Annotated in this window: 56 protein-coding genes and 1 pseudogene (1 of these 57 running past the window's edge); 27 read left to right on the plus strand and 30 right to left on the minus strand. The window is 66.0% G+C overall.

The genetic code is table 11. The features are described 5' to 3' along the window. Positions 1 to 35: 35 nt before the first annotated feature. Positions 36 to 437, minus strand: coding sequence for a trans-aconitate 2-methyltransferase (locus FPZ61_RS15495; RefSeq protein ID WP_370593345.1), 402 nt, complete (start codon positions 435 to 437; stop codon positions 36 to 38). 9 nt (positions 438 to 446) lie between these two features. After that, on the minus strand, positions 447 to 707 hold the full coding sequence (locus FPZ61_RS06570; protein ID WP_185464849.1) for a hypothetical protein: 261 nt from the start codon (positions 705 to 707) through the stop codon (positions 447 to 449). A gap of 149 nt (positions 708 to 856) precedes the next feature. On the opposite strand from FPZ61_RS06570, the gene FPZ61_RS06575 reads away from it, so the two are divergent. The 3 genes from FPZ61_RS06575 to FPZ61_RS06585 all read left to right on the plus strand — a co-directional run bounded on the left by FPZ61_RS06575 (position 857) and on the right by FPZ61_RS06585 (position 4,908). Next, a complete protein-coding gene (locus FPZ61_RS06575) occupies positions 857 to 1,345 on the plus strand; it encodes a protein phosphatase (RefSeq protein ID WP_185464850.1) in 489 nt (162 codons plus the stop codon). A 65-nt stretch (positions 1,346 to 1,410) separates the two neighbouring features. Next, positions 1,411 to 2,034 (plus strand): 2OG-Fe(II) oxygenase, encoded by a 624-nt coding sequence (locus FPZ61_RS06580; RefSeq protein ID WP_185464851.1) that lies wholly within the window; start codon positions 1,411 to 1,413, stop codon positions 2,032 to 2,034. A gap of 48 nt (positions 2,035 to 2,082) precedes the next feature. Further along, on the plus strand, positions 2,083 to 4,908 hold the full coding sequence (locus FPZ61_RS06585) for a valine--tRNA ligase (RefSeq protein WP_185464852.1): 2,826 nt from the start codon (positions 2,083 to 2,085) through the stop codon (positions 4,906 to 4,908). Positions 4,909 to 5,408: 500 nt separating this feature from the next. Here the strand turns inward: FPZ61_RS06585 and FPZ61_RS06590 are convergent, their stop codons facing one another. From FPZ61_RS06590 to FPZ61_RS06600, 4 genes are all read right to left on the minus strand, one after another. Next, positions 5,409 to 6,191, minus strand: a complete 783-nt coding sequence (locus FPZ61_RS06590) for a class I SAM-dependent methyltransferase (protein ID WP_185464853.1) — start codon at positions 6,189 to 6,191, stop codon at positions 5,409 to 5,411. A gap of 170 nt (positions 6,192 to 6,361) precedes the next feature. Beyond that, a complete protein-coding gene (locus FPZ61_RS15500) occupies positions 6,362 to 6,574 on the minus strand; it encodes a hypothetical protein (protein ID WP_255441428.1) in 213 nt (70 codons plus the stop codon). A 192-nt stretch (positions 6,575 to 6,766) separates the two neighbouring features. Beyond that, a complete protein-coding gene (locus FPZ61_RS15505; protein ID WP_370593349.1) occupies positions 6,767 to 7,483 on the minus strand; it encodes a sulfatase-like hydrolase/transferase in 717 nt (238 codons plus the stop codon). A 54-nt stretch (positions 7,484 to 7,537) separates the two neighbouring features. Beyond that, entirely contained in the window at positions 7,538 to 8,170 is a 633-nt protein-coding gene (locus FPZ61_RS06600) for a hypothetical protein (protein WP_255441429.1), read from the minus strand. 197 nt (positions 8,171 to 8,367) lie between these two features. Between FPZ61_RS06600 and FPZ61_RS06605 the strand changes: the two genes are divergently transcribed. Further along, a complete protein-coding gene (locus tag FPZ61_RS06605; RefSeq protein ID WP_255441430.1) occupies positions 8,368 to 8,886 on the plus strand; it encodes a cytochrome b in 519 nt (172 codons plus the stop codon). A 142-nt stretch (positions 8,887 to 9,028) separates the two neighbouring features. Here FPZ61_RS06605 and FPZ61_RS06610 read toward each other — a convergent pair whose 3' ends face one another. Continuing rightward, the gene (locus tag FPZ61_RS06610; RefSeq protein WP_185464854.1) at positions 9,029 to 9,373 is read right to left on the minus strand and encodes a helix-turn-helix domain-containing protein; all 345 of its coding nucleotides are present in this window, start codon (positions 9,371 to 9,373) and stop codon (positions 9,029 to 9,031) included. On the opposite strand from FPZ61_RS06610, the gene FPZ61_RS06615 reads away from it, so the two are divergent. After that, complete coding sequence (locus tag FPZ61_RS06615; RefSeq protein ID WP_185464855.1) at positions 9,341 to 9,721, plus strand: CDGSH iron-sulfur domain-containing protein; 381 nt, start codon at positions 9,341 to 9,343, stop codon at positions 9,719 to 9,721. The genes FPZ61_RS06610 and FPZ61_RS06615 overlap by 33 nt on opposite strands. A gap of 39 nt (positions 9,722 to 9,760) precedes the next feature. Here the strand turns inward: FPZ61_RS06615 and FPZ61_RS06620 are convergent. Beyond that, positions 9,761 to 10,593, minus strand: a pseudogene (locus FPZ61_RS06620) (DUF5996 family protein). A 462-nt stretch (positions 10,594 to 11,055) separates the two neighbouring features. Here FPZ61_RS06620 and FPZ61_RS06625 point away from each other — a divergent pair. The 5 genes from FPZ61_RS06625 to FPZ61_RS06645 all read left to right on the plus strand — a co-directional run bounded on the left by FPZ61_RS06625 (position 11,056) and on the right by FPZ61_RS06645 (position 14,251). After that, positions 11,056 to 11,427 (plus strand): VOC family protein, encoded by a 372-nt coding sequence (locus FPZ61_RS06625; RefSeq protein ID WP_185464857.1) that lies wholly within the window; start codon positions 11,056 to 11,058, stop codon positions 11,425 to 11,427. Continuing rightward, on the plus strand, positions 11,424 to 12,023 hold the full coding sequence (locus FPZ61_RS06630; RefSeq protein WP_185464858.1) for a cytochrome b/b6 domain-containing protein: 600 nt from the start codon (positions 11,424 to 11,426) through the stop codon (positions 12,021 to 12,023). The genes FPZ61_RS06625 and FPZ61_RS06630 overlap by 4 nt, the downstream gene beginning before the upstream one ends. An 8-nt stretch (positions 12,024 to 12,031) precedes the next feature. After that, positions 12,032 to 12,751 carry a molybdopterin-dependent oxidoreductase gene (locus tag FPZ61_RS06635; RefSeq protein ID WP_185464859.1) on the plus strand — a complete coding sequence of 240 codons (720 nt, stop codon included), beginning with the start codon at positions 12,032 to 12,034 and terminating at the stop codon, positions 12,749 to 12,751. A gap of 52 nt (positions 12,752 to 12,803) precedes the next feature. Next, the gene (locus FPZ61_RS06640; protein ID WP_255441431.1) at positions 12,804 to 13,418 is read left to right on the plus strand and encodes a TVP38/TMEM64 family protein; all 615 of its coding nucleotides are present in this window, start codon (positions 12,804 to 12,806) and stop codon (positions 13,416 to 13,418) included. 116 nt (positions 13,419 to 13,534) lie between these two features. Continuing rightward, a complete protein-coding gene (locus FPZ61_RS06645) occupies positions 13,535 to 14,251 on the plus strand; it encodes a hypothetical protein (protein WP_185474783.1) in 717 nt (238 codons plus the stop codon). A gap of 65 nt (positions 14,252 to 14,316) precedes the next feature. Here FPZ61_RS06645 and FPZ61_RS06650 read toward each other — a convergent pair whose 3' ends face one another. From FPZ61_RS06650 to FPZ61_RS06660, 3 genes are all read right to left on the minus strand, one after another. Next, positions 14,317 to 16,695, minus strand: a complete 2,379-nt coding sequence (locus tag FPZ61_RS06650; protein ID WP_185464862.1) for a bifunctional metallophosphatase/5'-nucleotidase — start codon at positions 16,693 to 16,695, stop codon at positions 14,317 to 14,319. Positions 16,696 to 16,892: 197 nt separating this feature from the next. Continuing rightward, positions 16,893 to 18,653, minus strand: coding sequence for a hypothetical protein (locus FPZ61_RS06655; protein WP_185464863.1), 1,761 nt, complete (start codon positions 18,651 to 18,653; stop codon positions 16,893 to 16,895). Positions 18,654 to 18,931: 278 nt separating this feature from the next. Continuing rightward, positions 18,932 to 19,093, minus strand: coding sequence for a hypothetical protein (locus FPZ61_RS06660; RefSeq protein ID WP_185464864.1), 162 nt, complete (start codon positions 19,091 to 19,093; stop codon positions 18,932 to 18,934). A gap of 110 nt (positions 19,094 to 19,203) precedes the next feature. On the opposite strand from FPZ61_RS06660, the gene FPZ61_RS06665 reads away from it, so the two are divergent. Further along, positions 19,204 to 19,848, plus strand: coding sequence for a hypothetical protein (locus tag FPZ61_RS06665; RefSeq protein WP_185464865.1), 645 nt, complete (start codon positions 19,204 to 19,206; stop codon positions 19,846 to 19,848). Here FPZ61_RS06665 and ligA read toward each other — a convergent pair. Together ligA and FPZ61_RS06675 are read right to left on the minus strand one after the other, a co-directional pair. Next, positions 19,819 to 21,912 (minus strand): NAD-dependent DNA ligase LigA, encoded by a 2,094-nt coding sequence (gene ligA / locus FPZ61_RS06670; RefSeq protein WP_185464866.1) that lies wholly within the window; start codon positions 21,910 to 21,912, stop codon positions 19,819 to 19,821. The two genes, FPZ61_RS06665 and ligA, sit on opposite strands and share 30 nt — an antisense overlap. A gap of 6 nt (positions 21,913 to 21,918) precedes the next feature. Next, positions 21,919 to 22,341, minus strand: coding sequence for a hypothetical protein (locus tag FPZ61_RS06675; protein ID WP_185464925.1), 423 nt, complete (start codon positions 22,339 to 22,341; stop codon positions 21,919 to 21,921). A 105-nt stretch (positions 22,342 to 22,446) separates the two neighbouring features. Between FPZ61_RS06675 and FPZ61_RS06680 the strand changes: the two genes are divergently transcribed. Genes FPZ61_RS06680 through FPZ61_RS06690 form a run of 4 tightly spaced genes read left to right on the plus strand, consistent with a single transcriptional unit; the run spans position 22,447 to position 24,307 of the window. Beyond that, on the plus strand, positions 22,447 to 22,989 hold the full coding sequence (locus FPZ61_RS06680; RefSeq protein WP_185464867.1) for a SprT family zinc-dependent metalloprotease: 543 nt from the start codon (positions 22,447 to 22,449) through the stop codon (positions 22,987 to 22,989). Positions 22,990 to 23,013: 24 nt separating this feature from the next. Continuing rightward, a complete protein-coding gene (locus FPZ61_RS15510; RefSeq protein WP_255441432.1) occupies positions 23,014 to 23,148 on the plus strand; it encodes a hypothetical protein in 135 nt (44 codons plus the stop codon). Between the two features lie 50 nt (positions 23,149 to 23,198). Continuing rightward, entirely contained in the window at positions 23,199 to 23,744 is a 546-nt protein-coding gene (locus FPZ61_RS06685) for a hypothetical protein (protein ID WP_185464868.1), read from the plus strand. A gap of 41 nt (positions 23,745 to 23,785) precedes the next feature. After that, positions 23,786 to 24,307, plus strand: a complete 522-nt coding sequence (locus FPZ61_RS06690; protein ID WP_185464869.1) for a DUF1269 domain-containing protein — start codon at positions 23,786 to 23,788, stop codon at positions 24,305 to 24,307. A gap of 21 nt (positions 24,308 to 24,328) precedes the next feature. Here the strand turns inward: FPZ61_RS06690 and FPZ61_RS06695 are convergent, their stop codons facing one another. The 5 genes from FPZ61_RS06695 to FPZ61_RS06715 all read right to left on the minus strand — a co-directional run bounded on the left by FPZ61_RS06695 (position 24,329) and on the right by FPZ61_RS06715 (position 29,486). Further along, positions 24,329 to 24,898, minus strand: coding sequence for a hypothetical protein (locus FPZ61_RS06695; RefSeq protein WP_185464870.1), 570 nt, complete (start codon positions 24,896 to 24,898; stop codon positions 24,329 to 24,331). Positions 24,899 to 24,989: 91 nt separating this feature from the next. Beyond that, entirely contained in the window at positions 24,990 to 25,625 is a 636-nt protein-coding gene (locus tag FPZ61_RS06700; protein WP_185474784.1) for a chorismate lyase, read from the minus strand. Positions 25,626 to 25,706: 81 nt separating this feature from the next. Beyond that, positions 25,707 to 26,666, minus strand: a complete 960-nt coding sequence (locus FPZ61_RS06705; RefSeq protein ID WP_185464872.1) for a hypothetical protein — start codon at positions 26,664 to 26,666, stop codon at positions 25,707 to 25,709. An 11-nt stretch (positions 26,667 to 26,677) separates the two neighbouring features. After that, positions 26,678 to 28,666 carry a tRNA uridine-5-carboxymethylaminomethyl(34) synthesis enzyme MnmG gene (mnmG, locus tag FPZ61_RS06710; RefSeq protein WP_185464873.1) on the minus strand — a complete coding sequence of 663 codons (1,989 nt, stop codon included), beginning with the start codon at positions 28,664 to 28,666 and terminating at the stop codon, positions 26,678 to 26,680. A 4-nt stretch (positions 28,667 to 28,670) separates the two neighbouring features. Then, complete coding sequence (locus tag FPZ61_RS06715; protein ID WP_185474785.1) at positions 28,671 to 29,486, minus strand: sterol desaturase family protein; 816 nt, start codon at positions 29,484 to 29,486, stop codon at positions 28,671 to 28,673. A 70-nt stretch (positions 29,487 to 29,556) separates the two neighbouring features. Between FPZ61_RS06715 and FPZ61_RS06720 the strand changes: the two genes are divergently transcribed. Both FPZ61_RS06720 and FPZ61_RS06725 read left to right on the plus strand, forming a co-directional pair. Then, positions 29,557 to 30,420, plus strand: a complete 864-nt coding sequence (locus FPZ61_RS06720; protein ID WP_185464875.1) for a transglutaminase family protein — start codon at positions 29,557 to 29,559, stop codon at positions 30,418 to 30,420. A gap of 132 nt (positions 30,421 to 30,552) precedes the next feature. After that, positions 30,553 to 30,726 carry a hypothetical protein gene (locus tag FPZ61_RS06725; RefSeq protein ID WP_185474786.1) on the plus strand — a complete coding sequence of 58 codons (174 nt, stop codon included), beginning with the start codon at positions 30,553 to 30,555 and terminating at the stop codon, positions 30,724 to 30,726. Positions 30,727 to 30,826: 100 nt separating this feature from the next. Here the strand turns inward: FPZ61_RS06725 and FPZ61_RS06730 are convergent, their stop codons facing one another. From FPZ61_RS06730 to FPZ61_RS06745, 4 genes are all read right to left on the minus strand, one after another. Beyond that, positions 30,827 to 31,387, minus strand: a complete 561-nt coding sequence (locus tag FPZ61_RS06730; RefSeq protein WP_185464876.1) for a hypothetical protein — start codon at positions 31,385 to 31,387, stop codon at positions 30,827 to 30,829. Between the two features lie 55 nt (positions 31,388 to 31,442). Beyond that, entirely contained in the window at positions 31,443 to 32,909 is a 1,467-nt protein-coding gene (gene dnaB, locus FPZ61_RS06735) for a replicative DNA helicase (RefSeq protein ID WP_185464877.1), read from the minus strand. A gap of 112 nt (positions 32,910 to 33,021) precedes the next feature. Next, complete coding sequence (rplI, locus tag FPZ61_RS06740; RefSeq protein WP_185464878.1) at positions 33,022 to 33,480, minus strand: 50S ribosomal protein L9; 459 nt, start codon at positions 33,478 to 33,480, stop codon at positions 33,022 to 33,024. Positions 33,481 to 33,558: 78 nt separating this feature from the next. Then, positions 33,559 to 34,497: a fatty acid desaturase gene (locus FPZ61_RS06745; protein ID WP_185464879.1), complete on the minus strand. Its 939-nt coding sequence runs from the start codon at positions 34,495 to 34,497 to the stop codon at positions 33,559 to 33,561. A gap of 55 nt (positions 34,498 to 34,552) precedes the next feature. On the opposite strand from FPZ61_RS06745, the gene FPZ61_RS06750 reads away from it, so the two are divergent. After that, positions 34,553 to 35,314: a hypothetical protein gene (locus FPZ61_RS06750; protein WP_185464880.1), complete on the plus strand. Its 762-nt coding sequence runs from the start codon at positions 34,553 to 34,555 to the stop codon at positions 35,312 to 35,314. Here the strand turns inward: FPZ61_RS06750 and FPZ61_RS06755 are convergent. Continuing rightward, positions 35,284 to 36,237, minus strand: a complete 954-nt coding sequence (locus FPZ61_RS06755) for a fatty acid desaturase (protein WP_185464881.1) — start codon at positions 36,235 to 36,237, stop codon at positions 35,284 to 35,286. The two genes, FPZ61_RS06750 and FPZ61_RS06755, sit on opposite strands and share 31 nt — an antisense overlap. A 229-nt stretch (positions 36,238 to 36,466) precedes the next feature. On the opposite strand from FPZ61_RS06755, the gene FPZ61_RS06760 reads away from it, so the two are divergent. The 4 genes from FPZ61_RS06760 to FPZ61_RS06775 all read left to right on the plus strand — a co-directional run bounded on the left by FPZ61_RS06760 (position 36,467) and on the right by FPZ61_RS06775 (position 41,739). Continuing rightward, positions 36,467 to 37,753: a methionine gamma-lyase family protein gene (locus FPZ61_RS06760; protein ID WP_185464882.1), complete on the plus strand. Its 1,287-nt coding sequence runs from the start codon at positions 36,467 to 36,469 to the stop codon at positions 37,751 to 37,753. A gap of 53 nt (positions 37,754 to 37,806) precedes the next feature. Next, positions 37,807 to 38,196, plus strand: coding sequence for a glycine cleavage system protein GcvH (gene gcvH / locus FPZ61_RS06765; protein ID WP_185464883.1), 390 nt, complete (start codon positions 37,807 to 37,809; stop codon positions 38,194 to 38,196). A 57-nt stretch (positions 38,197 to 38,253) separates the two neighbouring features. Further along, a complete protein-coding gene (gene gcvP / locus FPZ61_RS06770; protein ID WP_185464884.1) occupies positions 38,254 to 41,283 on the plus strand; it encodes an aminomethyl-transferring glycine dehydrogenase in 3,030 nt (1,009 codons plus the stop codon). 141 nt (positions 41,284 to 41,424) lie between these two features. Further along, entirely contained in the window at positions 41,425 to 41,739 is a 315-nt protein-coding gene (locus FPZ61_RS06775) for a hypothetical protein (protein WP_255441433.1), read from the plus strand. A 60-nt stretch (positions 41,740 to 41,799) separates the two neighbouring features. Here FPZ61_RS06775 and FPZ61_RS06780 read toward each other — a convergent pair whose 3' ends face one another. The 3 genes from FPZ61_RS06780 to FPZ61_RS06790 all read right to left on the minus strand — a co-directional run bounded on the left by FPZ61_RS06780 (position 41,800) and on the right by FPZ61_RS06790 (position 43,405). Then, positions 41,800 to 42,027: a hypothetical protein gene (locus tag FPZ61_RS06780; protein WP_185464932.1), complete on the minus strand. Its 228-nt coding sequence runs from the start codon at positions 42,025 to 42,027 to the stop codon at positions 41,800 to 41,802. Positions 42,028 to 42,146: 119 nt separating this feature from the next. Beyond that, a complete protein-coding gene (locus FPZ61_RS06785) occupies positions 42,147 to 42,689 on the minus strand; it encodes a DUF924 family protein (RefSeq protein ID WP_370593346.1) in 543 nt (180 codons plus the stop codon). Positions 42,690 to 42,694: 5 nt separating this feature from the next. Then, on the minus strand, positions 42,695 to 43,405 hold the full coding sequence (locus FPZ61_RS06790) for a pirin family protein (protein WP_185464886.1): 711 nt from the start codon (positions 43,403 to 43,405) through the stop codon (positions 42,695 to 42,697). Between the two features lie 473 nt (positions 43,406 to 43,878). Here FPZ61_RS06790 and FPZ61_RS06795 point away from each other — a divergent pair, with 473 nt between their 5' ends. Then, complete coding sequence (locus FPZ61_RS06795; protein WP_185464927.1) at positions 43,879 to 44,760, plus strand: formate/nitrite transporter family protein; 882 nt, start codon at positions 43,879 to 43,881, stop codon at positions 44,758 to 44,760. 107 nt (positions 44,761 to 44,867) lie between these two features. Here FPZ61_RS06795 and cynS read toward each other — a convergent pair whose 3' ends face one another. The 3 genes from cynS to FPZ61_RS06810 form a co-directional block, all read right to left on the minus strand. Continuing rightward, positions 44,868 to 45,308, minus strand: coding sequence for a cyanase (gene cynS / locus FPZ61_RS06800; RefSeq protein WP_185464887.1), 441 nt, complete (start codon positions 45,306 to 45,308; stop codon positions 44,868 to 44,870). A 181-nt stretch (positions 45,309 to 45,489) separates the two neighbouring features. After that, positions 45,490 to 47,337, minus strand: a complete 1,848-nt coding sequence (locus FPZ61_RS06805; protein WP_185464888.1) for a diflavin flavoprotein — start codon at positions 47,335 to 47,337, stop codon at positions 45,490 to 45,492. Beyond that, on the minus strand, positions 47,337 to 49,076 hold the full coding sequence (locus FPZ61_RS06810; RefSeq protein ID WP_185464889.1) for a diflavin flavoprotein: 1,740 nt from the start codon (positions 49,074 to 49,076) through the stop codon (positions 47,337 to 47,339). Before FPZ61_RS06810 ends, FPZ61_RS06805 begins: the two co-directional genes overlap by 1 nt. A gap of 388 nt (positions 49,077 to 49,464) precedes the next feature. Between FPZ61_RS06810 and FPZ61_RS06815 the strand changes: the two genes are divergently transcribed. From FPZ61_RS06815 to FPZ61_RS06830, 4 genes are all read left to right on the plus strand, one after another. Next, complete coding sequence (locus tag FPZ61_RS06815) at positions 49,465 to 50,805, plus strand: cation:proton antiporter (protein ID WP_185464890.1); 1,341 nt, start codon at positions 49,465 to 49,467, stop codon at positions 50,803 to 50,805. A gap of 5 nt (positions 50,806 to 50,810) precedes the next feature. Next, complete coding sequence (locus FPZ61_RS06820) at positions 50,811 to 51,677, plus strand: DUF6671 family protein (protein ID WP_185464891.1); 867 nt, start codon at positions 50,811 to 50,813, stop codon at positions 51,675 to 51,677. Between the two features lie 506 nt (positions 51,678 to 52,183). Next, the gene (locus FPZ61_RS06825; protein WP_185464892.1) at positions 52,184 to 53,182 is read left to right on the plus strand and encodes a sodium-dependent bicarbonate transport family permease; all 999 of its coding nucleotides are present in this window, start codon (positions 52,184 to 52,186) and stop codon (positions 53,180 to 53,182) included. A 48-nt stretch (positions 53,183 to 53,230) separates the two neighbouring features. Continuing rightward, the gene (locus tag FPZ61_RS06830) at positions 53,231 to 53,545 is read left to right on the plus strand and encodes a hypothetical protein (RefSeq protein ID WP_185464893.1); all 315 of its coding nucleotides are present in this window, start codon (positions 53,231 to 53,233) and stop codon (positions 53,543 to 53,545) included. Positions 53,546 to 53,713: 168 nt separating this feature from the next. Here FPZ61_RS06830 and FPZ61_RS06835 read toward each other — a convergent pair whose 3' ends face one another. Next, positions 53,714 to 53,826 carry the final stretch of an Hsp20/alpha crystallin family protein gene (locus FPZ61_RS06835; RefSeq protein ID WP_185464928.1) on the minus strand. 295 nt of this gene lie beyond the right edge of the window, so only the last 113 of its 408 coding nucleotides appear in the window; the start codon falls outside the window, past its right edge — the gene reads right to left on this strand; the stop codon is at positions 53,714 to 53,716.

Below are 53,826 nucleotides of genomic sequence, written 5' to 3' on the forward strand. Positions count from 1 at the left end.
CTGCCCGCAGCGGATCAGCTCACCGCCGTAGATGGTCACGAAACGCTCCAGCCAGCGCGCTCAAGGCTGGCCATGGCCGCAGCCCCGAAGCGACCCACTGCCTCGCCATGGGGATGCAAGCCAAAGCTGCTCCAGTGGATGTACTCGTGGATCACCAGCCGGGCTCCGGGGGACAGGGAGGCGGCGAGGCGATCGAGCAGCGGTTCCACCTCGGGCAGGAACATCAGCACCCAGCGGCACCAGACCAGATCGAAAGGTTCCCTGGGCAACGGGTCGTGGCTGAGGTCGAGGCGGCGCACCTCCAGCTGGTTCAGCCCCCGGCCCAGGGCGCGGGCCGACCTGGCCCGCCGCGCCTCCGGCAGCCAGAGCTCATGCTGAAGCCGCAGCCGCTCCAGTTCCAGCGGTTCGGTGCCGAGCAGATAGGTGTCGCCGGTCACCGAGGCGGGTCACTCCTCGCTGGGGAAGAGCAGCTCGGCCAGCTCGTCGGGATCCACGTCGTAGACCCGCGCCAGGGAGGTCTCGATCGCCGAGGTCACCTCACCGGGCAGAAAGCGCATGGCGTTGAGGGCGTCCTCGGTGATGTCGTCGTTGAGCAGTTTCTCTTCACCGCCGAGCTTCTCGTCGTTGATCACCGCCATCACCCAGCTCTGGTAGGCGTAGACCAGATCAGAGAACTCGAGCTCCGGGTCGTTCAGATCCAGGGCCATGGGCGTGTCCTGTGCAGGCCCATGCAGTCTGCCCCCAAGGGTGGACCTGGCGCCGTTCTGGCCTGACCCCGCCGAATCCTGTGCTGAACTCCTGATCACCCCTGCCGGTTGCGGCAGCCTGGGTTTCATCTCGTCGAGCCCCCCTCTCCGTGATCTCAGCCGGCCACGGCGACAGCACAGCCAAGGCCACGGCGCTGCAGGCCGGCCTGTTCGACTTCGCCATCGGTGAGCTGGTCCGTCAGCACCGCGCCAGCTTCCCGCCGCTCTGGAGCACCGAGAGCTGGGCGAAGCTGCTGATCTGGCTGGCGCTCAACAGCGGGGCCGACGGCAGCCGCGAGGGCCTCGAGGCGTTCGCCGCCGCGATCGGCTCCCGCACCACCGTCCGGATGCGACGGCTGTTCTTCGAGCGGGAGCTGGAGGGGATCAACCTCAAGCTGATGGCGGATCCGGCTGAGCCCCAGGTGCTCGCCCTGCCCCTCGAGCCCAGCGGCGGTGAGGCTGGGCTGGCCGCCGCCACCCTGTCGGAAGCCCTGGAGCAGGTGGGTCTGACGGCGCAGGTGTGCGGCGACCCCACCAGCTGGCAGCGCCATGACGCCCTGGTGGCGATTCCCTGGGCATCCGGGGCGGCAACCGACTGAGCTGCCCCTCGGTTTCGGTTCATGGCTTGCCCCTTCCTACGGTGTCTGGCGGTGGGAGGCCCAGCATGCGCTTGATCGGTACCTACCGAAGCCCCGGCTACGACGCCCTGGCCGAGGCGGCCCTGGGCTTCTACGGGCGGCGGGTGGATCTGCACCGCCCGGGCATCGCCTTCGGCCACGATCCCGCCCAACCGGCCAAGGTGTCCACCGACATCAGCCTGGTGGCGATCGACCGCACCGACCCTGAGGCCCACGGCCTGGCGGAGCTGATCCTGCGCGGGGTGTCAGCCGGCCTGCAGCGCTACCTCAGCGAACGTCCGCTCCTGCTGGAGGTGTGCCCGGAGCGTTCCCTGTTCGTGAATCCGATCTTCAACCTGCAGCACTACGCGCCGGGGGAAGGATTCCGCAGCTGGCACTGCGACTGGACCACCAGCGAGGAGGCGACAGAACCGATCCGGCGCGTGCTCGCCTGGATTCTTTACCTCAACACGCTGCCCGATGGTGGCACCGAGTTCCACTGGCAGGACCACCACGAGCAGGCCGAGCGGGGCAAGCTGCTGATCTTTCCGGCCAGCCCTTCCCACACCCACCGCGGGCGCGTCTCCACCACCCACGCCAAGACGATTGCCACCGGCTGGATCAATGCCGGCACCCTCGAGGACTACGTGGCGCGGCTGGCGGCCGCCTGAGCCCACCGCCCCCTTTGAGAGCATGAGCTGTATCTTCCCCACCCCGCCGTGACCGAGGCTCCCGCCGCCGCCAGCCCCGACGGCGCCCTGCCCAAGACCTACGACCCGGCCGGCACCGAAGCGCGCTGGCAGGCGGCCTGGGAGGCGGCGGGCGCCTTCCACCCCGATCCGAACGCGCCGGGTGAACCCTTCTCGGTGGTGATCCCGCCGCCGAACGTGACCGGAAGCCTGCACATGGGCCACGGCTTCGAGACCGCCCTGATCGACACGATCGTGCGCTTCCAGCGTCTGCGGGGCAGGAACGTGTTGTGTCTGCCCGGCACCGACCACGCCTCGATCGCGGTGCAGTCGATCCTCGAGAAGCAGATCAAGGCCGAGGGGGGCAGCAAGGACGACCTGGGCCGCGACGCCTTCCTCGAGCGCGCCTGGAGCTGGAAGGCCGAGAGCGGCGGCACGATCGTGGGCCAATTGCGCCGCCTCGGCTACTCGGTCGACTGGCAGCGGGAGCGCTTCACCCTCGATCCGGGCCTGAACAAGGCCGTGGTGGAGGCCTTCGTGCGCCTGCATGAGCAGGGCCTGATCTACCGGGGCGAATACCTGGTGAACTGGTGCCCGGCTTCGGGATCGGCGGTGAGCGATCTGGAGGTGGAGATGAAGGAGCTCGACGGGCACCTCTGGCATTTCCGCTATCCGCTCACGGCTGCTGCGGAGGGCTCAGCTTCTGGCGGCCCCGATCACCTGGTGGTGGCCACCACCCGCCCCGAAACCCTGCTGGGCGACACCGGCGTGGCCGTGCATCCCGAGGATCCCCGCTATGCGGCCCTGGTGGGTCAGACCCTCACCCTGCCTCTGGTGGGGCGCGAGATCCCGATCGTGGCCGATGAGCACGTGGATCCGGCCTTCGGCACGGGCTGCGTCAAGGTGACCCCCGCCCATGACCCCAACGACTTCGCCATCGGCGCTCGCCACGGCCTGCCGCTGATCACGGTGATGGCCAAAGACGGCACGATGAATGCCGCGAGCGGCCGCTTCGCCGGGCTGGACCGCTTCGAGGCCAGAAAGGCGGTGGTGGAGGCCATGGAGGCCGAAGGCTTCCTGGTGAAGGTGGAGCCCCACCGCCACAGCGTGCCGTTTTCGGATCGCGGCAAGGTGCCGGTGGAGCCCCTGCTCTCCACCCAGTGGTTTGCCCGCGCTGAGCCCCTGGCGGCCCGCTGCCGCGAGGCCCTCGATGCCGGTGCGCCCCGCTTCGTGCCCCAGCGCTGGGAGAAGGTCTACCGCGACTGGCTCACCGACATCCGCGACTGGTGCATCAGCCGCCAGCTCTGGTGGGGCCACCGCATCCCCGCCTGGTTCGTGGTCAGTGAAACGGGCGGGGTGATCACCGAGGCCACCCCCTACGTGGTGGCCCGTGATGACGCCGAGGCGCGCCGCAAGGCAGAGGAGCGGTTCGCTGCGGCGTCCCGCGCTGCCGGTCGGGAGCTGCAGCTGGAGCAGGATCCCGACGTGCTCGACACCTGGTTCTCCAGTGGCCTCTGGCCCTTCTCCACCCTGGGCTGGCCCGACGAGAACGCTGCCGATCTGGCCACCTGGTATCCCACCAGCGTGCTGGTGACCGGCTTCGACATCATCTTTTTCTGGGTGGCGCGGATGACGATGCTGGCCGGCGCCTTCACCGGCCGGATGCCCTTCGCCGACGTGATGATCCACGGGCTGGTGCGGGATGAGAACAACCGCAAGATGAGCAAATCGGCGGGCAACGGCATCGATCCCCTGCCCCTGATCGAGCGCTACGGCGCCGATGCCCTGCGCTTCGCCCTGGTGCGGGAGGTGGCCGGCGCCGGCCAGGACATCCGCCTCGACTACGACCGCGCCAGCGGGGCCTCGGCCACGGTGGAGGGGGCGCGCAACTTCGCCAACAAGCTCTGGAACGCCACCCGCTTCGCCCTGCTCAACCTGGGCGGTGAAACCCCCGCCAGCCTGGGGGATCCCGATCCCGATGGGTTGACCCTGGCCGACCGCTGGATCCTCTCCCGCCTGGCGCGGGTGAATCAGGAAAGCGCCGAGCGCTACCGCAGCTACGGCCTGGGTGAGGCGGCCAAGGGGCTCTACGAGTTCGCCTGGAACGAGGTGTGCGACTGGACGATCGAGCTGCTCAAGCGCCGCCTCAATCCCAGGCCCGCCGTGGAGGGGGAGGCGCTCAGCGCCGATGCCCTGGCCGACCAGCGGGTCGCCCGCCAGGTGCTCGCCAAGGTGCTCGCGGAACTGCTGGTGCTGCTGCATCCGCTGATGCCGCACCTGAGCGAAGAGCTCTGGCACGGGGTCACCGGCGAGGCGGAGGACACCTTCCTCGCCCTGCAGCCCTGGCCCGCTGCGAACGAAGCCGCGCTGGATGACGCCCTTGAAGCCCAGTTCACCGAGCTGATCGAGGCGATCCGGGTGGTGCGCAACCTGCGGGCTCTGGCCGGCCTCAAGCCCTCCCAACCTGCGCCGGTGGTGTTCGTCACCGGCCGGCCGGAGCTGGCGGCTGTGCTCAACGCAGCCAGCGGTGACATCACCGCCCTCACCCGCGCCGCGTCGGTGGAGGTGCGCGATCCCGGGGCCGCGGCGAGTGAGCGCTGCCTGGCGGCTGTGAGCGGTGAGCTGCAGGTGCTTTTGCCGATCGAGAGCCTGGTCGATCTGGGCGCCCTGCGCAGTCGCCTGGAGAAGGACATCGCCAAGGCCGAGAAGGAGATCAAGGGCCTGGCCGGCCGCCTCGCCAACCCCAACTTTGCCGGCAAGGCGCCGCCGGATGTGGTGGCCGAGTGCCGCGCCAACCTTGCCGAGGCGGAAGCCCAGGTGGCGCTGGCCCGTGGGCGGCTGGAGGGGTTGGGCTGAAGCAGGAATGGCCGTGACTGGGACAGAGCCTTGCTCACGGCCCGAAATGCTTCTGCCGCTGGGCAGCAAGTGACCAGATCAGCAGGGCTCATGCCGCACCCACCGGTGCGGCACCCCCGAACCCGAGCAATCGACTGGGAACCGACACGACAAGGCTCGGTTCGCCTCCGCCAAGAACCGTGAGGACCACGACCGCCGAGAGCCCTGCAGCCATGCCCTCAAGGCCGACTCCCCGTCAGCCACCATGCTTGCCAGCCGTTCTCACGGCCAAGTGGGTCTTGGTTCGCGAAAGCCACCACCGAGAGGACAACAACGACTCCGACAAACAGGAGGAAGCTCGCGGGCGGCCGTTTGTCCGCACCAGCCAATCCAATCGCCACAGTCAGGATCAAGAGACTCGCTGCGCTCGCAGCTGTGATGGAACGATCCGTCATTCGACCTTCTTCCCGAATCCAGCGGTCTTGGTGCCAACTCCGCCCTCCCCAACATGACGACACCGGTTAGATGGCTGGACGTCTCATGACAAAGAACTCATAGCCAAAGTAATTAGAGTACTTTCGAAAAATCTCGATTTCATGGCGGGCCTCTCTGATCACGTCCTGCGCCTCAGGAATGCCAGTCCATTCCTCCGTTTTCTGAGCCAACAGTGCCTCCATCGGATCGTAATAACCCTCTGTCCATGCACTCTCTGGAAGGGCAAAGTGCCCAACCTGCTGGTACCCTAGGGAATCAATCACGGCGAGTTTGTTCTCGACTTTGTCGATCTCGTCGTACTGCTGCCAGTACTCAACCAACGGTGCAGGCGGTTCGGGCTTCAGCCACACCACCTCGCTGATAGCGACATAACCTCCCGGCCGGACAAAGGGCTTGATTCGTCTTAGGCCGTTCTTGAAGCCTAGATTGTAGAGTGCTCCTTCAGACCAGATGACATCGAAACTGGCTTGAGAAAACTCCATTTTCCTCATATCCTGTTTTAAGACTTCCAGTCTGTTCGAAACGTTCGCAATCTCAGCGTTGGCCTTGGTTCTTTCAATCATAAGAGGAAGACAATCGAGTGCGAGAACCTGTCCGCCTGAAATCTTCAGAAGATCAACAGCTTGCACTCCCGGTCCGCAGCCAAGATCCAAAATGCGTGGGGTCTCCGGCAGGTCTGGCATCAGTTTGTAGGCCCGTCTGGTGCATTCGTGTGATCCCGGGCCGGCACGTGGCAGCCTTCCATAGATGTCGAGAAAGTAATCCATCTCTTTCTTTTCATTGTCGAAGCCTTGAGCTGAAGCAGTCATGTTTCATCTTGAAGCAATGGTTTTTGCTTCAGCGTCGTTTTGTCTTGCATGCTCTTGAATGCGAATCAATGAAAGAAGCAACGCATCTGTCTGAGCATCAACTCGCAGGTGCGCTGCTTCACGGTGGGTGTGGGGACTGGCGCGAATGGCGGGTTGTCACAAGTTATGGGCTAGTTCCCGGTGGGCAATGGTATTTTGATGCCCTCGTTCGCGAGCATTTCCCGGACATGCTGGAAGCGTTCATGCTGGGTGAGCGTAATCGGGCCAGAGTAACACTCGCTCTGTAGCTTTCGCGGTGGGTGCTGCACATGGGTTTTCATCAGCTCTTTGACCGTTTCGCCGATGGTGACCAGCATCCAGGTGCGTTCCGGATGGTTATTCATGAAGATGTCATGGCGTTCCTGCGGGGGTCTTGCCACAGGTCAAACATCTGTGGGACCACGGCGACATAGCTCTCTGCTCCTTTCCATCCAAGGGTGGAGTCTACGGCTAGGCCTCCGGTGGTTGCGCCGTCGTCACCCCGAAGGTTGAACACAGCCTTGTAATTGTTCACCCGTACGGCGCCCGGTGTCAGTTCATTCTCGGTGAAGTAGAATCAGGGGGTTGCGCGTACACTTACCGGTGCCAAACAGCACCTGAGACAGGTCGTAACTGTCGAAGATGATCGGTTGTCCCTCGCGATCGTCGGTGGGCAGCGATATCCCGGCGAGGCTGGCAAAGGTGGCCATGAGATCAAGACCACCCACAAAGTCGTGGTTCTTCGTCCCTGCCGCAATCTTCCCGGGCCACCAGGAGATGGCGGGAAGGTGGTTGCCTCCCTCGCGGACGGTCCTCCTCGTGCCCCGGAATGGCGTATAGCCAGCGTCAGGATAGACATCCTGCCAGGCACCGTTGTCGGTCGTCCAGAAGACGAGCGTATCCTCCTCCAGGCCAAGTTCCCGCACTTTGTCCATGATGGCGCCGATCCGGGCGTCCAGCTCAACGATCGAGTCCGCGTCCTTGCTCTTTGAGGGCGATTGGTGAATGAAGTCGGTGTGCGTCCGGTTGGGCTGGTGGACCTTCATAAAGTTGACGTTGAGGAAGAAGGGCTGGTCGTCCTTGGCAGCCTCCTCGAGAAACTCAGTCGCTGCTTTCTCGACATACCCATCGAAGAAGGGAATCCCGACAACACCTTGATCCGGTGTGTCGACGTACTGACCATTGATCTTTAAATCTTCCTTCGCCTCCTCGCCGGCCTTACCCGACAGCGATCCTTTAGGTTTTTGGCCCTGGTGGCAAGCACAGGGAAGGATTGATCGAAGGCGAAGGCCAGGACGTCATCTCTGTGGCCGGAAGGTCGGGCTGGCTTAAAGTAGAGAGCCCTGATGCTCCTGAGGCTCGAGAAGTGCTGGCTCGAAGCACTCCTCCGCTTCGCCCGCTTTCACCTCCAGGGCCTGCTCGATCACCCGGTCGGTGAGGGCATCGAAGTAGGTCGAGAGAGTCTGCTGCAATTCCTGAAACTCCGGCCAGAGTGTGTCGTTGACGAAGCTGCGGCTCAGCCGCGCCATCACCGTGGTGCGTCGTTGGCCGCGGTAGCGGTAGGGCTGGATGCCGTAGCGCCGCAGCAGTGCCACGAACAGATGCCGCGACCACTGGTCGGAGAGGGAGAAGCGGAACTCCGCCGGCGGCTCCTCGGCCGCCAGCTCCCGCAGCCGGGCCTGGATGCGCTCGCGGGCCCGCTCGGCCGCCACCCGCTCGCCGTCGGTGCCCGGCCGGGAGAACAGGGCTTCGATGCGCCGCAGCTTCGCCACCAGCTGCTCCTCAGGGCTCGCCGGTGGGATGCCCACAGTGCGGGTGCCGGGCCCGGCGCTTCGGCTGCCGCCCCCGGAGTTGGATCGCGTGCGGCGGGCGATGGGGATCAATCTCCCGAGCTCAGCCTGGTAACGGTAGGAGCCGTTGAGGTCGATGGGATTGGGCTGAGCTCCACGGGTCTCTCGCAAGCGGGCTCAAGGCCAGACGTGCCCCGGGACCAGCACGGCCTCCCTGGTTCGCCATCACACACTGCTGCCGCTGGGAATCGGCACCTGCAGGCTGAAGTGGTCAGAGTGTGGGCGCGATCAATGGAATCCACAGGCCAATGACTGGGGCCCAATCCACCACATCCAAGCCAAGGCTCACATCGGCTTTTCAGCGACTGATGTCGATTCACTGGTGGATGGCCCTGTGTTACCTGGCGCTGTTCCTGGGTGGGGCGTTCATGGCTCGGCTCGATCGCGGCGTCTTCTTGCGCGGCAGCTTGTACGACGTGCATAAGTCGATCGGAGTGCTGACTCTGGCCCTGCTGGGCTGGAGGATATTCGTCTTATTGCAAGTCTGGTGGAAGAAATACAGCAAGCGCTGGCCAAAGACAAGCCCAAAATGGTGGCAGAGTGTGGCGCTGCATGCTGGCTTGTACCTCTTCATGGTGGCAGTTCCGGCAGCAGGGTTTCTGCTTTCCAACTCATTCAAGGCGAACAACGTGATGTTCTTTGGCTTGCCCTTGCCTGATGTTTTCCCTGAGCGCAAGGGAATGGTTGAAATTGGTCGAAGTCTGCATTTCTGGCTGGCCTACGTCTTTCTTTGCTTCATCACTCTGCATGCAATGCTGCAGTGGAAGGTCGTCAAGGCCAACTGGCGGCGCTTCACGGGATTCATGCGCATCAAACCCAGCGCATGAAAGCGGGTCTGCTCCGCTCCGTTGGCGGCATGAATCGCAACAGCTGATGACTTGGCTTCACGGCATGGGCTTGATGGCCACGACCTGGATCGCCGCCTTCCATTGACCCAGCAGCGCTGGGGAGACCGGCAGGGTTTCGCCCTCAGACGTCTGGCCCCCGGTCTGGCAGTCCCCAGGCATGCAGGCTTTCAAGCAGGGGAATCAGGGCCCGCCCGCGCGGGCTGAGCTGGTAGTCCACCTTCAAGGGCATGCTCTGCACCACGGTGCGGATCACCACCCCGTTGGCTTCCAGCTCGCGCAGGGTGCTGCTCAGAACCTTGGGGCTGACGCCCCGGAGGGAGCGGCTGAGCTCTGAGAAGCGCTGGGTCCCCTCAGCGAGTTCACGCAGCACGGGAATCTTCCAGCGGCCTTGCATCACCTCCAGGGCCAGTTTTGCCGGACATGTGGTGTGGTCATGGGAGTCCAGAAATCCCAGAGGGGCTGCCATGGTTACCTGCTGGATAGTTGGTTTCTTGGTGGTGCGTTGTTGCCGTTGAGCTGGTTCTCCATCACACTCCTCTTCAGCGGGAACAGGCCATCGGCCTCACCTCACCACCACTCTGCCATCGCTGTTGTGTCGCAACCCACTCCTCTCTCCCTCGAGTTGCCAGCAGGCACCCATGCCCTCTGCACCTGTGGCCAAAGCAAGAACGGACGATTCTGTGATGGCTCGCACCAAGGCAGCGAATTCAAACCTGAAATCCTGACCCTGGACGAAGACAAGACGGTCTACCTCTGCACGTGCGGCACCACGAAATCCTCGCCCTACTGCGATGGCAGTCATCTCAAGCTCTGATCTCCCAGGTTCCATCGAGAGAGTTGCATGATGAATCCATCAGGCTGTCGATGGCGCTTCCTCCACAACGACCCTGATCGGTTGCCGCTCCAGTTGTCCCCGCTCCCAGGACAGGCCCTGTGCTGCAGCCTCGTAGGTGCTCTGCAGAAAGCAGAGCAGCATGTCATTGGGTGATGGGGCCGTTTGAATGGATTCATAGGGGAGCAGGAACTCGCCCAGCGTGGCGTTCCAGCTGGCTGTCGCCGGTGTGATGGAGCTGGTGGAGAATCCTTGCGGTCTCCTCCCGGCCAGAATCCCGCACTGATCACTTCATGGGAGTAAGCCTCACGGGTCACCCAGTCTGGAAGGTTGGGAATTCCACCAGGATGAACCGGAGCTATCCGCCCGGAGAAGCGGGTCACAGCCAGATCGAAGCTTCCCCAGAAGAAGTGAACCGGGCTGCATTTGCCCAGGAAACGGGATCGGAATTGCTTGAAGACACGATCGGCTTGTAGCAAGGCTCTCCAGAATCGGCAGGCTGCATCAGGGTCGTAGTGGTGATGCAGCGTGTCTTGCTCGAAGGGAATCGCGTCGGCGACTTCGCAGGGGGTGGTCCTGATCCGGACATCGAGCCCCAGGGCTTGCAACTCACCCATCACCGCCCCATAGAAATCAGCCACACTGCGGGGCTTCAGGGCGACCCGACCCATCTCACCCAGACTGGTCTGGATCACCAGTTGGTGATCAATGAAATCGAAGATCATCTCGAAATGGCGGCCACCATGCGGAATGGGTGACGTGCTGAGACCACGCGCACTCAGGCAGAGGGGTCCATGCCAGGAGTGGTTGGTCCATGGGGTTTGCACCAGGCGGATCTTGCCGATGATCTGCATCCAGAGCTGCAGGGTGGTGGCCGTCTCCTGCCAGTCGAGATAGGGAATGTCGGGCCAGTCTTGGCTGGTCGAGAGCTGTCTGGTGGGTTCTGGATGTCACCGGAATGCTCTTCTCATTCTGACGTGGCCAGCCGGATTCTGTTTTGCTATTTGCTCTTGGAAGGCCTGGCTCATTCCCTTGGCCTGGTCCAAACACCCGTGGATGCATGCGGAGTGTGTGCTGTTGTGTTCGGCACGGGTGTTCGGGTGTTCCATTGCAGTTCGGCATGATGCGACCATGCATTGCGGTCATTTTCAGGCTGTGAGTTGCCCCATACCTCTGTCACCTGCTCACGGGGCTTGGCCTTCACCTTGGCTCCGGCGATCCGGTTACGCCTTCAGAGGCTCCGCAACAGGGCGCTGGTGCGAGTTGGTCGCCGTGTCTAGGTTTTCAAGACCCCTACCTGCATCTGGCTGGACCCCATGGCCACCAATCCCGTCACCTGGTTCGAGCTGAACGTTCTCGACATGGAGCGCGCCAAAGCCTTCTACAGCACCGTGTTCCAGGTGGAGTTCCAGGACATGTCGAACCCGGAGATGGCCTACTGGTGCTTCCCGATGGATGACGGGGAGGTGGGCGCTGGCGGAGCGTTGATGAAAATGGCCGGTTGCGAGCCCGGCAAGGGAGGCACAATGGTGTATTTCAGTTGTGTGGATTGCGCGGTGGAGGAAGGCCGTGTGGCGCCGGCCGGCGGCACGGTCTGTCGTCCGAAGATGCCGATCGGTGAATTCGGCTTCATCTCTGTGGTGATCGACACGGAAGGCAATCCGATCGGCCTGCACTCGCTCAAGTGAGCGAGCCGGCAACGCGGCACGCTCCCTGGTGGACCCGGGCCTTCCACGCCTTCAACCTGCTGGTGCTGGTGGTGATGGCCGGCAGTGGTCTGCAGATCTACAACGCCAATCCGGTCTTCGGCGGCCGGGAGGGCGCCACCGTGCCGGACCTCCTCACCCTGGGGGGCTGGCTGGCTGGTGGCCGCGACTGGCACTTCGGCTTCATGGGGCTCTATGCCCTCAACCTCGGCCTCTGGATGGCGCTGCTGCTGGCTCAGCGTCGGCGGCGGTTGGCCGAAGCCGGTGATCTGAGCACCCTCAGAGGCAGTGCCCATGCGGTCAAGCGCCGACTGGCCAGCCACCGGGTGGTGTACACCTTGATGCTGATCCTGCTGGGCTTCAGCCTGATCACCGGTCTGGCCATGTACAAGCCGGCTCAGTTCTGGTGGCTCTCAGGCCTGTTCGCTTTTGGTGAAGTCTTCGGTGCCACCACCTGGCAGACCCTTCGGGTCTGCCATTTCGCCACGATCCCAGCGATTGCCCTGCTGCTGATCGCCCACGTGCTGCTGTCGTGGCGGATCGGCGGCCTGCGACTGCTGCGCTCGATGTTCGCCTGAGTCCTGCCATGAGCCCCACCCTGGATCCTGCTTCCCTGCTCACCCGCCGCCGCCTGCTGGGCCTGGGTGTTTCCGGCGGCTCGAGCCTGCTGCTGGGGGGCTGCGCCCTCAATGGGTTCAGTGAGCAGGTGGGCGCCGCGACCCAGCCCCTCAACGAACGCCTGGAGGCCTGGATGCAGGGCCGTGGCCCGGTGCCGGAGTTCCGGCGGGATCAGGTGGATCCCGAGGCCCTGCTGGTGAACAGCTTCAACGGCACGCCCCGGCTGGATCCCCTGGCCTACCGGCTGCGGGTGGAGGGGTTGGTGAGCCGACCCCTGGCACTCGATCTGAAGGCCCTGGCGGCACTGCCCCAGCAGAGGGTGGTCATGCGCCACGTCTGCGTGGAGGGCTGGGCGGCGATCGTGGCCTGGTCGGGGGTGCGCCTGGCCGATGTCCTGTCCCTGGCGGGGATCTCGCCCCTGGGGGGCTACGTGGAGATCAGCTCGGCCGACCAGTATTTCTCCAGCTGGGACCGGGCCTCGGCCCTCCACCCCCAGACCCTGCTGGCCACGGCCATGAACGGAGCTCCCCTGCCCGTGGCCAACGGTGCCCCCGTGCGCCTCGCCACGCCGATCAAGCTCGGCTACAAGCTCAGCAAATGGGTCACCCGCCTGAGGGTGGTTTCGAGCCTGGGTATGCGTCGCGGCACCTGGGAAGACAAGGGCTACGAATGGTTCGCCGGTCTCTGAATTCGGCAGCCGGGCTGCTTCTGCCAGGGTTGACATGCTCCCTGTCCTGCCCATGGATCCGTCCCCCTGGCTCGAGCAGGCGCTGCCGGCCCTGCGCTCCCCCGTCGGGGCGGTGGCCTTCGTGCCGCTCTATGCCCTCTGGGTGACGCTGCTGCTGCCGGGCGTGTGGGCCTCGATGCTGGCCGGTGCGCTCTACGGCACCGTCTGGGGCAGCCTGCTCGTGTTCGTGGGGGCTTCGCTCGGGGCGCTGGCGGTCTTTCTGCTGGGCCGCCACTGGTGGCGCGGCTGGACCCGCCGCCGGTTGCAGGCGTTTCCGAAGCTGCTGGCAATCGAGCGGGCCGTGAGCCGGGAGGGCCTGAAGCTCGTGCTGCTCACCCGCCTCTCGCCGGCTTATCCCTTCAGCCTGCTCAACCTGGCTTATGGCCTCAGCGAGGTGAGCCTGCGCGACTACGTGATCGGGCTGATCGCGATCCTGCCGGGCACCGTGCTGTTCTGCGCCCTCGGCGAGCTGGCCGGTGATGTCACCCGCTTCGGGGAGGTGCTCCATGGCGAGGCCGACGCCGGCACCTGGGTGCTGCGGATCCTGGGGCTGATCGCCACCGCGGGCTCGATCTGGGTGGCGGCCCGGGCGGCCCGGCGGGCGCTGGAGCGGTTGGACCCGCGATGAACGGATCACCAACCCCGCCACATTCATCCTGGCGGATCTACAGGCCGTAGGGCCTGCGTGATGGCCAGCAGCGGCAGGATGGGTGTCATCCACTCCAGGCTTCACCGGCTGGCACCGTGATCCATTGTTCCCAGCTTCACGGCGCCAGGGGCGCAAGTGCCTTTGGCGCCCTGGCCACTCTGCTGCTGATCGCGCCGCCAGCCCTGGCCGGATCTCCTGCGATCGGTCCAGCCCCGGTGCTGGCCACCAGCTTCCAGGCCCTTTGCGGCGGCAGTCCATGCACGATCGTGCTTGATCAGCGTGGGATCGCCGGACCGGCGGGTTTCATCCCCGCTGCGGGGATCAGCCGCTGGGTCACCACCGGGGCGGGGGGAGATCCTCCGGGCCTGGGCGAGGTGGTGGGCGCCAGCACCATGAACACGATGAAATCGGCGGCGGCCTTCGTGGTGCCGGTGTACATCACCGCGCCCCTGGGCTTGATCGGTGGCCTGCTGCGCGGGGCTGGTGCCAGCCGCGACGGGGAGGATGGTCCGCGCCGCTTCCTGGTGGTGGGCCAGGACCGGGACGGGCGGACGATCGAGCACCAGTTCGAGTTCGTGAACCAGAAGCCGGCCCGCCAGGTGCGCATCGCCCTGGCGATGGTGAGTGGGCTGGCCATGGGTGAAACCCGCCGGCCGGTGGATGAACCGCTGCCGCAGGAGGGGACCGCGGCCTCTCCCAGCGGCAGCGCCGACTGGCCGGCCTACCTGCAGGACCGCGGCCTGGTGGAGTGGGCTGCCAGCAATCCGCAACTGGCCGAGGCGTTGCGGCAACGGCTGTTCCCTGCACCTTGAATTCCGCGTCGAACTCGGCCTGGGCCTGGCTGGTCGGCGGATCATCAGCTCTGGGATCCTTCCCCTCAGACAACGATGAAGGCCGACTGGGAGAGGGAGCCGGCATCGACTCCCATCAGGATGGCCAGCATCTCGCCGCCAAAGCTGATCGTGGCATCGTCCCCGGAGACCCCGATGACCAGGTCGTTGTAACTGAGACTTCCGAGCAGGCCGATGCGGTCGGGTCCATTGCCAAAGTCCTGGACGGTGTCGGTTCCTTGGCCTGCCCCCAGAACGAACAGATCCGCTCCTCTGCCACCGATGAGGGTGTCATTTCCAAGCCCACCGAGCAGGACATCCTTGCCGTTGCCCCCCTTGAGGACGTCGTCGCCGGCCAGGCCGGTGAGTTCATCCTTTCCACTTCCCCCCTCCATCACGTCGTTTCCGGCGGAACCGAAGAGGTTGTTGATACCCACTCCTCCAACAACAGTGAGCCCGGGCCCGAAAACATCGTCCGAGCGCAGGTTCAGATCCTGGATGCGTTGATCGAGAGCACCGGGAGTGTCCGCCGAATCGAAGGCGGTGTTCGGTGTCCCATGAAATTCGGCCAGAAACTCCCTGAGGGCACGCTGCTCGCCAAGGGCATTCGCAGGAGTGTTCCCACTGGAATCGAGATCGAGCGTCTCGTCGAGAGCGGCTCCCAGGGTGCCGTCGTCGAGCAGGTAGCGGAAGTTTTCGCCATTGGCCTTGATCGGGTAGCTGTCGCCGCCGTCCGCCAGAAAACTGATCGTCACCACACTGATTTTGGCCGGGGCATCGGCACTGACCACACCGTTCTCGATGATCCGGACGACCGGGGTTCCGTTGGCGTCGAGCGCTGCCACGTTGAGCACACGCAAGCCGGCCGGCTGGTCGGGGTCAAAGGAGAAGCTGATGCCACCCAGCTGTGGGAATCGCCCCTGATTGCCCAGAGTCGCCACCCCATGCTCGAGGATCGCCTTGAGGCCTTCCGGGGTGGTGTCGAACACCATCAGCTTGTTGTTGAACCTCAGGGAGTTCTCGATATCAAGGGACGAGACGGCTCCCTCCGGCTTGCCGGCAACGGGGTTGGCCAGGGGTGGTTCCTTGTCGCCGGTGATCACGTCGACTGAACCGATCTGGGCCCGGATGCCGCCACCGTTCTTGAGTGATGCCACGATCGACCCTTCAGGCAGGGCATCCCGGGCGGCCTCCAGCTGGGCGTCCGCGCTGAGGTTGCCGAGGTTGGTCTCCTGGTTGCGCACCTGATTGCGCTCACCTTCCAGATACACATCGGTGAATCCCCAGATTTCACCGTCCTTTGTGTTGATCACGGCCTGCACGGCCTCGGTGATGTCTGCCACCTGCTCACCCTTGGTCCCCTCGGCGAAGGCGGTGGTCGCCAGGTTGGCTTCGTTCACGCCCCAGGCGGCGGCCACGTTGGCGGCTGTCGCTGCATAGGCGCCATTGAGGCCGGTGTTATCACCTGGGATGCTGTCGAGACCCGGATCAATGAGTTTGCCCTCGTGGTCGAATTCGACCACCAGGCGGCCCAGGTAGGTGAACTCGTTGTCGGTGTTCACGATCAGGGTGGTGCCGCCATCGGCGCCGCTGGTTACGAGCGGGTAGGAGCCGGCGAAATTCGCTGCATGGCCAGGAAAGGCCACCGCAACATCGTTGGCATCGCCCAGCCGCGTGTTGGAGCCTGCAGCCAGGATGATGTCGACCCCATTCAGAAGCAGGGCCAGTTCCTGCTCCAGAGCGATCTGCTGAAGGTGCGACATCAGGATGACTTTGTTCACACCCTGATCGCGCAGATCGTCGATCACCGGCTGGAGCTGTGCCGCCAGCAGCGCCATGTCGTTGGTCTCGGCACCGTCTCCGGCGAAGCCCTTCACCTCCACGCCACCGGTGGAGGAGATCGATTCGATGATCTGGGTGGTGGCGCCCACCAGGCCGATGCGTTCGCCGCTCTTGGTCACCACGGCGGAAGGAACGATCCTCTTCGCCAGGTTGGACGCCACCTCAAGGCCTGCGACATTCGCGGTATCGAGGTAACGGCCAGAGATGTCGCCATCTCCTGAGAAGTTGAGGTTGGCGGAGAGGTAGGGGAAGGCCGTGTCGTCGATGGCGTCCCTGAAGGCCCTGGTGCCCAGATCGAATTCGTGATTACCGATCGTCGAGGCTTCCACGCCGATCCGGTTGTGGATCTCGATGTCGGCCGCGCCGGGATTGTCGCCCTTGCCGACAACCGCGATCACGGAGGGGTCGGTGCCGGCGGCAAGGAAGGGTCCGGGGATGTAGTTGTCACCTCCGGCCAGGATCAGGGTGTTGGTGTAGTCGTCGTCGAAGGCATCCACCAGGGCGGCCAGATAGGGTGCCGTGTTGGATGCGAGCAGACCGGCCTCGCCATCAGCGACATGAAGCAGCTGGAGAATGAACGCCAAGGGAATAATTCTGGAGAGGAAAGCTTATGCTGTGATCCTTTCACAGATCATCTTCTTGATGGCAAAGAGCCGGTTATCAATTCAGCGAAGCTCTCGTTAAGATCGCTATCAATGGGTGTTCTGGATCACTTTGCCATGTCATCTTTCAGCTCCTGAGATCCACGGGGCCCGCCTGGATGGCGGGCCGACACTCTGATTTACAGGGTTTGGTAGTTGAGGGGATTGGCGAAAGTGCTGTCCAGATAGTCGGTACCATTGCCGTTGCCGAGCAGGGCGCCGAAGTCGAGCAGTTCCACGGAATTGGAATCGAATTCGCTGCTCACCCCCAGCAGCAGTCGCCCAGTGGGGCTCTGCGACGCCCCGATCACCTCAAGACCCTCGGGACTGCGGCTCACCTGCTGGTAGGTCACGAAGTCCACGTTATCGACGTCGGTGACGTCGTAGACCACCAGCAGGCCACCCTGGGTCACGGGATCGATGTCGTTCGGATCAACTGTTTTGTCGCCCGCGGTTGTGCGCTCCAGGGAACCCACGGCATAGCGGCGGTTGTTGTACTCGAGCACGGCCACCGATTCCGGCTCCACCCCTTTGTTGTCACTGCGGCCATCATCGCGGATGCCGGCGAACTGGGCGATGTTCTCCAGGCTGGTGTTGTAGTCCTGTCCGTTGATCGAGTCGGTCTCCCAGCTGTCCCAGACCAGCTTGCCGGTGAGACCATCGAAGATGGTGAGGCTGCGCGAGCCGAAGCTCACCGGTGTGCCGGCTCGGTTGCCTGACTCGAAGCTGAAGTCGTTGCTGGGATCGGCGTGGCCGATGGCATTGCTCAGTACCAGGGCTTCGTTACGGTTGTTTCCATTGACAATCAGATTTTGGCGGTTCGGCACGGAGGCGTAGCCAAGGCCACTGTCTCGACGCTCATCGTTGTATGTGCCATATTCCCGGGCATCGCCCTCGTTGGCGGAGATGAAGTACACGTCTTCGCCCTGCTCCCAGGCGGCGATGCCATCGGCCATGCGCAGGCCCACAACCTTCTGTCCCGTGACCGGTGCAAAGGTTGAATCGGAGTCGTCTAGATCCACCGAAATCTTGCTGTAATCCACCCAGCCAAGGCCGATGTAGGCCTTTACAGTGTTGGTGTCAAGATCAATCCGCGCGACCGTGTTGTTCTCCTGCAGGGTCACGAACAGATAGCCGCCCGCGGCGGCCACGTATTCCGGTTCGGCATCCTGAGCGAAGCTGCTGGTGACGCCGGTCTTGCCGCTGAAGCGGATACCCGATCCCTGCAGGATCACTCCATCAGCATCGAGATCGGGCAAGCTGATCTCCACGGCCTCAAAGCTGATGTTGCCGCCTTGGCCACTCAGGTTGATGATCGAGACGCTGCCGACTGGATCGATGCTGTAATCGTCATTGGGTTGACCTTCATTGGCGATGTAAAGTTGACGCCCGTCGGCGCTGAACCGCATGCCATCGGTGAGGAAGCCGCTGTTCACCACGCCCACTTCAGTGAGCTTGCCGGAGGGATTGAGGCTGTAGAAGCGAATCTGGCTTTGAGGAGTCTCCGTGTTGTCGGGATCGTCGTAGTCGTCGGGGGTGGCGGCGATGGCGATCAGGTTGCCGAACGTGGCCACCGAGGTGGTGAAGAAGCCAGTCAGATCGAGCTGCTGGACAACTTCAGGATTCGAGGGATCCTTCCAGTCGGTGAGGGTGACGAGATTGCTGCCGCCACTGGAGATCGTGTACAGCTTGTTGCCGATGTAAACGGAGGCACTGATTTCAGCCACAAGCCCGTCTTCACCGGGGGTCTCATCCTTTGAATTGAAGCTCAGATCGATGCGGCCAAGGAGGGGATCGGCTGGCTGTTGTTGCGGCGGTGGTGCGATCGGCTTTTTGCCATTGCTCTTGTCCTGTGCGGAGTTCAGCGATCCCTGGGAGGGCGTGGCAAAGCGGGCAGCCATGAACTGATAGAGGAAAGCAAGAGTTTCCCACGATCATGGGGCAGTAGTTGTTTATGGGTGGGTTAACAATGGATGAAATCGACGTTGTCCAATGCCTTGATTTTGTGATCGTCTTGGTTGGGGTCTTGGAGGGGGGCAAGCGCCAGTCTTGAGCTTTACTCTTTACAATGCAGGCAGGTGATCCACTCAGATCCTGACAATCGGTTGTCTGAAAGGTGATTCTCTTTGGCCGCATCGGGACAGGGCTTGATGATTGTCCAGTGAACAGATGCCAACCCTCAGGGCAACAGCGAGTCGCGGATTGCGGCGATCAGCACGAACCAGCCCAGCCGCAGCTTCGCTGCCAGCCCAGGGCGGGAGGCCAGTTCGGCGTACTTGGCGCGGCCACACTCTGATTTGATCCAGCGGTGAATCGCCGGTTCGGTGACGGGAGCGCTCATGGGGACATTCGGCTCGTGAATAGAGCCTGTTCGTTGATGAAGTCTGGCTTCTGGACCACTCTGGCGTGCGCCACCCCTGCTCTGGGCAGACCCTGGGCAGTTCCGGCAGGATGCGACCACCTGCCTGCGGCTGGAATCAGCCCCGTCTCCTGGTGCGCCTCCGCTCAGCTGCCCTCGTCGTTCTGCTGTCGCCAGCACCGGCGCTGGCTACCCCCTACGCGGCCCTCTGCGGTGACGGGCCCTGCACGATCCGCCTCGATGCCAGCGGGATCGAAGGGCCTTCGGGGTTCATCCCGGCCGGCCGTATTGCCCAGTGGTTCAGCGACAGAGAGCAGCGTCGCGGCATCGGGGTCGGGAATGCTGTTGCAGGCGCCGGCAGCCTGTTGATGACGTCCGCGGCCTACACGGCACCGCTAGCCCTGGGCTCCACCTATGTGGCGGCCCCGGTGGGCCTGGTCAGCGGCATGGTGCGCGGGATGTTCTCCGGCTTCCGATCGGGCGACAGCGCTGTCCTGAGCTTCAACGTCGTCGGTTATGACCCCAGCGGGCAGAAGATCATCCATCAGTTCCGTTTCGTGAACCCGAAGCCGGCTGGCCGCGTGCGGGCCGCGTTGCCTCTGGTCAGCGGGCTGGCGATGGGGCAGACCCGGTCACTCGATGCCATCGACCCGGCTGCCGCTCCTACTTTCACCGATCCCTCCTCAGTTCAAGCCCCTTCGCCAGGGCTACGGCTCAGCGCTGAGCAAAGCCCGTAACCCCGCTTCATCCAGCACCGGCACCCCAAGCGCCTCCGCCTTGATGAGCTTGCTGCCGGCCTCGGCGCCGGCCACCACGTAGCTCGTCTTCTTGCTCACGGATCCGCTCACCTTGCCGCCGGCCGCTTCGATCAGCGCCTGGGCCTGGCTGCGGCTGAGGCTTGGAAGGGTTCCGGTGAGCACGAAGGTGCGGCCGGCGAGCGCTGAGCGACCATCGACGCCCGTGGCCTCCACGCCGCCGTTCTCCATGGCCGCCAGCTCACCTTCGCCGGCGGCCATGGAGAAGCCCAGCTGCCTGAGCTGGTCCAGCAACCCCTGGTTGGAGGGGGTGGCGAACCACTGGCGCAGGGATTCGGCGATCTCCCCGCCGATGCCGAACACCGCCGTGATCGCCTCAGGCTTCTCCGCCGCGGCGATCTGCAGGCCCTCGGCCGAAGGGAACACCCGCGCCAGGGCCTTGGCGTTCACCGCCCCCACGTGGTGGATGCCCAGGCCATAGAGCTTCCGGTGCCACGGCTGCTGCTTCGAGGCCTCAAGCGCGGCAACCAGCTTCTGCGCCGAGATTTCCCCCATCCGCTCCAGGCTGGCGAGCAGAGCGGCGTCGAGGCGGTAGAGACCCGCGATCGAGCGCACGAGGCCCCGGTCCACCAACTGCTCAATCAGTTTGCCGCCGAGGCCGTCCACATCCAGGGCCCCCTTGCTCACCCAGTGGCGCAGCGAGCCGCGCAGGATCGCCGGGCAGCTGCTGTTCACGCAGCGGGTGGCTGCCTCACCCACCTCCCGCACCAGCGTTGAACCGCATTCGGGGCAGGTGTGGGGTAGCTGCAGCGGCGCGGCTCCCGGCGGCCGCAGTTCGCTCAGCACCTTCACCACCTCCGGGATGATCTCGCCGGCTTTCCTCACCACTACCGTGTCGCCTGCATGGAGATCGAGCTCTTCGAGCCGGTCGGCGTTGTGCAGCGTGGCGCGGCTCACCGTGGTGCCGGCCAGAGGCACCGGCTCGAATTCGGCCACCGGTGTCACCACCCCGGTTCGCCCCACCTGGGCCACCAGGCGCAGCAGCTTGCTTGGCGCCTCCTCGGCGGCGTACTTGAGCGCGATCGCCCAGCGCGGTGCCTTCTGGGTGAAGCCGGCATCGGCCTGCAGGCGCAGGTCGTCGAGCTTCACCACCACCCCATCGGTGGCATAGGGGAGCTGCGCCCGCCGCGTCTCCCAGTCGCTGAAGAAGGCCTCCACAGCCGCCAGATCGGGGCAGAGCTCGGCATTGGGATTCACCCGGAAGCCGGCGGCGGCCAGCCAGGCCAGCGATTCCCACTGACTGCGGGGCCGTGCTGGATCGGCCCCGACCGGACTCCAGTCGTCCGGCAGGTGGAGCGTGTAGGCGAAGAAATCGAGCCGCCGGCTGGCCACCACGCCCGGATCGAGCTGGCGCAGGGTGCCGGCGCAGGCATTGCGAGGGTTGGCGAAGAGGGGTTCACCGCGGACCTCCCGTTCGGCATTGATCGCCGCAAAGGTGCCGTCGGGGATGAAGGCCTCGCCGCGCACCTCCACCCATGCCGGCGGCCGCTCCAGCTGCAGCCGGAGCGGCACGGCCTGGATCGTGCGCACATTGGCGGTGATCTCCTCGCCGCGCTCACCGTCGCCGCGGGTGGCGGCTCGCACCAGCACCCCCTGCTCATAGCTGAGCGCCAGGGCGTTGCCGTCGATCTTCAGCTCCCCCACCATCGGCAGGGGCGGTAGGGGTTCACCGGCCTCCGGGGTACGGTCCAGGACCTTCAGCAGCCGTGCAAACCAGGCTTCGAGCTCTTCGCTGGAGAAGGCGTTGTCGAGGCTGAGCAGCGGGATCCGGTGCTCCACGGTGCGGAAGCCGTCGGCCGGCGCGCCACCCACTCTCCGGGTGGGGCTGTCGGGGCTGAGCAACTCCGGATGGGCCGCTTCCAGGTCCAGCAGCTCCCGGTAGAGACGGTCGTAGACCGCGTCCTCCATCTCGGGGGCGTCGAGCACGTAGTAGGCGTGGGCGGCGCGGTTGAGCAGCCGCCGCAGCTCCTCGGCGCGGGCACGCACCGCTGCTCAGGCCGCGGCCAGCTTCTGGATCCGGTCCACCCGCCAGGCGTCCTCCACCTTCACGAAGGTGAAATCGAGCGGCAGCTCGTCCTTCGCTTCCGACTTCAGTTTCACCGTGAGGATGATCTGGCCTTCCTGCAGCCGCGGCCGGCCGGATTTGAGGTTGCGGTACTTGTTGAGTTTCAGTCCGGCCAGAAAGCGGATGAACTGCTGCCGGTTCACGTGCGAGCGGTAGTTCTTGGTGGTGAGCAGGTAGGCGCCATCGATCTGGCCCGAGGCCACCTGGGTGAAGAACTGCTTGAGCAGCGGGTTGATGCCGCGGGCGCTGATCACCAGGCGCACAGCCGTGTAGGTCCAATACAGGAGCAGGGCCCCAGCTCCGGCCAGCAGGGCCTTGGTGCCGATCGTTTGGGCCAGACCCCAGTCCATCGTCTGCATGTGCGCGTTCAGGTTGCAGAGTCTGACCGACAGCCCTGCCGCTTCGGTGGCGAACGCCCCACACTGGGCGCACGGTTGGCCCCACACATCTGCGGCATGCCCCTGGCACCCCTGTTGCCTCTGTTCCATCGCCTCGACCGGGAGCATTTCGGTGGGGCCCTGGCTCCGGGCGGACGCCCCCTGCTGGAGCTGCGCTGGAGCGACGGGCGCATGAGCCGCACTGCCGGTCTCTACCGCCGCGGGCGCCGACGTGATGGCTCGGCCCTCTGCGAGATCGTGCTCTCAAGGCCGGTGCTGGCGCCCCTCCCCGCCAGTGCCACCCTGGGAACGCTCTGCCACGAGATGATCCACGCCTGGATCGATCGGGTGCTGCAGGTGCGTGAGGTGCACGGTCCCCAGTTCCGCGCGGCCATGGCCCGGATCAACGCCGTCCAGGGTGAGTTCGAGGTGAGCCTGCGCCACCACTACCCCCTGCCGCTGGCCTCGTCCCCCTGGATCGCCCGCTGCCCCTGCTGCGGCGTCAGCGCTGCCTACCGCCGCCGGGTGCGGGGCCTGGCCTGCCGGCTCTGCTGTGAGCGGCTGCATGGCGGCCGCTGGGACTCCAGCTGCGCCCTGGTGTTCGAGCCCCGTGCGGCCTAGGGTTCCGCCAACCGGGCTGGGCCCATGGATCTGTTCCTCTGGGTGCTTCAGGGCGGTGGAGTTTCGATTGCCCTGCTGGGACTGGGCCGGGAACGCCGCATGCGGGCGCATCGCCTCGGACATCACGGCCTCACCCCCCGGCCGGCGTCTGGCCGCTGAGCGGCCGTTAAGGTCGGATCACAGCGGTTGCGATGGCACAGGCGAGCGCCATGAACGGTTCGGGTGATCCTTCCCGCCGGGGACGCCGCCGAGCGGGCGGCTCCCTGGACCAGTGGATGTCGGCGGGACGGCAACTTGTGGATGGCGTGGCCGGGGCTCGCCCGGGCTCGCGCTCCCAGACCCGGGGTGGCGAGCGTCGCGCCGGCGGCCGTCCGGGCCTGGAGGGTCTGGGCCGCTGGGTGGAGAATCGCATCGATTGGTTCCTCGAAGGCGATGACGACTGGACGGAGCCCTGGCAGGAGCGGCCTGAAGGGCCGGCGCCATGGTCGTCGCAGCCGCAGCCGCAGCCGCAGCCGCAGCCGCGGCCTCAGATGCCGGCGCCGGCCCCGCGACCGGAGCCGGCAACCCGCCGGCCTCTGGAGGCCATCTCCCGCCGGGCCTCCCCCCTGCTGCCCCCTGCTCCAACACCGGAGCGCCAGCCACCACCGCAGCAGCCACCACCGCAGCAGCCGCCATCGCTCCAGCCTGAGTCCTCAGCTCCGCTCACGGCCGGGCGGCCACTTCCCCGCTCCAGCCGGCGTCCCCGCCGGACCTGAAGCCCCTAGCCTGAGACCCTGTCCGACACACCCCAGCGTCCATGAGCAACCTGATCGTGGTGGGTTTCCCCAAGGTTGATGAGGCCGAGGCCGTGCGCAAGGAGCTGGTCAACATCCAGCAGGAGCATCTGATCTCCCTGGAAGACGCCGTGGTGGTCGAGCGCGATGCCGATGGCCAGGTGCACCTGCGCCAGGCCATCAACCTCACCACCGCCGGGGCCCTGGGGGGAGGCTTCTGGGGATCGCTGGTGGGGCTGTTGTTCCTCAACCCCCTGCTCGGAGCCGCCGTTGGCGCTGGCGTGGGAGCGGCCTCGGGTGCGCTCAGCGATCTGGGCATCAACGACGGATTCCTGCGGGAGGTGGGCGAAACCCTGCCCAAGGCCAGTGCCGCCCTCTGTCTGCTGGTGCGCGATGCCACGCCCGACCGGGTGGTGGAGCGCCTGCGCAGCTTCGCGCCCCATGCCAAGCTCCTGCGCACCAGCCTCAGTCACACCGACGAGGCCCAGCTGAACGACCTGCTGGAGCGCAGCCGCAAGCAGGCCGAGGCCCTGCGCCTGAGCTGAGCCGCCCGGAGGGGCGATGGTTCAGTGGCCGCGGCGGACCCGGCTGCGGCCCGGGCTTGTCTGGCGGTGGTGCTGAGGGGTCGGCTGGGACCTGGTGGCGTGGTGAACCACCTGGAAGTCCCAGCCCTTCTCCTGCAGCTGGCGGTTCACGGGTCCCACCAGCTCCTGGGGCAGGTCTTCGGCCATCTGCTCCGCCGAGGTGCTGATCGAGGGAGAGCCCTGTTTCAGGGCCCAGAGCAGTTCCGCCCACTGCTCGATCAGGCTGGACTGCTTTGGCCGGCGCGGGGAGGTGCCTTCAAGGGCGGCCTGACAGCCCGCCTGTTGCCAGAGCGTGGCGCGGCCCCGGTGCAGCCCCTGGCCGCTGGGCCGGGCCAGGCCCAGGTGCAGGGCCTTGTCGCTGGGGCTGCCATCGAGCTCACGCAGTCCGGCCCGGATCAGCTGGCGGCCACAGCTCACGGCGGAGAGACCGAGGGAGCGCCCCAGGTCGGTGAGGGAGAGCCACTGATCGCCGGCCCAGGCGGCTGTGGAGGCTGCGGCCGGGGCTTGGGTGGAATGGTGATGGCCTGGGTTGCCAGGGGAGGTGGTCGTCATCGTCGGACAGGTGGAGCCAGTGCCGCCATCCTGTTCAGGATCGGCAAAAGCGCAAGTTGTCAAGTGGAAACCGCCACAGACCGTCAGGACTTCATGAAACTTTATGGAGATCTGCGTCGTGCTGGCTCGGGCCCAGCCAGCGCTCCAGCGCCGGGGAGAACACTTCCCGGATCACGGTGAGTTCACGTCCCTGGCGGAAAAAGCGGTAGTGGCGGCTCCAGAAGGGCCCCTTGGCCGCGAAGCCCTTCTCCAGCCATTCGGCGTTCACCCGGGCCAGTCCATCCACCTCCCGGAACAGCTCCACCCGCCCACTGGTGAGACTCAGCCAGATCGGCCGCTGCCGGTCGCGCAGGTGTTCCTCAGCCTCGGCCTGGTTCCACCAGCTCTCGGCCCAGGCCAGGGCCTGGCCATTGCAGCGCAACCACACCTGGCGCCGCAGCAGGGGAAGGGCCAGCTCCGCCACTTCGGCGGGGCGACCCCGGGGAGCTTCAGGGTCGCCCCCGGAACCCGTTGGCTCAGGCTCCGGCCCCATGGCGATCAGCTCGATCGTCATCGGTTCGCCCGTGAGCAACTGCAGATGGCGGGTCGGGCTCCCATCGCCCAGCAGCAGGAGCTTCCAGGGGCCGCTGAGCTGGCCTCCGGCCCTTGCCTGGAGCACCTCGGTGATCGGGGCTTCCCAGAGCGGCGTCGGTGAGACCCATGGCCTGGTGAGCAGGGAGTCAGCCATCCGCCTGAACTGGGTTGGCCCACGTTAAGGAGCGCCAATGGGCAGCGGGACGGTTGGAGGGCGGGAAGACCGCTCTTTCCGTCAGAAGCCTCCGCTGATGCTCACCCGCTTCTGCTGGCCGTTGCGCTCGATCACCACGGAGTTGCCGCTGGCTGAGCTCAGGCGCCAGCCGGTGGAGCCGATCGCTTCCCCCACCGATGCACTGGTGGAACTGCCACCCATCTGGAAGATGGCGGAGCCGCTCTGGCCAGGCACCTGCACGACTCCCACCAGCTCGGGGTCCCCTCCCTCGGCACCTGCGGGCTGACCGCCGCCGCTGGAGGGGCCTGAGCCGACGGAGAATCCAGGCTCAGGGATCACGGGGGCTGGCGGGGCGCCACGGGCGATGGTGCCACTGACCGGCACCCATAGCGGCTCGGCGGAGGAGGCACGGGACGCACCCTCCAGAGGCGCCAGTTCCTGGACCCAGGCTTCCTCGGGAGGCGGCGGCGGCAGCCCGTCGGCGCTGCCATCCAGCGCTTCGCCAATGGGCTGAGCCGTGGCTGCGGCCGTCGCTCCCGGCTCGGCTTGCCCCACGGGGCCCAGTGAGCGCAGCCGTTCCAGCAGCTGCAGCGTGCGCTCCTGTTTCAGGGCGAGGCTGGCCTGGGTCCAGCCGCGCCACACCACCAGGGTGCCCCCCACTCCCACCACCGAAAGGGCTGCCAGCAGCGCCAGCAGTGGACGTGGCAGTGGCAAGCGGCCTGCCGCTGGCGCCGACGTTCGGCGGTGGTGGGGGGCACGGTTGGCCGTACGGCCTGCCCTCAGGCGTGGCGGTTCGTCGTGCACCACCACATCGATCGGTGCCGGATCGGAGCTGGGGCTGATTCCCAGAGTCGGCTCCGGCTGATAGGGATCGCGGATGTATCCCTCCAGGGTCGGCCGTTCCCCCGGATGGATCCCCAGGCCCGGCAGGCCAGTTGAAAAAACCCGGTCCATCACCTGCTCGGCTTTCAGCTCCCAGAAGGCCCGGGAGGAGGAGATGGCGTGCGGGTCACTGCCCATGGCAGATGGGCTCAGACCTGAAGTGCGGAGATCGTACCCATTGTTTTCCGTTTCGACAAACGCTCCTCTTCCCCGGCCCGCCGCCGCCGCAGCTCCAACCAGAGCAGCAGGGCCGTCACATCGGCTGGGCTCACGCCTGGGACACGGGAGGCCTGTCCGAGGTTGATCGGCCGCACGGCGGTGAGCTTCTCGCGGGCTTCCCTGGAGAGGGTGGCGATGGCGGTGTAGTCGATGCTGGAGGGGATCGGTCGCTCATGGTGTCTGCGCACCTGCTCGATCTGCTGCTGTTGCCGCGCCAGGTAGCCGCTGTATTTGAGATCGATCTCGGCACCCTCGCGCACAGCGGCAGGCAGGCCGGGATCGGCCAGGCCATGCTCCACCAGATCGCTGCTGTGGAAGCCTGAGCGGCGCAGCAGGTCGGCCAGGGTGATCGATCCCTTGATCGGCGCCCCCGAGCGGGCGGCCACCGCCGGCGCCACCGGGTCACTGACCTTCAGGCGCACCGTTTCGAGGCGTTGCTTCTCGGAGGCGATGGCGGCCTGCTTGGCCCTGAACAACCCCCAGCGGCGGTCATCGATCAATCCCAGGTCCCGGCCCATGGGGGTGAGACGTCGATCGGCGTTGTCGCCCCGCAGCACCAGGCGGTATTCGCTGCGGCTGGTGAGCACCCGGTAGGGCTCGCGCAGGTCCTTGGTGATCAGATCGTCGATCAGGGTGCCGATGTAGCTGCCTTCGCGGGGGAAGTGCACCGGGTCCTGGCCGCGCAGCATCCGGGTGGCGTTGAGCCCGGCCACCAGGCCCTGGGCGGCGGCCTCCTCATAGCCGGTGGTGCCGTTGAGCTGGCCGGCGCTGAACAGCCCCTGCAGCCGCTTGGTCATCAGCGAGGGCAGGCACTGGGTGGCCGGCAGGTAGTCGTACTCCACGGCGTAGGCGGGCCGCAGCATCACGCACTGCTCCAGGCCGGGCAGGGTGCGCAGGAGCTCCAGCTGAAGCCGCTCCGGCAGGCCGGTGGAGAAGCCCTGGATGTAGAGCTCAGGGGTGTCACGGCCCTCCGGTTCCAGGAAGATCTGGTGGCTCTCCTTGTCGGCGAAGCGCACGATCTTGTCTTCGATCGAGGGGCAGTAGCGCGGGCCCTTGCTGTCGATGAAGCCGCCGTAGATGGGGGTGAGGTGGAGGTTGTCGCGGATGAGCTGGTGGGTGGCGGCCGTGGTGCGGGTGAGGTGGCAGGCCATCGGCTCACTGCTCACCCAGGCGGCTGGATCGAAGGAGAAGTAGCGGCCCTCCGCATCACTGGGTTGCTCCTCGAGCTGATCGAGCGCCACGCTGCGGCGGTCCACCCGGGCGGGTGTGCCGGTCTTGAGGCGGTCGGTGTGGAAGCCGAGATTCCGCAGGGCCTCGGTGAGCCCCTCGGCGGCCTGCTCGCCGGCGCGGCCGGCGCTCATCGACTGGTTTCCCACCCAGATCTGGCCCCCCAGAAAGGTTCCGGTGGTGAGGATCACGGCCGGCGCGGCATAGACACTTCCGAAGTAGGTGCGCACGCCGGTGATCCGGCCCACCGTTTCGTTGCCGCCCTCCGTGGGGTTGCCCCCCTCCAGCTCCACCTCCAGCCCCGTGACCATCGCTTCGCGCAGGTGCAGGTTGGGGGTGTGCTGCAGCAGCTGCAGCATCTGGCGGGCGTACTGACGCTTGTCGGTCTGGGCGCGCAGGGCCCAGACGGCAGGGCCGCGGCTGGCATTGAGCACCCGTTTCTGCAGGGTGGTGGCGTCGGCGAGGCGGCCGATCACGCCGCCGAGGGCATCCACCTCATGCACCAGCTGGCTTTTGGCCGGTCCACCCACCGCGGGGTTGCAGGGCTGCCAGGCGATGCGATCGAGGTTGAGTGTGAACAGGGCTGTGGAGATTCCCAGGCGAGCCGCGGTGAGCGCTGCTTCGCAGCCGGCATGGCCGCCGCCGACCACGATCAGCTCAAAGGTTTCCGTGGGGGCTGCGCTGAAGGCCATCGCTTCAATGTATGGCGCCCAGATCGCTGCGGGGAGCCACGGCCGCGGCGTAGTCAGGGTCTTCCGTGCCGCCGATCCGGTCCCAGAACGTGAAGTAGAGGCCGAAGTGCACGCCTTGGTGGCGGTGGTGGAGCGAATGGTGGGCCGGGCCTATCACCCAGCGGCCCAACCAGTGGTGGGGAAAGCGGCGGGGCAGGTGATCGAGGCCAAGGTGGTTCACGATCGCCCAGACCGTCATGGTGCTCAGCACGGCCATCAGGGGGACCGGGTGCAGCGGCACCACCACCACCACCGCCACCATCACCAGGGCCTGGAGGATCGCTTCGGGGGGATCGAAGGCGAAGGAGGTCCAGGGGGTGGGTTGGCGGGTGCGGTGGTGGCCGTGATGGCACCAGGCATAGAGGGTGTGGTGGTGGAACAGGCGGGGGGTGGGGGAATAGAGGGCGTCCTGCAGGATCAGGACGCTGACGTAGCTGAGCCCCAGGTACCACCAGCCGTAGGTGTCCGGCCTGGCGTAGAAGCCGGTGAGTCCATGGCTGTGGAGCGCCAGTACGCCTGCGGTGGCGAGGGCGAAGACGGCAGCGGAGAACACCGAGAGGCGGATGTCGTCGCGGATGCCTTGGGCGCCGAGGTTCGACTGCCGTTGATCGGGTTCAGCTTCTGGAGAGGCGGAGCGTGCATAGAGCCACCACCAGGATCCACCAGCCAGCAGAAAGTAGCGTCCCAGGATGATGCCGAAGAACGCAAGTCCATAGAACGCGAAGGAACGATTCCCAAACGAACGGATCACCGTTTCGGTGTCAATCTGTGCGAAGGGCATGCCTTGGTATTCCTTTTTCCAGCGTCTGCGCCCACTCTAGGGACGCCGCACCGCCGAAGCCATCACGGCCATGCAGCGCTTTCGCATCCTGCACCGCACCCTCTACACCTATGGAGCGGCGGTGAGGCTCGAGCCCCATGCGCTGCGGCTGCGGCCCAGGGAGGGCCATGAGCTGCGCATCGAATCCTCCAGCCTGCGGATTTCTCCGCCGGCCACGCTGCGCTGGCATCGGGATGTGGAAGACAACTCGGTGGCAATGGCCAGCTTCTCCAGCCCCGCCGCCGAGCTCCTGATCGAAAGCGAGCTGGTGGTCCAGCAGTACCACCAGGAGCCCCTGGATTTCCTGGTGGACGAAGAGGCGGTGTTGTTCCCCTTCCGCTACAGCGCTGAAGACAGGCTGTTGCTGGCTCCCTACCGCCAGGAGGGGGGCGTCAGAGGTGGGACGCTGCTGATGGATTGGGTGGCCGGGGTTCATCGCGGCGCTGAGCGGATGGAGACCTATGCCCTGCTGGAGCGGATCAGTGCACGCATCCACAACACCCTGCGCTACCAGCGGCGCGAAGAACCGGGCGTGCAGACGGCTGAGCACACCCTGGCTGCCGGCTCCGGCTCCTGCCGCGACTTCGCCACCCTGTTCATGGCGGCCACCCGGCAACTGGGTTTTGCAGCCCGCTTCGTGAGCGGCTACCTGCACGATTCTGCCGCGGTCGATGGCTCCACCCACGCCTGGGCGGAGGTGTACCTGCCAGGAGCGGGCTGGACCGGCTTCGACCCCACGATCGGCGCCCTTGCCGGTCCTGACCACATGGTGGTGGCTGTGGCTCGCCACCCTGAAGCGGTGCCGCCGGTGGAGGGGGCGTTCGTGGGGCCATCGGGATCGACCCTCAGCGTGGGGGTGTGGGTGACGGAGCTGGAGGAGCCTCTGATCCGGTGAAGGTTGTGGGATGGGTGTCCATGCGGCTGCTGCGGGCAGGAGTCTCCTATGGGTCTCTGGTGCTGCTGGCCGGCTTCCTGCTCGGCACGGTGCGGGTTCTCGCTCTGGAACCCCGCTTTGTGGTGTGCCGGTTTGCCCTGCCTCCGGCCCCTGGGCCACGCCTGCTCTGCGGTGGCTCCCCTGCGCGGCCTCAGCCTGGTGCAGGCCATCACCGCCCGTGATCCGGTCTCGGGCAGCGCCTACGTCGTGGCCCTCGGGCTGATGGGGGTGATGCCCTGGCTGCTCACCAGGTGTCGAGGCGCGTGAGCGCCGCTCGAAGCAGGCTGCGGGCTCTCGAGCAGCTCCACATGCTCCTGTTCATGGGGATCGTTGCGGGCCACGATGGCCACGGCCGGCTCGCGGCTGCTCAGAACCCGATCCGGATGCGGCGGTGATTCAGCTGATTGGTCACGGTGGCGTCCACTTTCCCCTTGACCGTGGCGCCGACATCGCCGCGCACCCTGGCATCCACATCACCGGCCACCTGGGCGCTCACCGCGCCACTGACCGTTGCCTGAACGGGACCCTTGACGGCAACGCCGATCCCGCGGCTCAGTTCAGGTACGTTCACAGCCAGGGGCGTGGCCAGCCCGACAGGTTCGGCCATCGTCACGTTCGCGGTGATCGGAATCGTTTTGATCGGAGCGGTGCGGATCGGTTCTGCAATCTTCTCGACCACCAGAGGCGTCTGAATCGAGCCCACATCCACCTGGGCCGACACCGGCATGGGGCGCTCCATCACCAGCTCGATCTTGATCGGCTCCTGCAGGACCCTGCCCAGGGAGATCGCCCCGATCCCCACGGCGGCCACCAGGGCGACGGGCCAGCGCAGGGCCAGCACCCAGCCCATCGCTGTCTGGGAACGGTCGTCGGGACCTTCGGCCCCCTCGCGGGGCAGCCTGGTCTGGTCGGTTGGGGGCTCGCTCATCGGCTGGAGGGAATTCTGGCGCCCATGTTGAAGGCCTTCCGCCCTCGCGCGAGGTTCAAGGTGCCGCCAGATTCCGGAAGCGGGTGAACTGGGGCTCGAACAGCAGCTTCACCGTGCCCACCGGCCCGTTGCGGTGCTTGGTCACGATCACTTCGGTGATGCCCCGGTCGGCCGTCTCCGGGTTGTAGTACTCGTCGCGGTAGATCATCAGCACCAGGTCGGCGTCCTGCTCGATCGAGCCCGATTCGCGCAGGTCGCTGAGCATCGGGCGTTTGTTGGTGCGGCTCTCCACGCCCCGGCTGAGCTGGGAGAGTGCCATCACCGGCACGTTCAGCTCCCGGGCCATGCCCTTGAGCCCCCGCGTGATGCGGGAGAGCTCCTGCACCCGGTTGTCGGGGGTGGAGCCCTCCATCAGCTGCAGGTAATCGATCACGATCAGTCCCAGTTCCTTGCCCTGCTCCGCCATCAGCCTCCGGCAGAGGGAGCGCATCTCCAGCACGCCGGCATTCGGCTTGTCGTCGATGAACAGCGGCAGCTGGCCGAGGGTGTTGATGCCCTGCCCCAGCAGCGGCCATTCCTCCTGCTGCAGCCGGCCGGTGCGCAGCCGGCCGCTCTCGATGCCCACCTCCATCGACAGCAGCCGGTAGGTGAGCTGCTCCTTGCTCATCTCCAGGGAGAACACGCAGACCGGCAGCTGGTGGATCTGGGCCACGTTCTTGGCGATGTTGAGCACGATCGAGGTCTTGCCCATCGCCGGGCGGCCGGCCACGATGATCAGATCGCTGCGCTGCAGGCCCTGGGTGATGGCGTCGAGGTCGTAGAAGTTCACCGGGATGCCAGCCACCGAGGTGCCGAGGGAGCGGCTCTCGATCTCGTTGAAGGTGCTGGTGAGGATTTCGGCGGTGGGGGTGAGCCCCACGGAGGGTTTCTCCTGGCTGATGGCAAAGATCTGCTGCTCGGCCTCGTCGAGCACCAGCTCCATCGGCTTGGCCTGATCGAAGCCGAGCTTGATCACCTCGTTGCCTGAGCGGATCAGCTGGCGCCTGAGGTATTTGTCCATCACCAGGCGCGCCACCTGGTCGATCGAGGCGGTGCTGAGCGTGCGCTCCACCAGCTCCACCAAGCGGTTGCTGCCGCCCACCTTCTCCAGCTGCCCGGTGTCGGCCAGCCAGGCAGCCATGGCCGTGAGGTCGGTGGGCTTGCCCTGGCCGTGCAGCATCAGGGCGGTGCGGTAGATCTCCCGATGGGCGCCCAGGTAGAAGGCCTCCGGGCGCAGCACGTCGGCGATGCGGCCCAGGGCGTCGGGGTCGAGCAGGATGCCGCCCAGCACCGCCTCCTCCGCCTCCAGGTTCTGGGGCGGCACCTGATCCGGCAGGGCCTCGAAACGGGCCTCGTCCTGGTCCCGGCCGCGGCGGCGAAAGGCCGGAGTCAGAGCGGCGGGGGGCGCTGGTGGCGCGCTCCCCTCCCCGGCGCTCGCTCGATCGGGGCCTCCTTCAGGGGCTGGCAGGGGAACACTCACCATCGGCTGAGGCTAGGCCCGGGTCTGGCCGCCGACGGTGTGCGAGGCCGCCAAACAAAACGCCGGTCCCCAGAGGGCCGGCGCTGAATTTCAAAGCGGCTGGTCAGGGCCTGGTTCAGTGGCTGACCACTTCCAGGTTGATCTCAGCGGTGACCTCGGGATGCAGCTTCACCTGCACCTTGTAGGCCCCGGTGCGGTGGATCTCGGGCACCGAAATGTCGCGGCGGTCGAGTTCCTTCTTGGTGGCTGCTTCGATCGCTTCGGCCACATCGCCGTTGGTCACGGTCCCGAAGAGCACGTCGTCGCCACCGGTCTGTTTCTTGACGGTGAAGCGCCCGATGGTGGCTAAGGCCGTGCGGAAGGCTTCGGCTTCCTGCCTCAGGGCCGCCTGGCGCTCGGCTTCCTTGGCCCGGCGGTGCTCCACCTGGCGCAGCACGGCGGGAGTGACGGGAACGGCCTTGCTCTGGGGCAGCAGGAAGTTACGGGCGTAACCGGGAGCAACCTCCACCAGGTCCCCCTGGTTGCCGAGGCTGTAAACGTCCTCGCTGAGGACGACGGAGACGCGCTTGGCCATGGAGACGGAACGGCGGGAACAAGGGATCGGGCAGGGGGCGCCGGCTCGGCGACCCGCATCCTGAGGCGATCAGCGATCCTAGATCACAGCTTGCGGCGCCTGCTCGGCGGCGGCAGGCAGGCGCACCTGGGTCGCCAGGCCCAGGGCCTGCAGCAGGCGGATGTGCTGCCAGGTGAGGTCGAATTCGCGGCGCCCGAATCCATGGCGGGCCGAATGGGGGAAGGCGTGGTGGTTGTTGTGCCAGCCCTCACCGAACGTGAGCGCCGCCACCCAGGGGTTGTTGCGCGACTGATCACCGCTGGCATGCGTGACATAGCCCCAGCAATGGGTGGCGGAATTCACCAGCCAGGTGCAGTGGTAGAGCACCACCAGGCGCAGGGGGATTCCCCAGAGCACCAGGGCCCAGCCGCCGGCGCCGGTGGCGGTGCCGATCCAGAACAGCAGCAGGGCCACCGGGATCTGCAGCAGCAGGAAGTTGGTGTTCAGCCAGCGGTAGTAGGGGTCACGAGCCAGATCACCGGTGAGGCGGGGCACCGCGGCCATCGCCGGGATTTCCTCGAACATCCAGCCCATGTGGCTCCACCAGAAGCCCTTGTGGCTGTTGTGGTGGTCAGCGTCGGTGTCGGAGAACTTGTGGTGGTGGCGGTGCAGACCGGCCCAGTCGATCGGACCGTGCTGACAGCTGAGCGCGCCGCAGGTGGCGAAGATCCGCTCCAGCCACTGGGGAACACGCAGGGCCCTGTGGGCCAGCAGGCGGTGGTAGCCGAGGGTGACCCCCAGGCAGCCGGTGATCCAATAGAGCACCAGCATGCTGGCCACGGCCGGCACGCTCCAGAACTGGGGCAGCAGGGCCACCAGTGCCAGCCCGTGGACCACGGCCATGAAGCCGATGGTGGCCCAGCGGGCCCCCTCAGGAGCCGAGGGGGTGGGTTCCCCGCGGCGGGGACGGTGCAGCCTCTCGGCCCGTGAGAGGGAGGGCGCCGGGGCAGAGGCGGGTCGCCGAACGGTGGCGGTCATGTGGGCTGGTTCCTGATCAATCTTTTAAGATGGTAGCAGTTCGGATTCGTATCAAGTGGGGTATCAGGCTGAAATCGAATCAGGGCGCGAAGCGTTTGCGTATCTGATCAGGGCCTGGCATGAGCGCAACGGCTGGTCCCACCGCGTCCTGCCTGGTCTGGCGGAGGCCCTTGATCTCGGCCGTGTCCACAACTCCCAGGTGTCGATGCTGCGCAACCGCAAGCTCGCCTCCCCTGGCCCGGAGGTGTTCCTCGCCCTCGGTCGCATCAACCAGTGGCTGGCGACCAGCGATGGCGGCCAGGGGCTCTCGCTCTCCGGTCATCCCGACCTGATCGAGGCCCTCGGCCAGGGGTGCCAACCGTTGTTGAGCGACAGCGGAGTTCCACTGGGACCGGGTGATCTGCTGGAGATCTTCGTGGGCCTCGTTCCCCCGCCGCGGGCCTTCGATCTGCGCATTGCCGAAGCTGAGGCCGCCGGCCTCAGCTTCGCCCTGGCGGAGCTGCTCTGCGCCGGCCGGCCCTGGCGGCTCTGCCGCGACCAGGTGCTCTCGGCCTATCCGGTCGCGAAAGGCCAGCGCAGGGAGCGCTTCGCGGCCGTGATGAGCGGCCAGCGCGACTACAGCGCCGCCGAGCTCGACACCGAGCTGATGGATCTGCACCGCACCCTGGTGGGCCTGGGGGGGAGCGCCGAGCAGGAGATCAGCGCCGACCGTTTCCTGGAGGTGCTGCGCAACAAAGCCCACCTGCAGCACCGGGCTGGCCGGGAGGATCTGGGTGAGGCGATCCGTCAGGAGCTGGTGGCCGAGGGCAACGGCTGACCCACGTGGGCCACCCGGATGCGTTTGGCCAGCCCCAGGCTGCGCAGCACCTTGATGTGCTGCCAGGTGAGGTCGAACTCGAACCAGCGCAGACCGTGGCGAGCACTGGCCGGGTGAGCGTGGTGATTGTTGTGCCAGCCCTCCCCGAAGGAGAGGATCGCCACCCACCAGCAGTTGCGGGAGAGGTCGGGGCTGTCGAAATTGCGGTAGCCGAAGGCGTGGGTGGCGCTGTTCACCAGCCAGGTGACGTGGTACACGATGGCCAGCCTCAGGGGAATGCCCCAGAGCACAAGGCCGAGACCGCCGCCAGGCACGCCGGCCCGCTCGCCGTACCACCAGAGAGCGGCTCCCAGGGGCACCTGCAGCAGAAGGAACCAACGGTCGAGCCAGCGGTAGACGGGATCACGCTGAAGGTCACCGGTGAAGCGATCCAGCTGGCGCACCGCCGGAATGTCGTGCAGCATCCAGTCGCTGTGGCTCCACCACAGACCGCGGCCGGCGTCATGGTGATCGTTGGGCTGGTCGGAATACTTGTGATGGTGGCGGTGCAGCCCCACCCACTCGATCGGCCCGCTCTGACAGGCCAGGCTGCCCATCAGCACCAGGGTGCGTTCCAGCCACTTGGGAGCCACGAAGCTGCGGTGGGCCAGAAGGCGGTGCAGTCCAAGGGTCACCCCCAGCACCGTGGTCCAGTAGAGGACCGCCAGTACCACCACCGCCTGCCAGCTCCAGAAGCGAGGCAGCAGGGCGAAGACGGCACCCACGTGGATGGCCAGCATGAAGGCTGTGGTGCCGAACTTGTACTTGCGCTGGCTGGGGGGAAGGGGCTGACGGCGTCCGCTCACCGAAGCGCGGATGGCGGCTTCCTGGTGCTCGGCGGCATGGCCCCGCAGAGCCTGGCCGGCAGCCCCCACCTGGGGCAAAGCGGAAGCTTGATCTGAGGCGGCAACCAAATGAACTCTCGCGATGGTGGCGCAGGCTCGAGTTCGCCATCTCCCCTGCGGCGGGTGATCCCGTTGCAGGGAACCCATCAGGCTGAGTTGCGACCTTGACCTGGGATGCCGGCCGTTATGTAGCCAATGCATCGGGTCGAAATCTAGCGGCGTGGCGATAGCCCGCAGGCAGCATGGCGGCAGGAGCCGGTTTCTGGCCATGGCGACAACGGCAATGAGCGCTGGTCCCCACGCCGGCTGGGCCCGGGAGCGGGTGGCCGCCGCCGCCGAGCGGATCGCTCCGGTGGCCGATGCCCGCACCGCGGCGGTTCAGCCGGCCCTGGCGCGGGTTCTGGAGGCCTTTGCGGCCGAGCGGCTCGGCACCCACCACTTCGCCTCCGTCAGTGGCTATGGCCATGGCGATCTGGGCCGGGAGGTGCTCGATCGCGTCTTCGCGCGGGTGCTCGGAGCCGAGGCGGCTGCGGTGCGCCTGCAGTTCGTGAGTGGCACCCACGCCATCGCCGCGGCCCTGTTCGGCGTGCTGCGCCCCGGTGATCGCCTGCTCGCCCTCACCGGCCGCCCCTACGACACCCTCGAGGAGGTGATCGGCCTGCGGGGCCGGGGCCAGGGTTCCCTGGCCGAGTTCGGCATCCACTACGACGAGCTGCCGCTCACGGCCGCCGGGGCTGTGGATGAGGACGGCCTGGCTGCGGCTCTGGCTCTGCCCACGCGCATGGTGCTGATCCAGCGCAGCTGCGGCTACAGCTGGCGGCCCTCCCTCAGCCTGGAGACGATCGCCGGTCTCTGCGAGCGGGTGGAGGCCCTCCGGCCCGGCTGCGTTCGCTTCGTCGACAACTGCTATGGCGAATTCGTCGAGCCCCTGGAGCCTCCGGCGGTGGGCGCCGACCTGATCGCCGGCTCGCTGATCAAGAACCCCGGCGGCACCATCGCCCCCACCGGCGGCTACGTGGCCGGCAGGGCAGAACTGGTGGAGCAGGCCTGCTGCCGACTCACGGCCCCGGGCATCGGTGGGGAGGGCGGCACCGGTTTCGATCTCCATCGCCTGCTCTTCCAGGGGCTGTTCCTGGCGCCTCAGATGGTGTCCGAAGCGCTGATCGGTGCCGAACTCACCGCCGCGGTGTTCAGCGATCTCGGTTGTGCCGTTCAGCCCAGGGTGGGGGATCACCGCAGCGATCTGATCCAGGCGGTGCGCTTCGGTGCTCCCGAGCCGCTGATCCGGGTGTGCCGTGCCTTTCAGTCGTGCTCGCCGGTGGGCAGCTACCTGGATCCGGTGCCCGCGCCGATGCCCGGCTATGCCAGCGAGCTGGTGATGGCCGGCGGCAGCTTCATCGACGGCAGCACCAGCGAGTTCTCCGCCGACGGCCCCCTGCGCGAACCCTATGTGCTCTTCAGTCAGGGCGGCACCCATCGCAGCCACGTGGCCCTGGCGCTGGAGCGGGCCCTGGCGGCGCTGGGACCAGACTCCCTTCCCTGCGGCACTCCCTGAGCGGGGTGGCCCCTCGGGAGCCACACTGGGACTCACCCGTGTTTCGGTCCGCGATGGCCCTCCAGGTCCCCGACGACTGCCGCTACGCCGACAGCCATGAGTACGTGCGCCCCGAAGGGGAACTCGTGCGGGTGGGTGTGAGTGCCTTCGCCGTCGACCAGCTCGGCGACATCGTTTTTGTGGAGCTTCCTGAACCCGGCAGCGTGCTGGAGCGCGGCAGCAGCTTCGGCACGGTGGAATCGGTCAAGGCCGTCGAGGAGCTCTACGCCCCGATCAGCGGCACGGTGGAGCTGCGCAACGAGGCGGTGCTCTCCAGCCCCGAGGAACTGCAGAACGATCCCTACGGAGAGGGTTGGTTGCTGCTGGTGCGCCCCAGCGACCCCGCCCAGCTCGACGATCTGCTCCAGCCCGCCAGCTACCGCTCGAAGCTGGAAGGCTCCTGACGCGGGTCAGCCGGGTAGAAGTCCCTAGGATCCAGCCGCTAAATCGGGTGTGATGGCGTGAGCGTCGAGTGCAGCAGCCCCAGCGCCCCGGTTGACAACTCCCAGGAGTTCTCACCCTTCCTGGAACGCCATCTGGGCCCATCACCGGCCGAGCAGGCCCTGATGCTCGAGCGGGTGGGTTGCGTCGATCTCGAAGCCTTCGTGGCCGAGGTGGTCCCAGGCGAGATCCTGATTCCGCCTGCCGCCGCCGCCCAGAACCTGCCCAGGGGCGTGGGGGAGGCGGAGGCCCTCGCCGAGCTGCGCGGGATTGCGTCGCTCAACCAGGTGAGCCGCAGCCTGATCGGCCTGGGTTACTACGGCACCGCCACCCCGGCCCTGATCCAGCGCCATGTGCTGGAGAACCCCTGCTGGTACACCGCCTACACCCCTTACCAGGCGGAGATCGCCCAGGGGCGCCTGGAGGCCCTGCTCAATTTCCAGACCCTGATCAGCGAGCTCACCGCTCTGCCCATCGCCAACGCCTCGCTGCTGGATGAGGCCACCGCAGCGGCCGAGGCGATGTCCCTCAGCGCCGCCGCCTGCCGACGCCCCGAGGCCCGCCGTTTCCTGGTGGATGATCAGGTGTTTCCCCAGACGCTGGAGGTGCTGCGCACCCGCGCCGAACCCCTGGGGATCCTGATCGAGACCTTCGATCCAGCCAGGTTCGGCGCGGCCGGGGCCACCAGCGGCGATCTGACCTTCGCTGACGATGTCTTCGGGGTGCTGCTGCAACTGCCCGGCAGCCGAGGCCGTCTGCTGGATCCCACGCCGGTGATCGAGGCGGCCCACCGAGCGGGTGCCATGGTCACCGTGGCGATCGATCCCCTGGCCCAGGTGCTGCTGGCGCCCGTGGGCTCCCTCGGTGCCGACATCGCCGTGGGCAGCAGCCAGCGTTTCGGGGTGCCCCTGGGCTTCGGCGGGCCCCATGCCGCCTTCTTCGCCACCACCGAGGCCCACAAACGTCAGATTCCCGGCCGCCTGGTGGGCCGCTCGCTGGATGCTGAGGGCCGGCCGGCCCTGCGCCTGGCCCTGCAGACCCGAGAACAGCACATCCGCCGTGACAAGGCCACAAGCAACATCTGCACAGCCCAGGTGCTGCTGGCGGTGATGGCCGGCTTCTACGCCGTGCATCACGGCCCGGAGGGACTCACTGCCATGGCCCGGCGGGTGCTGCGGCTGCGTGCCGCCCTGGTCCTGGGGCTGCGCCGCCTCGGCTTCCAGCCCGAGGTGGCTCCGGCTTTCGGCACCGTCAGCCTGCTCACGGTTGATGCCGCAGCGCTGCTGGAGAAGGCGGAGGCCGCTGGATTCAACCTCCGGCCGCTGACTGCCCCGGACGGGTCGCTGGAGGGGGTGGCCCTCAGCCTCGATGAGCGCAGCCATGCCGCTGAGCTCGATCAGCTGCTGGCGGTGTTCGCGGCCTGCTCCGGCCCCCGGGGAGCTGCTTCTGCCTCTGTTCCTTCAGCCACCGCCTTGCTGGGGGAGTTGCCGGGCGACCGGGATCTGCTGGAGGGGCTGCCCCTGCGCCAGGGTCCCTGGCTCCGGCAGGAGGCCTTCCAGCGCTACCGCAGTGAATCCGAACTGCTGCGCTACATCCAGCGCCTGGCGGCCCGCGATCTGTCGCTGGTGCACGGGATGATCCCTCTGGGGAGCTGCACGATGAAGCTCAACGCCGCCGCCGAGCTGGCGCCGGTGAGCTGGAGCGAGTTCGCCGACCTGCATCCACTGGTGCCTCCCTCCCAGGCCCTGGGCTATGCCCGTCTGATTGCTGATCTCGAGGGTTGGCTGGCCGCGATCACCGGCTTCGCCGGCGTGTCGCTGCAGCCCAATGCCGGTTCCCAGGGGGAATATGCGGGCCTGCTGGTGATCCGGGCCTGGCACCGCAGCCGCGGCGAGGACCACCGCGACGTCTGCCTGATTCCCACCAGTGCCCACGGCACCAATCCGGCCAGCGCCGTGATGGCGGGTCTGCGGGTGGTGCCCGTGGCCTGCGATGGGCAGGGCAACATCGACCTGGAGGATCTGGAGGCCAAGGCCCGGACCCACGCCGCCTCCCTGGCGGGGGTGATGGTCACCTACCCCTCCACCCACGGGGTGTTCGAGCCCGGCATCCGCCGCCTCTGCGATGTGATCCATCGCCATGGTGGCCAGGTCTATCTCGACGGGGCCAACCTCAATGCCCAGGTGGGCCTGGCCAAGCCCGGCCTCTACGGAGCCGATGTCTGCCACCTCAACCTGCACAAGACCTTCTGCATCCCCCATGGAGGCGGTGGCCCCGGGGTGGGGCCGATCGGGGTGGCCGAGCACCTGGTGCCTTTCCTGCCGGGCCAGGCCCGGGGCATCGGTGCGGTGGCGGCGGCCCGCTGGGGCAGCGCCGGCATCCTGCCGATCAGCTGGATGTACATCCGCATGATGGGTGGTGCCGGCCTGCGCCAGGCGAGTGCCGTGGCCCTGCTGTCGGCGAACGTGATCGCCGAGCGACTGGAGAACCACTACCCCGTGCTCTTCCGTGGACCGGGCGGGCGGGTGGCCCATGAGTGCATCCTTGATCTGCGGCCGCTGAAGCGCAGCGCCGGCCTGGAGGTGGATGATCTGGCCAAGCGCCTGATGGACTACGGCTTCCATGCCCCCACGGTCAGCTGGCCGGTGGCCGGCACCGTGATGGTGGAGCCCACGGAAAGCGAATCGCTCGCGGAGATCGACCGTTTCTGCGAGGCCCTGATCGCGATCCGCGTCGAGGCCGCGGCGATCGAATCAGGGCAGGTGGATCCCCTCGACAACCCTCTCAAGCGCTCGCCCCACACCCTGGCGGCCATCACGGCCGATCACTGGGGCCGTCCCTACAGCCGGCAGCAGGCCGCCTTCCCCGCGGGCGAAGGGCAGCAGGCCACGAAGTTCTGGCCGGCGGTGGCCCGCATCGACAACGCCTACGGCGACAGGAACCTGGTCTGCACCTGCCCATCGGTGGAGGAGCTGGCGGCGGCCCTACCCCTGCAGGCCCCTCCTGAAGGGGTAGCCACCGCACCAGCCCTGGCTGGTCAAGGGCGTTAAGATCCGGCCAACTACAGCAATCCAAAGGTTTTCTTCCGAAATCAAGGGTTGCTTCTTTTGATTGATCTGCAGGAAATGCGCCCGGAAGCTCCGGATGCGGCCCTTCCTTCGATCCGCCCATTCGCTTCGCCGACCCCCTCCATGAACGGCAACAACGACGACAGCTCCGGTCCCGCGGCCATTCGTCGCCTGGTGAAGGCTGACGCCCAGGCGGCCAGCCAAGCTGGGCCTCCGTCAAGGCAGGGGCCATCCCTTCCCGCGCTGACCACGGCGCTCTCCAAGTCCCACGATCGTGGGGAGATCTTCCGGGAAGAGGGCACCAATGTGCTGAGAGTTCCCTTCGGAGTGCTGCAGGCCAAGCGTCATCGCCGTGAGCGTCCGGAGCGTTGGGCCACCCTGGTCTTGCCCTTTCAGTCCGGCGGTGGTCCAACCCCCACACCACCTCAGGCAGCCTGAGGGTTGGGGGCTGGGGCCCTGGCTGGAGCCAGTGCCACTGGGTCCTCAGCTCACCTCTGCTCAGGCTGCCCGGGTGAGGCGCCAGTCCACCAGGGCCTTGACATCCGCCAGGGAGCTGGCGGGCGTGCGGAAGGGCAGCACCGGCATCGGACTGCGCTCGGGTCGCACCAGCCAGGTGAGGTCCGCCTGGGGCATCAGCACGAAGCCGCGATAACGCACGATCCAGCGCTTGGGCTCGAGGTCGGGAACCACGCGAAGGGCAGGGGCGTAAGGGTCGTGGGTTGGCATGACCAGGCGCGCATCGAACGGTCGATGACCATTGCAGAGGCAGGCCTGCGCCGGAGCAGCATCATGTGCTGCCTTTCGAGTAAACGGTCATGATTTTTCACTGACGAATGGGGGCGCTCTCAGAAGCGGGAGCCCGGCTGCTGCAGAAACGCCAGTTCCTCGGCGCTGGAGGAGCGCCCGAGGGCTTCGTTGCGGTGGGGGAAGCGACCGAAGCGGGCGATCACATCCCGATGGCGCCTGGCGAATGCCGTGGTCGTGTCATCGGTGAAGCGCTCGAACGGTCCCAGGCTCTGGTCCTGGATGGAGAGGTCTTCGCTGTGCATCAGAGGCATCAGCCAGAACTGACGCCGTTCGCGCATGGGTTCGGCTTCGACCCAGCCCTTGGCGAGGGCCCGCCGGCTCAGCTCCAGGGCTGCGGCATCCCCGGCGAAGGCCCCAGGCTGCCCGCGCCGGAGCTGCCTGGGCAGCTGATCGAGCAGCAGCACCAGCGCCAGGGCTGACCCAGGCTCGTCGGCCCACGCCTGCAGCTCCCCGGCCAGGGCCCGCTCGCACAGTGCCCCGAAGCGCTCACGCACCTGCTGATCAAAGACGGGATCCTTGCGGAACCACTGGCTCGGCTGGCATTCCTCGAACCAGAAATGCAGCAGATCGTCGGCGCTCATCCCGCTCATGCCAGCTCGAACAACAGCAGATCGGTGCCGGCAGCCCTGGCGGTGAGCCGGTCGGATCCGCCAGCTTGGAAACCGAGGCCATCACCAGAGCTCAGGGGCTGGGACTGCCCGGAGCTGCTCAGCTCCACGGCGCCCTCGATCAGCTGCAGCCAGGCGTGACGGCCACTCGCCACGGGTAGTTCGAGGCTGTCGCCTGCGCCTGGCTTGGCTCGCCACAGCCGAACCGGCCGGTGGATCGCCATGGCCCCGTCCGTCTGCTGGGGGTCGAGCAGCAGGGTCCACTGGTCGTCGACGGTGAACGTCTTCTGCTCATAGGCCGGTTCGATGCCGCGGCTTGCGGGTTCGATCCAGATCTGCAGCAGCCGGCAGGGGCGGTCGGTTTCGTTGACCTCGCTGTGAACCACCCCAGTGCCGGCACTCATGCGCTGCACCTCCCCCACCCTCAGCGCAGCGCCGTGGCCCATCGAATCGCGGTGGGTGAGCTCCCCCTCCAGCATCACCGTGATGATTTCCATGTCCCTGTGGGGATGCATTCCGAAGCCACGCCCCGGCGCGATCGTGTCCTCGTTGATCACCAGCAGGGGGCCGTAGCCCACCCAGGCGGGGTCGTAGTGGTGGCCGAAGCTGAAGGTGTGCCGGCTCTCGAGCCAGTCGAGACGGCCATGGAAGCGCTCAGCCGCCGGGCGAAGAACCGTTTGAGTGTTCATGGTTGCAGGGGAGGCAGGAATGCGAAGGCTGCCGTTGAAGTCGGGGTTCCATGGTCTAATCCTCTGCACCCGGCGCGGCGGGGCTGGCAGTGGGGTTAGCCGGTCCCTGGCTGGGAACGGCCCGGCCCGGTCTCTGCCGGTGGCAGCGATGGTGGATTCAACGAGTCACCGCAGCTGAGGCTCACAGTCCAAGGGCGGACCATGTCATCAGATACACACCTCGTAGCCGCTGTTACCGAAGACGAGCGGTGTCTGTGGATTAATTATTTATATACAAGCGCGCATTTTTTTGAAGCGCTTCTAAGCATATTGCGTTTCATTCGCCCTCCCTGGCCTTTGCCAGCGCAGGCGAATTGGGCTTTTTGCCGACCAGCATCCAGCGGGTGTCCCCCGTTCAGCTCATCTCAATCATCTGCCGTCAAGCTGTTTCACGGCTTTGTCGGGCCAGTTCAACCACAAACGTCAGCAAATCCATGGACTACGTATTACCAAACGAGCTCGTCGACGGCATGATTCTTGCTGGGGGCAAGAAATCCGGGGTGAGCATCAAAAACCTTCTGCTGCGAGGTTTTTATTCCGGATCTGTCCTTGGTTTGGCTTTGTGCCTTGCTCTGACCATCATGGTCCAGACCGGGATCCCCTGGATTGGCTCTCTCATCTTCCCGTTCGGATTCGCCAGCATCGTGCTGTTCGGCATGGAGTTGGTAACCGGCAACTTTGCCCTTCTTCCGATGGCGGTATGGGCCGGAAAGACCACCTGGAGCAAAACCTTCCGCAACTGGATCTGGGTCTGGATCGGTAATTTCCTCGGTACTGGCCTGGTGGGCATCCTGTTTGCCATCAGCCTGACCAGTGGCGGCACTGCGGATCTGGCTTCAGGTACAGGTGACTGGGTCGCCGTCGCCAACAAGATCATTGGACTGAACAAGGCCAACGTGATCGTGAAGTATCAGAATCTTGGAGCCCTGGGCTTCTTTCTGGCTTTTCTGCGCGGAGTCATCGCCAATTGGTTGGTGTGTCTCGGCGTCACCATGGCCCTGGTCAGCAAGAGTGTGCCCGGAAAGATCCTTGCCTGCTGGCTGCCGATCACGGCCTTCCAGGCCCTTGGCATGGAGCACATCGTGGTCAATATGTTTCTGCACACAACTGGTCCAATGCTGGGCTCCGGCGTGAGCTTCGCCCAGGTGGCCTTCTGGAATTATCTTCCCGTGACGATCGGCAACATCGTTGGAGGGATGGTCTTCATCGGAATGCTCTTCTACAGCACGCACCGCTCGCCGATCAGCAATGTGCTGCCACCTCAGCATGATGAAAAACTGGAGAGGGAGCTGGCCGCCGAGCTTGGAGCTCGCTGATCGCAGCTTCATCAAGGGATCTGGTCTCACCCCGTAGGCATCGATCATCAAAAAGGCCGGGCAGTGTGAAGCTGCCCGGCTAGTTTCATGAGAGCTTGTTCAAGCCGTTACCACTTCTTGTAGGGCAAGAACTTCCCAGACATCGTGATCTGGACGCGATCGCCGGATGGATTCTCCTCTTTGTCCACCTCAATCGTGAAGTCGATAGCACTCATGATGCCATCTCCAAACTTCTCCTGAATCACATCCTTAAGAGGCATTCCATACACCTGCATGATCTCGTAGAAGCGATAGATCAGCGGGTCGGTCGGAATCACTGGATCCAGGGAGCCCTTCGTGGGATAGTCCTGAATGGCCGCGGTCGTGGTGGCATCCAGGCCAAGAATCTCGGCCAGCTGAGCTGCTTCCTCTGGCGAGGCCGTAGCCTGCCCGTGGAAGAGGGACGCAATCCAGACTTCGTCGCGCCCCAGAGACTGCTCGAGCTGGGCGAAGGTGATGCCCTTGGCCTTTTTCGCCGCCATCAGAGTGGCAGATAATGAGGCTGACATTCGAAAACGAAATCGTGAGTGCCCCTCCAGTGTTGGTGCTCATGCCCATTGGGTTGGGAGCAACAGCTACGAAGTCACGGCTGGGCCACCTGAACGATCCATGCCGAATGCATCGATCTGTTCATTCCCTTCTGCGCTCCCCTGACCGGCCAGGGTTGTCGCTGTTGTGTGGGTGGTTGGTTCAGTAATTGGCCCCGCTGCGCCGCTTGTGCACGGCGGTGGTGCCGGAGGCATCCAGCAGGGCACCGTGGCTCACTTCGGCGTAGATCAACCAGTGGTCGCCGCATTCCATCCGCTGGCTCACCCGCGCCTCCAGCCAGGCCAGGGCTTCCGGCAGCACCGGTTGCCCCCCCGGGCTGTTCTCCAGCTCCAGGCCGGCGAAACGATCGGCGCCAGGGGGGAAAGGCTGCAGAAACTGCTTCATCGGGCCGCTTTCACGGCCTGCGGCGAGCACATTGAGGGCGAACCCATCGCCCACGTGCAGCAGCGCTTCGACAGCACGGTCCCTGGCCACCGCCACGGTGAACCCCGGTGGGTTGAAGCTGGCCTGGCTGACCCAGCTGGCCACCATGGCCCCCGACAGGGCGTCCTCCCCTTCACCCTTGCGGGCGGTCAGCACGCACAGGGAACCCACCACCCGCCCGAGGGCCAGCACGGCCGGGTTGCTGCGGCTTTCGCTCAGGCCACCGGCGGCCACCCGCTTCTGGCGTTTGTGGCGCTGCTGCAGCTCTCGGCCCAGGGCCGTGCCGGTTTCCTCGAGGCGTTTGAGGGTCGCACCGTCGGGGCTGAACTTCACCCGGATCGGCTCGAAGGCGAAGCGGAAGCCACCGTCGCGCAGCTTGCTTTCCAGCAGGTCGATCGCCTCACCACTCCAGCCGAAGCTGCCGAACACGCCCACCGGCTTGTCGCGGTCGCCCTCCGCCAGCAGGGTGCCCAGGGCGGAGACGATCGGTGTGGGGGCATGGCCCCCGAGGGTGGGCGAGCCGATCATCAGCGCGTCGCAGCCACGGATGGTCTGCAGGAGCTGCTCGGGGGGCGCGAATTCACAGTTCAGGCTCTCGACCCGCACTCCAGTGCGCGCCACCCCCTGGGCCAGGGCGTCGGCGATGGCGGCCGTGTTGCCGTAGGCGCTGGCATAGAGCAGGGCCACCGAGAGCTGGGCTTTCTCCTGGCTCTCCCCCCAGCGGCGGTAGTCGGCCAGCAGGCTGCGCCAGCTTTCGCTGATCGCCGGGCCATGGCCGGGCGCGATCGTGCGGATCGGCAGCTCATCGAGGCGGTCGACCACCGTTTCGACCTGGCGGGCCATCGGTGCCATCAGGCAGTCGTAGAAGTAGCGGCGATCTTCCTCGGTGCTGTCGCGGTTGGCTTCGGCCCAGCCCTCGCTGCAGCGGTGGGCGGCGAAGAACTTGCCGCTCATCAGCAGGCCCGTGCGCTCCTCAAAGGCCACCAGGGCGCTGGGCCAGCGGGGGGTGGGGGTGGGGATCAGGCTGAGGCGTAACCCCTGCGCCAGCTCACGGCTGACCTCCTGCTTGACCACATCGATCGGGGGCAGGGGGGGCAGCGGCGGCTCCGGCTCCGCATCGGCGGCAGTGGGCTTTCGCTGGCTCCAGAGCTCCTCCAGCAGCCGGGCGCCGGCGTTGGAGGCCACCAGCATCAGGGCCGGCCAGCGCGACGCCAGTTCCCGCAGCAGGGCCACCCGGTTGGGGTTGAGGTGGCCCACCACCACCTTCAGCGCCGCGTCCGCCGGCACCAGCTCGCCCAGCCGCTCCAGGAAAGGACCGGAGAACGAGGCCCCCGGTGGATGGACCAGCACCGGCGGCACCATGGCACCTGAGCTGGTGGCGCCAGCCTCGAACAGAAAGGCGTTGGCGGTGGTGCCTCGCTCCAGGCCGTACTCCACTTCGAAGCGGAGGCGGTTGGGGCTGAGGCCCCGCAGGCAGACCAGGCCTGACTCGATCGGCAGCACGATCACACGCCGGTCTGCCGCCGCTGCTGCGGTGGCGGGCGCGGCGGGAGAGGAAGAGGCCATCAGTAGTGGTTGCCCACCTTGCGGTGGTGCACGGCGGTGGTGGCCTCACTGTCGGCCACCGTGCCCTCCTCCACCTCGGCATAGATGATCCAGTGGTCGGGACCCTCCATCCGCTGGGCCACCCGGCAGCCCAGGAAGGCAAGCGCATCCCCCAGTACCGGGCCGCCGCTGGAGACCCCATCGAGGGTGGCCACACCGGAGAATCGATCGGCCCCGGGGGGGAAGCGCTTGAGGAAGTGGCGCAGCAGCTCCTGGTGGTTGTCCTCACGCAGGATGTTGAGCACGAAGCGGTCGCCCACCTGCATCAGGGCTTCGATCGCCCGATCCTTGGCCACGGCGATCGAGAGCCCTGGCGGATCGAAGCTGGCCTGGCTCACCCAGCTGGCCACCATGGCGCTGCTGCGCTCCCCCTGGCGGGCGGTCACGATGTAGAGCCCGCCGCTGAGGCGACCGAGGGCCTTGTCGAGGTCGCCATCGAGCGACTTCATCGCCGCGATCGTGCGGGCGCGGGTGAGCAGCTGGCCCAGGTCGGTGCCGGCCTCCTCGCAGCGCTGGTAGTCGTTGCCGTCGGGCACCTGGCGGATGCGCAGCGGCTGGAACGCCTCCTTCTGGCCGAGGGTCCGAAGCTGGGCGGCCACGCTGTCGACCGGTTGGTCGTTGCCGCCGTAGGCGTCGTAGACCGCCACCCATTGCTTGGGCTTCAGGGCGGCCAGCAGGGTGCCGATCGCTTGCTGCAGTTCAGGATCGGGCTTGGCCGGCCAGGTGGGCACCACCACGGCGCTGGCCTCGCCCACCAGGGCCGCCAGTTCCTGGGGGTCTGTGGCGCGCAGGTCGACGAGCTGAACCTGCGCTTCAGCCTTGCCGATCCCGCGGGCGATCGCCTGGCTGAGACGGTCGCAGAAGCCGTACTGGCTCACATAGCAGACAGCGGCATAGGTTTCGCCGGCACTGCGCTGGCTGCTCCACTCGCGGTAGTCCCCGGTCCAGAGGCCCAGATGGTCGCGCAGCAGGGGGCCATGGCCGGTGGCGATCATCCGGATCGGCGGCAGGGCGTCCATGCGCTTGAGGGCCTGCAGCACGCTGCGGGCATTGGGTCCCATCAGGCAGTCGTAGTAGAAGCGGAAATCGGGGGCGATCGCGCCGGGATCCACGTCGAAGATGTCGTCGCTGCAGTAGTGCAGCCCGAAGGCATCGCAGGTGTAGAGGATGCCGGTTCCGTGATCGAAGGAGAAGATCGTGTCGGGCCAGTGCAGGTTGGGGGCGCTCAGGAACTCGAAGCGGTGCTGCACGCCGCTGGATGGGTTGGTGCCCAGGTCGAGCTCCTCGCCGCTCTTCACGGCGCGGCTGCGGAAGGGCCGGTGCACCTGGTCGGCCAGGAACTGGATCGCCACCTTCGAGGCCACGATCTCGATCTCGGGGTTTCGCTCCAGCAGGTGGCCGATCAGGCCGCTGTGATCCGGCTCGGTGTGGGACACGATCAGGTGATCGATCGCGAGCGGATCGATCTGCTCCTCGAGCAGGGGCAGCCAGGTGCCCGCGAACTTGAGGTGGCTGGTGTCGATCAGGGCGGTGCGCTCACCCCGCACCAGGAAGGCGTTGTAGGTGGTGCCGTTGCGCAGGCCGAACTCGATGTCGAAGCGGCTGCGGTCCCAGTCGAGCGAGCGGATCGTGGTGGTGTCAGGCCCGATCGCCTCGCACTGGAGCGAGAGGCGTTGAGGTGCAGCGGTGGCGACAGTCATCGACGACGTCTGCGTGGGCAACAACTCTAGAAACGCCGTGGGGACTTTCTTGGCTCCACAGGCTCCCGGGGCCAGGCCAGGACGATTCGACAAACTGATGGCAGCCATCAGGGCGCGGCTGCGTCAGCAGGACGGTTCCACCACAGGGATGATCCAGCCGCATCGCTGACCATCACCGGAAGCAGAGGGTTGTCCCCGGCCAAGCCCGGTTGCCCGAACCCCACGGCCTGAGTCAGCTGTCCATGCACAGCCTGGAAGTCAGGCTGGATGGCTCGATTGATCACCGGCGCTGATTGCTGCGATCAAGGCTCCTGTGGTTCTGGGGGCTGGCAATCAGCCAAACGTGGGCATTTCCATCTAAAACTGCTGGCCACCTCTTCTGCACTTGATGGATGTTTTGCCAGCGCTGCTGATGGAAATCGGCAGCCACCAGGTTGAAGTGGCTGAAACCCTGATCGGGGTTGGCCGGTTTCTCGTGATTTTCGTGGCGGCCCGCGCCATCGCCGAGCTGATGGTCCGCCTGCAGCTTCCCACCATTCTGGGCGAACTGGTCGCCGGGGTCTTGATCGGGGTCTCCGGTCTGCACCTGGTGGTGCCCCCCGAGGCCCAGGCCCAGCTCAGTGGTGCGGTGCTCGGCCTGGTGGCGTCCCTGGCGGATGTGACCCCCGCCACCGTGGAATCGATCTACATCGAAACCTTCCCCAACCTCAAGGCGGTGTCCCAGATCGGCCTGTTCGCCCTGCTGTTCCTGACCGGCCTCGAGAGTGAACTCGGTGAACTGATGGCGGTGGGGGTCCAGGCCGGCTCCGTGGCGGTCACCGGCGTGGTGCTGCCCTTTGCCCTGGGAACCGCTGGCCTCTACTACTTCTTTCACGTGCCCTTCATTCCCGCCGTGTTCGCCGGGGCGGCCATGACCGCCACCTCGATCGGCATCACCGCCAGCGTCTTCGGCGAGCTCCAGTGGCTGAAGCGCAAGGAGGGGCAGATCGTGATCGGTGCTGCCGTTCTCGACGACATCCTCGGCATCGTGATCCTGGCGGTGGTGGTCTCCCTGGCAGGTGGCGGGGCCTTCAGCGTGGGTCCCATCCTCAAGCTCTGCACAGCGGCGGTGATCTTCGTAGCGGCGGCTCTGTTCCTCAGCCGCACCGCTGCCCCAGCCTTCGACTGGGTGGTGGACCGGCTCAAGGCCCCCGGCGACGTGGCGGTGGCCAGCTTCGTGGTGCTCACCCTCTGCTGCTTCGCTGCCCAGGCCATCGGCCTGGAAGCAGCGCTCGGCGCCTTCGCCGCCGGCCTCATCCTCAGCGCCTCGAAGCACACCCACGACATCGACACGGCCGTCAAGCCGCTGGTGGCCCTGTTCGCCACGGTGTTCTTTGTGCTGATCGGCACGGGCATGGACCTCTCGGTGCTCAACCCCTTCGATCCCGCCAACCGGGAAGGCCTGGTGGTGGCCCTCTTCCTGCTGGTGGTGGCCGTGGCCGGCAAGGTGGCGGCGGGCTGGACCTACAGCACCGAGGAACCCACCAATCGCCTCGTGGTGGGTCTGGGGATGATGCCCCGTGGTGAAGTGGGCCTGATCTTCCTGGGGCTCGGGACCCAGGCCGGCATTCTCACCCCATCCCTGGAGGCCGCGATCCTGCTGATGGTGATCGGCACCACCTTCCTGGCCCCGATCCTGCTGCGGCTGGTGATCGGTGGTCAGCAGGAGCCGGTGACCCAGCCCACCTGAGGCCCATGGCCACGGGTTCCGTTTATGCGGGCCGGAGGGTCTGTCTCACCACGCTCCACGGCAAGGAGCGGGTTCTCGCTCGTCCCTTTTTTCATGGCCTGGGGGCCGAGCTGGTGGTCTGCGGTTGCGATACCGACCAGCTCGGCACCTTCAGCGGTGAGATCGAGCGTGCGGCAGACCCGCTGAGCACCTGCGTGCGTAAGGCAGCTCTTGGCCTTGAGGCCTCCGGCCTGCGGCTGGGTCTGGCCAGTGAGGGCAGCTTCGGCCCCCACCCGGCGATGCCCTTCCTGCCCGCGGGCCAGGAAGTGCTGGTGTTCCTGGATCAGGAACGCCAGCTCACCGTGGTGGAGCAGCTGCTCGACCTGCGCACCACCTTTTCGAGCCGAACGGTGGAGCCGGCGGACCTCACCACCGCCGGGCTCAGCAACTGGTTGCAGCGGGTGCAGTTCCCAAGCCATGCCTTGATGGCCCGCCCGGCACCGCCGGGCGGCGGCCCCTGCCTCAAGGGGATCCGCACCGCCGCCGCCCTGGAGGATGCGATCAGGCGCTGCGCCGCCGGCTCAGCCGATGGCGCGGTGCAGCTGGACACCGATATGCGGGCCCACTGCAATCCCACCCGCATGGCCAGCATCCGCCGGCTCGGCTTCCAGCTGGTGCGGCGGTTGCGGCAGCAGTGCCAGGCCTGCGGTTCTCCAGGCTGGGGGCGAACTGAGACCATCGCCGGGTTGCCCTGCCGCAGTTGTGGTACGGCCACGCCGTTGGTTGCTCAGGAGCGCTTGGGGTGTTCATCCTGCGGCCATACCGAAATCAAGCCACGGCGGGATGGCCGGCGAGAGGCTGATCCGATGCACTGCCCCTGGTGCAATCCCTGAACGGAGTGTCTGGCGGGGCCGGGATCTCCAGGATCAGTGGTTCGGGCCGGTTGGTTGGAGTAACTCAGAACAAAACGACTCACTCTGCTGTTGGGGCCACCACAGCACTTCGCGCTGATCACACTGCCTTATGCATCCAATCTGAGATGCTGTAGGCCTCAATGGACGCATTTCGGCAGTCAGGCCTTAGGCTTTGCGGACTCAATTCCAGGCCAAATTCTCTCCCGTAATTTGAGGACTAGGGGTTTATTTCCGGGCTTCCAGTGGCCCACTCATCACGGTTGACTTGATTTTCGATCAGCGGATCTTTTCCCCTCCTCTGTGATCCTGCTGGTCAGGCCATCTTCACTCTCTTGCTCACCTCACCGTGCTGATGACTCCGTCTCTGGCCCGTTCCCCTCCACCAGGAGGATCTGGGTTCCAGCTTTCCGCCTCATTCCTGGACCAAAGGCAGCGTTCTGTCTGCCATTGGTTTTTCTCCTTCAAGCCCACCTAGAGGATCAAAGGTGTCCGACTTTTTCACGCTCTTTCTCAAGCAGGTTCAGTCTCCAACGCTAGGCTTCCTGATCGGTGGCATCGTCGTGGCCGCCCTGGGAAGCCAACTGAAAATTCCGGATTCGATCTACAAGTTCATCACCTTCTTTCTGCTGCTGAAGGTTGGATTGAGTGGCGGCATCGCCATTCGTAAGTCCAACCTGACTGAGCTGCTTCTGCCGGCCCTGGCGGCGGTGGTGCTAGGCATCCTCATCGTGCTGATCGCTCGGTTCACTCTGGCGAAACTATCTGGCATCCGATTCGTCGATGCTGTGGCCACGGGTGGTCTGTTCGGAGCCGTGAGTGGTTCCACTCTTGCCGCCGTTCTTCCCCAGTTGGATTCAGCAGGCATCGAGTACGAAGCCTGGAGCGCCGCCCTGTACCCCTTCATGGACATCCCTGCGCTGGTGACAGCGATTGTGGTGGCGAGCATCTATACAGGGCAACAGGCTGGCAGCTCATCTGACAAAGTTGAGATCTGGACGATTATCAAGGAGAGTCTGCAGAGTTCAGCGGTTACGGCGTTGCTGCTTGGCGTTGCTCTTGGCGTTGCCACCAAGCCTGAGCCTGTGTATGAGAGCTTTTTCAATCCGCTGTTCCGGGGCTTCCTCTCGATTCTGATGATCATCATGGGGATGGAGGCCGCCCAGCGTATGAATGAGCTGCGCAAGGTTGCCCAGTGGTTTGCCATCTATGGCTTTTTTGCACCGATCCTGCATGGCTTCCTGGCCTTCGGGATGGGCCTGGTGATTCACAAGATCACCGGCTTCAGCATCGGTGGTGCTGTGGTGCTGGCTGTGATCGCTGCCTCCAGCTCTGACATCTCGGGCCCGCCCACCCTTCGTGCAGCCATTCCCTCGGCGAATCCTTCTTCCTACATTGGTTCTTCCACCGCCATCGGAACTCCAGTGGCGATCGCCATCTGCATCCCGCTCTTCATCGGGATTGCCCAATCCATGCTTGGTGCGTAAGCTTGCTCGCCCAGTTGTTCATTCATCTTTCACTCAGAGGCCACCATCATGAGCCAGCAAGTCTGGAAGCTCATCATCATCACAGAAGAGATTCTGCTCAAGAAAATCGCCAAGATCATCAAGGAGGCTGGCGCCAGCGGCTACACCGTTCTGGCGGCGGCAGGCCAAGGCAGCCGAAATGTCCGCTCCACGGGCGAGCCGAGTGTGTCCCACGCCTTTTCCAATATCAAATTTGAGGTGTTGACGTCGTCCCGTGAGTTGGCTGATCAGATCCAGGAGAAGGTGGTGGAGAAATACTTTGAAGATTACTCGTGTATCACCTACATCTCTACGGTGGAAGCACTTCGGGCGCACAAGTTCTGATCTTGCCCCACCAGGCCTGATCTGATTCGATTCCCGGTTGTGTACCCATCCATGGCCGGGATTTTCCCGTCCGCGTGACCCAAGAAAAAGCCCCGGCGCTGGGGCCGGGGCTTGGGTCCTCTTGTCTCGATCAACGCCTTGGGCGTTGCTCTCAGCTCTCCGGTGTGATCAGCTCTCCACCTTCACCACCACAGTGCTGTGGGTCTGGGCTTTGGGGGCCGTCACGGTGAGCAGGCCGTCGCGGTAGCGGGCTTCGATCCCCTCCCGCTGCAGGCCCATGG

The organism is Synechococcus sp. BSA11S (assembly GCF_014224355.1).
Classification (GTDB): Bacteria; Cyanobacteriota; Cyanobacteriia; order PCC-6307; family Cyanobiaceae; genus Regnicoccus_A.

What these genes read in the sequence shown, in the direction of transcription:
- FPZ61_RS06570 (WP_185464849.1), bottom strand. Translation starts at nt 707, where the DNA reads ATGGCCCTGGATCTGAACGACCCGGAGCTCGAGTTCTCTGATCTGGTC.
- FPZ61_RS06580 (WP_185464851.1), top strand. Translation starts at nt 1,411, where the DNA reads ATGCGCTTGATCGGTACCTACCGAAGCCCCGGCTACGACGCCCTGGCC.
- FPZ61_RS06590 (WP_185464853.1), bottom strand. Translation starts at nt 6,191, where the DNA reads ATGACTGCTTCAGCTCAAGGCTTCGACAATGAAAAGAAAGAGATGGAT.
- FPZ61_RS15500 (WP_255441428.1), bottom strand. Translation starts at nt 6,574, where the DNA reads ATGAATAACCATCCGGAACGCACCTGGATGCTGGTCACCATCGGCGAA.
- FPZ61_RS06605 (WP_255441430.1), top strand. Translation starts at nt 8,368, where the DNA reads ATGTCGATTCACTGGTGGATGGCCCTGTGTTACCTGGCGCTGTTCCTG.
- FPZ61_RS06615 (WP_185464855.1), top strand. Translation starts at nt 9,341, where the DNA reads ATGGGAGTCCAGAAATCCCAGAGGGGCTGCCATGGTTACCTGCTGGAT.
- FPZ61_RS06610 (WP_185464854.1), bottom strand. Translation starts at nt 9,373, where the DNA reads ATGGCAGCCCCTCTGGGATTTCTGGACTCCCATGACCACACCACATGT.
- FPZ61_RS06625 (WP_185464857.1), top strand. Translation starts at nt 11,056, where the DNA reads ATGGCCACCAATCCCGTCACCTGGTTCGAGCTGAACGTTCTCGACATG.
- FPZ61_RS06635 (WP_185464859.1), top strand. Translation starts at nt 12,032, where the DNA reads ATGAGCCCCACCCTGGATCCTGCTTCCCTGCTCACCCGCCGCCGCCTG.
- FPZ61_RS06640 (WP_255441431.1), top strand. Translation starts at nt 12,804, where the DNA reads ATGGATCCGTCCCCCTGGCTCGAGCAGGCGCTGCCGGCCCTGCGCTCC.
- FPZ61_RS06655 (WP_185464863.1), bottom strand. Translation starts at nt 18,653, where the DNA reads ATGGCTGCCCGCTTTGCCACGCCCTCCCAGGGATCGCTGAACTCCGCA.
- FPZ61_RS06660 (WP_185464864.1), bottom strand. Translation starts at nt 19,093, where the DNA reads ATGAGCGCTCCCGTCACCGAACCGGCGATTCACCGCTGGATCAAATCA.
- FPZ61_RS06665 (WP_185464865.1), top strand. Translation starts at nt 19,204, where the DNA reads ATGCGACCACCTGCCTGCGGCTGGAATCAGCCCCGTCTCCTGGTGCGC.
- FPZ61_RS06675 (WP_185464925.1), bottom strand. Translation starts at nt 22,341, where the DNA reads ATGGACTGGGGTCTGGCCCAAACGATCGGCACCAAGGCCCTGCTGGCC.
- FPZ61_RS06680 (WP_185464867.1), top strand. Translation starts at nt 22,447, where the DNA reads ATGCCCCTGGCACCCCTGTTGCCTCTGTTCCATCGCCTCGACCGGGAG.
- FPZ61_RS15510 (WP_255441432.1), top strand. Translation starts at nt 23,014, where the DNA reads ATGGATCTGTTCCTCTGGGTGCTTCAGGGCGGTGGAGTTTCGATTGCC.
- FPZ61_RS06685 (WP_185464868.1), top strand. Translation starts at nt 23,199, where the DNA reads ATGAACGGTTCGGGTGATCCTTCCCGCCGGGGACGCCGCCGAGCGGGC.
- FPZ61_RS06690 (WP_185464869.1), top strand. Translation starts at nt 23,786, where the DNA reads ATGAGCAACCTGATCGTGGTGGGTTTCCCCAAGGTTGATGAGGCCGAG.
- FPZ61_RS06695 (WP_185464870.1), bottom strand. Translation starts at nt 24,898, where the DNA reads ATGACGACCACCTCCCCTGGCAACCCAGGCCATCACCATTCCACCCAA.
- FPZ61_RS06700 (WP_185474784.1), bottom strand. Translation starts at nt 25,625, where the DNA reads ATGGCTGACTCCCTGCTCACCAGGCCATGGGTCTCACCGACGCCGCTC.
- FPZ61_RS06705 (WP_185464872.1), bottom strand. Translation starts at nt 26,666, where the DNA reads ATGGGCAGTGACCCGCACGCCATCTCCTCCTCCCGGGCCTTCTGGGAG.
- mnmG (WP_185464873.1), bottom strand. Translation starts at nt 28,666, where the DNA reads ATGGCCTTCAGCGCAGCCCCCACGGAAACCTTTGAGCTGATCGTGGTC.
- FPZ61_RS06715 (WP_185474785.1), bottom strand. Translation starts at nt 29,486, where the DNA reads ATGCCCTTCGCACAGATTGACACCGAAACGGTGATCCGTTCGTTTGGG.
- FPZ61_RS06720 (WP_185464875.1), top strand. Translation starts at nt 29,557, where the DNA reads ATGCAGCGCTTTCGCATCCTGCACCGCACCCTCTACACCTATGGAGCG.
- FPZ61_RS06730 (WP_185464876.1), bottom strand. Translation starts at nt 31,387, where the DNA reads ATGAGCGAGCCCCCAACCGACCAGACCAGGCTGCCCCGCGAGGGGGCC.
- dnaB (WP_185464877.1), bottom strand. Translation starts at nt 32,909, where the DNA reads ATGGTGAGTGTTCCCCTGCCAGCCCCTGAAGGAGGCCCCGATCGAGCG.
- rplI (WP_185464878.1), bottom strand. Translation starts at nt 33,480, where the DNA reads ATGGCCAAGCGCGTCTCCGTCGTCCTCAGCGAGGACGTTTACAGCCTC.
- FPZ61_RS06745 (WP_185464879.1), bottom strand. Translation starts at nt 34,497, where the DNA reads ATGACCGCCACCGTTCGGCGACCCGCCTCTGCCCCGGCGCCCTCCCTC.
- FPZ61_RS06760 (WP_185464882.1), top strand. Translation starts at nt 36,467, where the DNA reads ATGGCGACAACGGCAATGAGCGCTGGTCCCCACGCCGGCTGGGCCCGG.
- gcvH (WP_185464883.1), top strand. Translation starts at nt 37,807, where the DNA reads ATGGCCCTCCAGGTCCCCGACGACTGCCGCTACGCCGACAGCCATGAG.
- FPZ61_RS06775 (WP_255441433.1), top strand. Translation starts at nt 41,425, where the DNA reads ATGAACGGCAACAACGACGACAGCTCCGGTCCCGCGGCCATTCGTCGC.
- FPZ61_RS06780 (WP_185464932.1), bottom strand. Translation starts at nt 42,027, where the DNA reads ATGCCAACCCACGACCCTTACGCCCCTGCCCTTCGCGTGGTTCCCGAC.
- FPZ61_RS06785 (WP_370593346.1), bottom strand. Translation starts at nt 42,689, where the DNA reads ATGAGCGCCGACGATCTGCTGCATTTCTGGTTCGAGGAATGCCAGCCG.
- FPZ61_RS06790 (WP_185464886.1), bottom strand. Translation starts at nt 43,405, where the DNA reads ATGAACACTCAAACGGTTCTTCGCCCGGCGGCTGAGCGCTTCCATGGC.
- FPZ61_RS06795 (WP_185464927.1), top strand. Translation starts at nt 43,879, where the DNA reads ATGGACTACGTATTACCAAACGAGCTCGTCGACGGCATGATTCTTGCT.
- cynS (WP_185464887.1), bottom strand. Translation starts at nt 45,308, where the DNA reads ATGTCAGCCTCATTATCTGCCACTCTGATGGCGGCGAAAAAGGCCAAG.
- FPZ61_RS06805 (WP_185464888.1), bottom strand. Translation starts at nt 47,337, where the DNA reads ATGGCCTCTTCCTCTCCCGCCGCGCCCGCCACCGCAGCAGCGGCGGCA.
- FPZ61_RS06810 (WP_185464889.1), bottom strand. Translation starts at nt 49,076, where the DNA reads ATGACTGTCGCCACCGCTGCACCTCAACGCCTCTCGCTCCAGTGCGAG.
- FPZ61_RS06815 (WP_185464890.1), top strand. Translation starts at nt 49,465, where the DNA reads ATGGATGTTTTGCCAGCGCTGCTGATGGAAATCGGCAGCCACCAGGTT.
- FPZ61_RS06820 (WP_185464891.1), top strand. Translation starts at nt 50,811, where the DNA reads ATGGCCACGGGTTCCGTTTATGCGGGCCGGAGGGTCTGTCTCACCACG.
- FPZ61_RS06830 (WP_185464893.1), top strand. Translation starts at nt 53,231, where the DNA reads ATGAGCCAGCAAGTCTGGAAGCTCATCATCATCACAGAAGAGATTCTG.